This is a genomic window from Erwinia sp. QL-Z3 (assembly GCF_004551645.1).
Classification (GTDB): domain Bacteria; phylum Pseudomonadota; class Gammaproteobacteria; order Enterobacterales; family Enterobacteriaceae; genus Erwinia; species Erwinia billingiae.
This window is the reverse complement of record NZ_CP037949.1, coordinates 57,672-115,342: the sequence shown is the minus strand read 5'-3', so window position 1 is coordinate 115,342 and position 57,671 is coordinate 57,672. Positions and strand designations below refer to the sequence as shown.

Here is a 57,671-nt window from a genome sequence, read left to right as displayed (position 1 = left end):
TTATCGCCGCGGGACGTAATGCAGTCGCACTTCCGGGCGATATCCGGGACGAAATATTTTGTCAACAGCTGGTCAAGCAGGCGGCGGAACAACTGGGTGGCCTGGACATCCTCGTCAACAATGCCGGTCGTCAGCAGTTTTGTGAGTCGATAAGAGACCTTACGACGGAGAATTTTGATGCCACATTCAAAACCAACGTATATGCCATGTTCTGGATTACGAAAGCTGCGCTGGATTATCTTCCCCACGGCGCCTCAATTATCAATACGTCTTCTGTTCAGGCATACCAGCCCAGCCAGACCCTTCTTGATTACTCGCAGACCAAAGCGGCCATTGCGGCCTTCACAAAATCGCTGGCTCAGCAACTTGCCCCCGAATGTATCCGGGTGAATGCTGTGGCGCCGGGACCTTACTGGACGGTGCTGCAGGCCTGTGGAGGCCAGCCTCAGGAAAAGCTGGAGCAGTTTGGAGCCTCTGCCCCGCTGGGCCGCCCGGGCCAGCCAGCCGAGATTGCCGCGCTGTATGTCACGCTCGCTTCAGATGATAACAGCTATTCATCAGGCCAGGTCTGGTGTTCGGATGGAGGTACCGGCACGCTTTAAACTTCCTGACAGCACCAGACACTTCCGGAACTTCCTGTTGGAGGTTCCGGACCTTCTCGTGTGGCGCGCTGTGCGCTTGTTTTATGAAGAGTAATCCCAGTAAGGAATTTGCGATGAAAGCCCTCACCTACCATGGCCCACATAAAGTCAGCGTAGACACAATACCCGACCCGGAGATTATTGCGTCTGATGACATCATTCTTCGCGTTACGGCAACCGCCATCTGCGGATCAGATCTCCACCTGTATCGAGGCAAAATTCCGGGAACCGGTCATGGCGATATCTTTGGCCATGAATTTATGGGCGAAGTGGTCGACACTGGAAAAGATGTGTTTACCGTACAAAAGGGGGACCGGGTGGTGATCCCGTTCGTCATTGCCTGTGGCGACTGTTTTTTCTGTCATCTGAGTCAGTTTGCCGCCTGTGAAAATACAAACACCGGCAAAGGCGCGGCTCTAAACCGAAAGGCCATCACTCCCCCCGCCGCGCTTTTTGGATACAGCAAGCTTTATGGCGGGATCCCGGGCGGGCAGGCTGAGTATGTGCGTGTGCCAAAAGCCAATACGGGGCCTTTTAAAGTCCCTGACATCCTGACAGATGAAAAAGTCCTGTTCCTCTCAGACATTCTGCCTACTGCATGGCAGGCCGTTAAAAACGCTGAGCTTCATCCTGGCTCAAGCGTGGCCATATTCGGCGCCGGACCGGTGGGATTACTCAGTGCTGCCTGCGCAAGACTCGCCGGTGCAGAAAAGATATTCATGATTGATCATAACAATTACCGGCTGGCCTTTGCCCGTGAGCGGTACGGTGTCATACCCGTCAATTTTGATGAAAACGACGATCCGGCTGCCTGGATAATCGACAACACTGCAGGCAATCGTGGCGTTGATGCGGTCATTGATGCCGTCGGATTCGAAGCTAAGGGCAGCCTGACCGAAACGGTGTTAAGCACACTGAAAATTGAAGGCAGCAGCGGTAAGGTCTTACGCCAGTGCATTGCGGCTGTACGACGGGGCGGCATCGTCAGCGTACCCGGCGTTTACGCCGGTTTCATCCACGGTTTTTTGTTTGGTGATGCGTTTGATAAAGGGCTGACCTTCAAAATGGGTCAGACTCACGTGCATGCTTTTTTGCCTGAACTGCTGGATCTGATTGAAAAAGGTCATCTCACGCCCGAAGAAATTATCACGCATCACTTGCCACTCGAAGACGCAGCCCGCGGTTATGAAATTTTTGAAAAACGTCTGGAGGGATGCCGCAAGGTAATTCTTGTTCCGGGAATGAAGGCCACAGAAGCCACTCTGTAGCAGCCATTGGATAACTCATGAACCGGCCACAGTATTAAAAGGTATTCCTTTGCAGACTCAGGCGCTCAGAAGGATCCGTGTGTACCACTGTTCCTGTAACTAGTAAGGCATCAGCAGTACCAGGCCCCCGACTTATCTTCTGTATTGAAGAGATGTTCTTTAAGGAACGAGGTTTCCGTCGAGACGACCGGGCACTGCATTACCCGATCCGCTATGCATTTTAACGGGTCAGATCCTTGCCTTTCAGTCTGACACATTATCTGCCCCCGCACTTTTATGCGGGACGCCTTACCCGGCAAAGGTGGTTCGTATATCAGCTCGATTTTCCTGACGTCCTGCACCCTTATCGAGTGCTTCACGTCCCATTGTGGAAGAAGAGGTATCTTATTATGCCGTTTAAAAGCTTCTGGCAGGCGGGCTACGAGGGTGCCGATCACATCAATCCCTTTGGACAGAGGCTGTCAATGAATGACATCAACGGACATCAGGAACGCGCCCTGGAAGATTATGCTTTATTAAAAAATTTCGGTATTCGTACCGTACGTGAAAGCGCCGGATGGCGACTGAGCGAAATGGGTCAGACCTATGATTTTTCTGCGGTAATGAGCCGCATGCAGGCGGCACGTGAGAATGACATCCAGATTTCCTGGACACTGTGCCATTACGGCTGGCCTGAAGACATCAGCCTTTTTTCACCGGACTTTGTTCCGCGGTTTTCGGCCTTCTGTGGAGAGATAGCAAGGCTTCTTGCGCCACATTATTCAGAGCCGCCCATCTACTCTCCCATTAATGAGATTTCATTTCTCAGTTGGGGAATATCAGTCGGCCTGTTCCACTGCCCGGATGGTCCGCAAGAAGAGCGGGCGCTGGCGGCTAAAAGACAGCTGGTCCGTGCAACTCTGGCGGGCTGCGACGCTATCCGTATGGCCGACCCCAGGGCTAGGTTTCTTCACTGCGATCCGCTGATCCACGTCACGGCAGAACTGGACAGCGAGGAATGCAGGCAGGCTGCTGACAATATAAACGCGTCGCAGTATCAAGCCTGGGACATGATTGCCGGCAAATGTGAACCCGAACTGGGCGGCGCGCAACACTATCTTGATCTGCCGGGCATTAATTATTACCACGACAATCAGTGGGAGGCCTTCTCTAAACGCCGGCTTTACTGGCACTTGGGTGACCCCCGGCGTAAGCCCTTGCATGAAATGATGCTGGCAGTGTACCAACGATATCAGCGTCCGCTGCTGCTGGCCGAAACCAGCCATGTGGGAAGCGGACGGGGAGCGTGGATACAGCAGATAGCTGCTCAGGTGGCGCAGGCTCAACTTGCCGGTGCTCACATTCTGGGTATTTGTCTCTACCCCGTCATTGACCGGCCGCTGTGGGAGGACACCACCTGCTGGACTCGCAGTGGGTTGTGGGACCTTGCGCACGGAAGCAGTTCTGCGCCTTTATCTCGTCGCTTACAGCAGCCCTATGCGCACGCTGTATATCTGGCCCAGCAAAGCCTGTGTCAGTTTCAGTCCGTTAACTCACCGGCAGGGAAGCTGAAGGAGAGCAAAATGAATTTACCTACTCTGCTGGTATTCAGTCATCTTCGCTGGGGATTTGTTTTCCAGCGTCCACAGCATCTTCTCACCCGGCTGGCCCGGCATTATACCGTACTCTTCATCGAAGAACCGGTGTACGAGCCAGGGGATGACGGAATACGTCGAACCTTTCCCGCACCGAACGTCAGTGTTATTCAGCCTCATACGGGCGTTGATGCTCCCGGTTTTCATGACCGGCAAATCGCCTCCCTACAGCTGCTTCTGTCCACGCTGATTGGGGATGATGAGCGACCTATCGCCTGGTTCTATACGCCCATGGCGCTGCCCCTGCTGAGCGCATTTAACGTTGCTGCAATCATTTATGACTGCATGGACGAACTCTCGGCTTTCGCGCAGGCCCCCCGTCAGCTCAGGCAACGTGAGTCCGCCCTGATGGCGCGCGCAGACCTGGTTTTTACGGGTGGAACCAGTCTTTATGAGGCAAAAAAAGGCAGGCATCCGCACGTTTTCTGTTTCCCCAGCAGCGTGGATGCGGTGCATTTTGAACAGGCGCTCGATCGCAGTAATGGCCATCCACTGCAAAACGACCTGCCACCATTTCGGCTGGGCTATTACGGCGTGATTGATGAGCGTCTGGATTTTTCGCTGATTCTGGCTCTTGCGGAGAGTCATCCGGAATGGCAAATCATCATGGTGGGCCCGGTCGTGAAAATCGATCCGGCGATCCTTCCCCGTCGTGGAAATATCCACTGGTTTGGCCAGCAGTCCTATCAGGCACTCCCACAGTTTCTTGCCGGTTGGAACGTGTGTCTGATGCCTTTCGCATTGAATGCATCAACGCGCTACATCAGCCCCACCAAAGCGCTAGAGTATATGGCCGCGCACCTGCCCATTGTCAGCACAGCGATTTCTGACACGGAGCGTCATTTCGGTGGGCTTATCAGCATCGCACGGGATACCTCTGAGTTTATTGCTCACTGTGAGTCAGCGATGAACATGACTGATGAAAACCGCGTATTAATGTCTGCACGGATGCAGGCAGCCGTGGCAGGCACCTCATGGGATAAAACGGCTGAGCAGATGTTCACGCTGATAAAGCAGGCGTTGGCACGTGAAGAATCGTCTTCACTACCCACATCCGAAATACCGACTCTACTGTCGTCGGTAGCCGGGCACAGCATTCCACCAGATAACACCGAGGCAGTACCCTGTCTGATTATTGGCGCCGGTCCAACCGGGCTGAGTGCAGGTTATCATTATGGAGAAGGGGCGGTAGTTTTGGAAAAAAATGCCTCGCCCGGAGGCTGGTGCCGTTCGGTTGAACAACACGGATTTACCTTCGATTATGCCGGGCACATCATGTTCTCAAATGATCCGTATGTCCTGAGTCTCTATGACATGCTGTTGGGTGAAAATGTGCACTGGCAGGAACGCGAAGCTTGGGTGTATAGCGACGGAGTGTATACCCGTTATCCGTTCCAGTCGGCACTCCATGGTTTACCCCCTGAAGTGATCAAAGAGTGCCTCATGGGTGCAATTGAGGCGCGTTATGCTGAAACAGGTGATGGGAGCACGCTGGCCATCGCGTACACCCGCACGTCGGGATGTGAGGATAAGGTGCTTGAGGAAGACCGTGACTGTTGTGCAGACGGTGTGGTTGCAGAAGGATTATATGCATCAGAGTCCGGCAATAAAACGGAGAACTTTGAGCATTTCATACTGCGTACCTGGGGAAAAGGGATTGCTACGCATTTCGCGTTACCCTATAACAAAAAACTGTGGAAAGTACCTCTTTCTGAAATGGAAACATCCTGGTTAGGTGGACGCGTGCCGCTTCCCGATCTCGCTCAGATTATTGCCGGCGCGCTGGAGCCACTGGCCAAACCCGTAGGTCCCAATGCCCGGTTCGGTTATCCCTTGCGCGGAGGGTTTCAGGCGCTTATCGAAGGATTCTTGCCGCACCTTAAATGCCGGCTGCGAACGCAAACTGCACTGACGAAAATAATTCCACAGTCACATATTGCCGTTATGTCTGACGGGAAGCATTACAGATATGACCAGCTGATCAGTACCATGCCTTTACCGGAACTGATTATGCTAATGGAAACCAACGTTCCATCCCGCGTGATAACCGCAGCTAAAGCGCTTCGACATGTTTCGGTCCGTTGTGTAAATCTTGGCATAGGTCGGGCGAATATAAGTGATAAACACTGGGTTTATTATGCGGGTGATACCCTTTTTCACCGAATTTTCCTGCAGGGTAACGCCAGCCCATTCTGCAGTCCGTCTGGCGGATTCGGCCTGACCTGTGAAATAACCTATTCGGATGATCACCCCTTACCTCTTGATGACACCGCACTCACAGCCCGATGCGTGGCGGACTGCATCCGGGTCGGCATCATTCGGGCCGAAGATGAAATACTGATGGCCAGCCATGCCGATATGCCTTATGCCTACGTCGTTTATGACCATCATCGTGAGAAGAATGTGGAGATAATCAGACAATGGCTGCTCACTCAGGATATTCATCTGTCGGGGCGTTATAGTGAATGGGAGTATTACAATTCAGATCATGCTTTTCTGGCGGGAAAACGTGCAGCTGAGTATGTGAAAGATATAAAGCAGATGAAGGAGGCGGGAAGTTAAAAGCAGATCTGTCAGTCATATATTTACCAGAGTTATACAATACTGAACGGTAATTTGAGGTGTTTTTATCTCAATCTGATGCAATTTATACAGAATATTAATTTGAAGGCGCAGGGGCCTAACAGCCCCTGTTATAAAAAATACTTTACCACGATGCCGGAGTGTCTTAAGCGACACTCTATCAAACCCTGTATGAACGCTTCAGTCTGTTCGATTGTGCATAACTGGCGAAGTTCGCTGGTCTGACAGTCGTTGTGGGCAACGACCCCTTATCTTCGTCGGTTCACCCTGGCGTCCTGAGAGACACAGTTGTCGCACTTCTGATCCATCAGGCTGGGCCTGCTGGTACAGCCATGATAGTCATTGTCCGGCTGCTGATGCGCATTTATCGGGCCGCATCATTGAGCCGGCACCAGATGCCGCATCTGGTAGCTGCTGCCCCATGAAGGCGCTTCATTGTTAATCACAAGTGCGTGCACCGCCTTTGTCATCTGAGCGGGCTGGGTGCAAAACGCAAACGACATTGTAAAGGGCTGGCAACAGAACGTCTGCTGCTCCGTCGGCGGCGCCCAATCTGACCTTACCAATGGATTACCTTCATGAACGCACTGGTCACCGGTCGCAGGATTAAGTGCCTGACCTGCGTGAATGACTTATCGAAGGAATGCCCGACGACCACCGTGGCCTTTGCGAATTCAGGCATGCAGGTCACGCGTATTCTGGACAGCATAGCGCTGTCTCAAAGCTATCAGAATGAAATAAGAGCTGGCCAGGGCCGGGTATATCTGCAGAGAACTTGACCTCTGGATTTATGAGCATGGCGTGAAGCCGCGGCCTATCCAGCTTGGGAAGCTGACTCAGAAGGGATTTATTAATATTTTTAACGGACGCTTTCGCGATGAATGCCAGAATGAGCACTGGTAAAGCGACGTCAGGTATACCAGCCATCAGAGAATGACGTCAGGCTTATAATGAAGTGCCGCCCGCACTCCACGCTGAATTATCAGACGCAGTCTGAATTTTCCGCGGCTGGAGAAAGAATAAGTCTGATAGTGAAGGCTCCGACATTACTGACCGAGCGCTGTATCTAATCTTGGGGCAAATCAGCGGAAGAGAAGGAGTACAAAACTGATGGTGCAGATTCTGTACAGAAACCAAGCTGGCCGTAAGCAGGTAATCAGTACACGCAGAACAAATATACAGTGAAAGTAAAATTCGGTCATATGAAGTTAACCACGGGGACGCGTGCACGCACACGAACGGTCCACATTATAGGAGGATAAACCGGTCTGAACGCTGTGGAGAAAATGCCAGTTCCATATCGAATGAGCGCTGCAGCTAAACGGTAACCCGACGGTCAGTTAATATACACATTGCGCACGATGGTGCGGACTCGCCCCAGAAGGTTAAGGTCTTTCTGCCGGCACCAGTGAAAAAGCGTTCCCGACCGTTCATCCCCCTCGTCACACACCATCCCCCCTCCCTGGGGGAGGACCGGCGTCTGACGGCCCACGGAAAAGAAATCCCCTAACATCGCGCAGCCCCTGTCGTCGACCTGCCACAGGGCGTGAAGGTGAACATTTCCCCTGGCCTTATCTGAGGAAGTCAGGCCACCACGTGCGCCCCATCAGCGCCATGCCCGTGTTTTCATCCATCACCACCACCTCATAGCGGATGATTTCCCCGCGCAAGTGGAATACAAAAATAAAAAACCAGTCATTCATTCTGATGCTCAGATAATGCCGGACCGCAGAATAGGCAAGGGGCATGCTTAAGCTGCACCCGTGAATGTGGCTAAAATACGGCACTTGCGTGCCGATACCAGGAGTAATCGCATTACCTCCCCCACCGGAATGATTTACCCTGGAAACAACTCAGCAAAGAGAAAAAACTATGGGAACTGCTAAACCCCCCGTTTTTATCCCTGCATCACCGAAATGTCTTGCTGCCAGCCTTCGTGAAATAGCTGACCTGGTCGAAGAAGGCAGCCGTGAAATACGCGAGGCGGAGGTCTACTACGACACAGCGGAGAACGGAGAACACCTCACCCTTTACCGCGTGGTACATGCCCCCGGAAGTGCAGAGAAGTAGAGTTAACACGGATTACCAAGTCCTGATGCAGGGAATTGTTCCGGGGATGCCTGCAGGACTGCATCGTCCTGATGCAAAACCTTTTTTAAGCCCAAATTGAAGGTTTACCCTGCTGTCAGTCTGAGTTGTGCGGTTGAAGCGCCATGCCGACCTCCCTGAATCGGCGGCCCCTGATTTGAACGGTCCGCTGTTTCTTAAGAGGGACACGTCTTCTTTTGAGAGTAATAAACCGCGTGCAATTCATCAAAGCATCAAGAGTCTGTGGTGAGGTTGTCATTAATTCGTGCCAATGGAGGATTTTTCAGTGTTAATTCAAGACGACGAGAAAGCCCACGTCATTATTGGCGAAGCGGCACTCAGACTGGCGCTGGGGGAGAGAGAAATCAGCGTTGCCTCGCTACTGAGCGAGCTGGGCCTCATGGCGAAAGCCGGGGGCAGTCCTGACCGGCTGGCACAGATAGCTGAGGCGCGTCGCTGGCTTAGCAGCTTCAGCTCTCCGGTAGGCGCATGGCGGAAGGTGCCGGACCTGCAGACCCTTGCGGCCCTGAACGAAAAACTGAACTGACAGTTTGATTTGACGCCACTGGACGTAGTCCGGCTTCGGCCGGAAGAAGACGAAGCAAACAACTTTACAGGTTTCTCCAATAAAAAATTCTCTCCTGATATCTGTCAGGAAATACATATCCACTGACGCATATTGTGTAAGCAAGCTGATAGCACATATCAAAATGTGCAGGACAAATGGCATGGATTTGCTAATCCAGCGTCAGTGACTATGGTTACTGTCGCTCAGGCCGGAGCCGGCAGGCCCGTACAGGTCTGACGGCATGTGGACTTTATGGCGGACGGGCGTGGTTCCGGCCCGGGTACGGCAGTCATAAGCCGCTGTCGTCTGCCATGCGCCCGAGCACAATTTCCAGCGCGCTCCGCAGCACGTCCTGCTCCACGACTCTCTCGCTGGTCTCCAGCATCTCTATCAGGCACAAAATGACGGCTTTGTTTGTCACGTAGCCATGGGCAGATACCAGCTGGCAGATGATGCCGCCGATTATCCGCTGTTCTTCCTCAAAGCGTGCGCCTTGGTTGCCGAAATAGTCAGTGATGGCGCCTTCAGCCGTCTGTTGCATGCGTGGATCCTGTTGCCGGCGAGCCGGAAAATGTCTGTATGGTCAGGGGAAGCCATCCGGGGTATGCCCGGCAGGCTCAGTGTTTTTTGCTGTCGCCGGCCGGCCCATCCGCCGCGAGAAACTGCGACATGGTGGCGCCGCCGTTCGCCGCCGCAGGTCCGGTCCGGTCCCTGCGGCGGGATACGTCATTAATAGCGTGCAGGCACGCCTGTTGCCGGGCGGGCTCAACTTCACGCGCCGCCATGTCGGTGAGCTTTTCAGTGAGTGAGGCGCGGTTTAGGGCACCCCCGTCGTGAAGGAGCTTCAGCACGGCCTCACCCAGCATGATGTCGGCGAGCTTTTCTTCTTTACTGCGATTCATAGGTTTTCCTGATAACAAGGCCGCGGGCGCACCCGCGGGCATGAAATTTTTTTGTATGAGAGTCCGTCTCAGGGGGCTGTCCGTTGTATTTTCCAAAAAGTTTCAGGCGGCTTCAGTGTCACCGGGGCACAACACGAAACCGGAAATTTACTGCGGGTCGCGGCCGAACAACAGGCCAATGAGCTGCTGGTAGTGGCGCTCCTCCTCCGCACCGGAAGCGTGCTCGAGACGCTGAAGCAGCCGGGTGCATATGGCCTTGCGGTTGAGGTTTTTTCCGGATGCCAGAATTTCCGCCACGATGCGTCCCAGCGTTTCCTGCTGGGTGGGCAGTGAAGGCCGGCTGAAGTGGTGCGCTATCTGGTCAGCTGTCTGCGGGTGTGACTCGTTTTGACGCATGGCGGGAGACCCTGTCTGGTTAATTAATATTCGTATAGTGTTCATTAAGTTATACAAAAAATAAATTCCTGTACAGGATTGTCTTTAAAAGACCGGTGGGTGTATTTAGCAAAAAGTGCTTATTTTTTAAAATCAGCATATTAGAAGATGCAAACCGATGCGTTAGGTTCGCCCCGAACTGTACATATTTACCGGCCCGCAGCCGTGCAGCCGGGGACTCCGCCGCTGCATACAAAAGGTGTATAATGATTATCCATACACCCGAAGGAGGTCCCTTGAGGGATGAAAACGACAACAACGACGCGCTGCTCGCCATGATTGGCAGGGCGGTGTCCGAGCTCCTTGATTCGGGCCAGTCGCCCCACCGCGAGAATATTGTGACCCGGCTGCAGCTGATGGGTGCCTGGAGCGGAAGCGAATCCGTCAGGACCCTGTGCATCAGGGCCCGCGAGCTTCTCATCACCCGGATCACCCACTGATACGGGAGCCTCGGGTCCCTTGCGCCATACCACCTTTGCACCGGCTTAGGCCGGTCTCAGAAAGACCTGCCGTTCCCTACGTTGCTGATAATGATGTCATCTTCAGCCCCCTGCGGCTGCCCTTCGTCTGCCGCACCCGGCGAGGCGAGCCAGGGAGAACCCTGCTGTGAGAGGCTGCCCGGCTGACGAAAGTCAAAGAGCCAGCGGCATGTGCCTTTGATGGCAGCCAGACGGGCCCCGTCGGGTTCGTGCAAGGACATCGCGTTGAGTTGCCTGATGAGCGTGGGTACGGTGACCTCTTCGTTTCTGAAAATGAGGTTCATGGCTGCTTCGCCTATGATTACGTGCTCTCTGTCTTTCGCGGTGATAGCCAATTTTGTCTCCTGGTATATCAGAAAAATATAATACCACGCAGAAAGTATAATGCATGAGAGACGGTAGTCTAAACCCGTTATGCCATACTGCAAAGCGCAGTGGTCTAGTTAAAATATATGCTACTGATTTAGCGCCTTATTTAAAAGAATGGTAAAGCAAGCTTATATTCATTTTATAAAGTCAGGGGAAACTGAATAGTAGCCATCATGGCAGTGATACAGGCTTGTTACTGGCGGCCTAAAAGTGCCATTTTATGCTTTGGGTTTGGGCTCAACGTTCAGAAATCTACATTAATGTTCCAGAATGACTCGACTTGCCAGGGTCGGATTAAGTGTTGCCATCAGGCTGGAGAGATAAAACTGGTCTGGGGCTACGTCCCTTAAGCATTGCCCCTTCGATGCAAACATCGCTCTCAGAAAGTCGAACCGCTTGATATTGACCGGTTTCGCCTGAAAAATACAGACAGGTACCAGCAGCACCTGCTTCTGACCCACTCCTCATATGTGATATATTTATAATCAGATATAACCGGGGTAAGCCGTGAGTTTAATCCACTTTTGCGGAGATTTTTGAGCCAGATGAGTCAATAATGAAAGGACCATCCCAAGACGGGTTGTTTTTGTGGGGATAAAGGCGTCTTTACCCCTCTGCTGAGGCATAAGACATCTTGTTCATTCCGGCAACCTCCAACAGGAGTTTATGAATGTCGGTTGTAGAACATTTCGTCATGAGCTTTCCAGACAGTCATTTTTAGCTTTTTTGCATGAGATGCTCAACACGATTAGGGTTACGATGATACTACTCTGATTGTTGCCAATGGATAGACTCATTCAAAATAAGACATTAAAAAATATCACAAGATATTTTCAAATAAACAGAATTTTAGCTTCAATATCATACACTTTTTACATACAGGTATCAGAATGAGCTTCAATATACACGATAAACTGATTCATGAATTTGAGTCTCCAAAGGGACTGTTATACAGAATGATTATCATTTATGCATGTACGATGGTTGGGGTGATAATGTTTCTCTCTCTTCTGATGGGGGATCTTTCTAATATTAACTTTTACCTTTTTATTAATTTAATAACAGCATTTGTAACAGTCTGTTTTATAAGGGAATCATTTAATATCCATTCATATGGCCATCACATGATGATATTCAGGTTAAGTCTTTTTTTACTGCTTAATTCTTCACTTTTCTCAATGGCTGGAGGGGTTGGTTTATTAAGCAGGGATGTGGCATCAATGTGCTCTGCGTTGATTTACGCACCAGCGATGATTATCATAATTCGTTCATTTAAAAAATTCATAAATTACGTAAATAAAAACTACCAAGGTGCGGTGAGCCTTTCTCTAACAGATGAGTTAACAGGCTTACCGAACAGAAGACATCTGAACAATAAGCTCAGAGAAATGGAAAACAGGCAGGGTACGGTGTGTATTGCTGATGTAGATCATTTTAAAAAAATAAATGATACTTATGGACATGAAGTTGGTGATAAAGTGCTAAGAAATATCGGACTCAAACTTAGCAGTTTTTCTCAGGACGATGTATTCGTTTCCCGTTCAGGTGGTGAGGAGTTTGTTATATTGATTTTTGACAATGTGAACGCAGGAAATTTCATCAGAAATATGAAGTCATCAATATCTGAAGTGTGCAACGGGAGTGTGGGTATTACTCTGAGTATTGGTGTTGCAATTAAAGGTTCAGAACAGTCATCTTCTTCCGCAATCAGTGCTGCAGATCATGCTCTTTACGGAGCCAAAGAAACCGGTAGAGACACCATCATGTATGCGCAGCGCCCGTAGCTGGCTTTAGAGCCGTATCTATAAGCAGCGGGGCACTATTAGAGGATAATTACTGTGTTTTTTTAAAATATCATTGCCTGTCATTCACGCGCACGTTGTGTATTATTCTGCCTGAATATTTTTTAGATGTGCGTGAATATAATTTTGCACATGACCGGTTATAGTTAATAAGGGAATATCAACTTACCACCTTAACTGAATAGAAACGTACAAGTTAAATATTTCGGATTTTTTTGTGAGGATCAGTTTGTATTTCTATAGTTATTATACTTTACGGGAGAATATTGGCTATCTCGACTTTAGCAGGCCCCAGGCGGTAACGCTAACCCGGGCCGGCGTCCCGTGGTATTTAAAAATATAAAGTAGTTACGCGTTTTTTACCGATATTGCTTTCTCCAGCCCCTTCCTCGGGAAAACCAGCCAACTTTCGTCCATGCCCAGACTCACTCCTCAGGAACGGACGAAAGTAACCCGCACTACTTTTCTGGTAAAGAAAAAACAAATGAAATTGCACCATCTTTATTAGAGCTGTCTGCATGGCAGTTTTCCGCGCCAGGTGACGCAGGCATCACTTCAATGTTCCTTAGGTATATGAAATTACGAACTTTTATACCATAAAAGCCGGAGAGATACTTGGTTAGTATTCAGACTGAGTGTGCAAAAAATCACTCATTCTGCTTTATCAATCATTGTTAGCTCAGATACACTGTATCCAGCTCTCGTGCCAATTCCCTTTGCCACCTCGCCAGCAAAACATGCCAGGCATTAGGGACAGATACAGATCTTTTTTCCTTAACTGACCCACGCGTTAAATCACCGGGACTCAAAATAAAAGGTAAGAAAGCGATCTTAATCCCTTTTCTTTTTTCATGTCGGCATCTTGTTATATGAATATTTTTAAGCCGCTAAAGCAATCCCTGAAAATTAAATTTTAATTAACCATAAGAATTTTATATTACTGTTCTTAGTGATTTAATTATCTAAGCTCATCTGCTATCGATAGCTCCAGTTGCTCTATAGCAAGACGTAGTGGCAGGTATTCGCCGCCGGGTAAAGGGGAAAAAGCACCTTTCATTTTTTTAAGTTCGGCAAGAAGTGCCTGTAACGAAATATCTTCGCCGTGCGATGCCAGCCGCAAGCAGCAGTTTCCTAACAGGCAGCTCGCCATGTGCCAGACGTTATCCCACGCATAATCATCAGTCATAGCCTTCGTCCGTCAGGTTCCCGCGGGGCGGTTTTCAAGCTGTTCAATCGCCAGCTGCAGGGAAAGTGCTCCCAGACTGGTACGGTCATCATCTTCAGCCTGCACAGCTTTAAGTGTGGAAATCAGCAGCTTGCTATCGAGAACCCCACCACCCGCTATCATTCTGAAACAGACACTACCCGCGATATAGCACGCACCGAGCCACAATTCATCGGCGTCATTGTCATCTTCAAAATATTTTTCATCGTCCATCATATCCCCTAAAGGCTCATTGCTCACCGTACGTATAAATATACTATACGGCAAGACGAATGAAGCCTATCCGTAACATGAATGGCTCAAAGCGGCATAGAGACACCAGCAATTGTCAAATATCATACTACGGCTTAATCGCGCTGACGGTTAGGCTTATGAGCATCGGCAATTCAACCATCGTTCTGTTCAGCTTAAACCAGCTTGAAACAAAGAGGAGTAAAGGTCCCCACTTTTCAGACTTTACGGCGTGGGCAAGAATTTCAGGAGCCTTACTGGCAGCAGCCTGCTGCTGAAACTTCGGGGGGATTCTGAGCAGAACTATGGAACGTCTTTCTTAAGGTAACTGCAAAGCCAGGCCCACCACAGTTAGCTATGAAGTAATGCCCACTATAAGTTGCTACTACACCTCATCGTTATTCAAACTGTAGTAAAGTTTTCCTAACACAATTAAGGACCGTCCCTGGGATTTTCGATGCAGATTGGTATCACGCAATGAGTAAACGCAGCCGCAATATTCCTGTTGATAAAATTGCTCACGCTTACTGATCTCAATCATGCGCCCTGAGCCCCCCTGCTTACGCCAGTTATGATCCCAGTACGTCATGCCCGGGTAATTACCGGCGGCACGATGGCCACATTCATTGATCTGTTGCATGTTTTTCCAGCGTGAAATGCCCAGAGAGCTGCTGATCACATTGAATCCATTCTCAAAAGCATAAAGTGCAGTGCGCTCAAAGCGCATATCAAAACACATGGTACAGCGCACTCCGCGTTCAGGCTCTTTTTCCATACCAGCGGCACGTTCGAACCAGTTGTCAGTATCATAATCAGCGTCAATGAAAGGCACACCATGCTGCTCGGCAAAACGGATGTTTTCGTCTTTTCGCAGTAAATACTCCTTTTTTGGGTGAATATTCGGGTTGTAGAAATAAATGGTGTAATCAATACCCGAAGCCTGAATTGCTTCCATCACCTCACCAGAACAGGGGGCGCAGCAGGAATGCAGAAGGAGTTTATTTTCGCCATGAGGTAACGTCAGTTTTGGACGCGTAAATTCGCTGTTGGTCATGTTTTCGAGCTCATAAGAATTGTGCAAAAGGAAAGAGTATACGGTGTTCAGTCTGAGAGGGGAAAGTATGCAGGCAGGAAACTCAATCCCCACCCTGAAGGAACTCATATTTAGGATCCTACAGACTACACAGCAGGCATGACGTTGTTAAAACTGCCGCCACAACAGTATACATTTCCTGTTCACACGATGAGGCCTTTGACGCCATGCCCGATTGTGGAACGCCTCAACGTAAGGGAATATATCGGCCAGTGACACAACCCGGGCTTTGTAGATCCATTTTCTGATGCGTTTTTTTTCAGCGAACTGAAGAAGGATTGGGCAACTGTATTGTATCAGCAGTTGCCGGGGACTCATGCCCGGAGCCTGATTATTGGCCCGGCTGCTGACCAGCATAAAGGCAAGGTATGCCGAAAATCACCGCCGCAGCCCTGTATTTCAAATATTTGACCTGGGCACTCTCGCCCGCAGGGTTTCAGCGCACTCATTGGGGCGGAGACCGTTAACAGTGACACAAAATAAATACGGGGAAGACGAAAGATTTCGCCGTCGGTGCCGGCTTTCGAGGCTCCTTCTAAATGTTAATGATTGCCGCCATTCAGTTCAAAACGGCGATGATGATTTTTTATATCAGCCTTAATACGGCCGGGAAGGCAACGCTGGTTGTCTGCATACGTAAGCTTATGACCTCCCTGTACGCCATTGTCATAAGCAGGACGTTACTGCAGGACCGTTAATCGCAATTTTGAATATTTGATGAGCCAGAAATTCAGATCAGCGCTGACTGTAACGTCGTCAGTGCTGTTCTGATGCCACTCTGAAAAAGTTCTGCATGGCCATCAGCGCTTTGCCGGTCATGGCGATTTCCGAAACAATCACCGCGTCATGATGTTTCAGCCACGTCAGGAAGTCTGGGTCGCTCATGTAAGGGCTAAATGAACCAAAAAGCAGTTTCAAGTGCAACAGGTCGTTAGCCCATATCTCCAACGATAGGTACTCGCTCTCACTCAGTTGCCTGAGCAACTCATCTGTCTGCGCTTTGATTTCTGTAATGCGGCGGCACTTTTCATGCATAAGGATCTTCACCTCTCGTTATCTTTCTTTATTTTTGGCACAAAAGTTACCCGAAGCTGAGCGTTACGTGGCCATCAGATGAACGGCGGTCGTGAATGCATGTTAAGCACGGCCGCCTTATGCAGAAATAGCTTATACTCTAAAGTTATCAACCATCCCGCGCAGCGCGTGTGCCTGTTCAGACAGTGACTGTGAGGCGGATGAGGATTCCTCCACCAGAGCGGCATTATTTTGCGTTACTCCGTCCATCTGGCTGACGGCAATGCTGACCTGAGAGATGCCGAGCATCTGTTCGGATGAAGCCAGTGAAATATTATCCATGGCCTCGGCAAGTTCGCCCACCATACCGACAATTTTCAGTATGCTGTGTCCTGCATCTGCAGCTGCCACTACTCCGCTATCAACAACACTTACTGCTTCCGCCATAAGTTGTTTGATGTCATGCGCGGCATTAGCACTACGCTGCGCAAGTGTCCTGACCTCACCTGCCACTACTGCGAATCCCCGTCCTTCTTCCCCTGCACGGGCAGCCTCCACCGCTGCGTTGAGGGCAAGAATGTTAGTCTGGAAGGCAATGCTTTCAATTACGGACGTAATATCGCGCACCTTTGCGGCGCTCACAGATATGGCATTCATTGTGTCCGACATGCGCTGCACGTCTGTTCCTCCTGAACGGGCAAGTTGCGCCGTTTCACGGGCTGAGCCCGCTGTCTGCTGTGCGCCTGTAGTATTACTTTTTACAGTAGCCGTAAGCTGCTCCATGCTGGCTGCTGTTTCCTGCAGTGCAGCCGCCTGCTGCTCGGTGCGGGAAGAAAGTTCGGTATTACCTTGCGAAATTTCATCCGCAGCCAGCGCCACGGAGCTGGCTGAATCCTTTATCTGCGAGATAAGTCCCCGCAGATTTGCCTGCATACCATCCAGAGAAGCCAGCAGGCTTGTCGTGTCCTTGCGATGCAGAATCACCTGACTGGTCAGGTCACCAGAAGCAATTGCTGCTGCAAGTATCTGAGCATCTGCGGGCTCCCCGCCTAACTGGCGCATCAGTGTCCGGACTATCATAAAAATTGTCAGAAGAGAGAATAAGACAGAAAGAATCGTGAGTGAGAGCAATAGAATGGAGGCCTCACGTATAGATGCACTATTACGAGCCACCGTATCCCTGCTGAGCTTATTCTGTACGTCTGTAAGCCCGTTCAGGGCATCAGAGAGAGCCTGCTGCGCCGGGCGCGCCGTATTCAGCAAATAGTCAGCGGCTTTTTCTGACTGGTCATTATCCAGCCCCATTTTTCCCGCAGTTGCAAGAGTATTCAGAGCAGCACCGTCTGAAGACAGGATATTGTCTAACGCTAACTTTCCTTCAGGAGAAGCGTTATGCATCATGCTGGCAACAAGCCTTTCGCGATCCTGAACATACTTTTCATGTAAATCACTGACCCTTTGCCACTCATTTTTCTCCTGCTCAGGATCTTTGAGCAGAACGATGTCTCTGACTGAAACTGCCATATCATTAACAGCAGCACGCATATTCAGGACAAGCGTAAGACGCTTCATTTTATAATTTACCGTATCTTCCATGCCTCGCCTGGATTCACTGAGCGAGTGCAGGGACAGTCCGGTGCAGATTAAAAAACATATAACTAAAAGGCCGTAGCCGCTGAAAAGTCGAACCGATATTTTCATTATTTTTACCTGGTGGGCGGGGGAACAACTCATATATCGGCTTGGGGCTGGATACTAATAGCTTTGATAAGTTACCAACTGTTTCTACCAGTCTCAGCAAAGATCCCATTACATCCGGCTGATGACCCGTACCGCTTAGTGGCGAGAACCGACTGCCCAACAATGAAAAAGGCACTCCGTACGGAGTGCCTGGCAGAGCAAGGTCTTATGGGTTGCTGTTGTTTCTCTGGCGCTGCATTTTGTGTGCTGTCATTACTGTTATCGGCCCGCAACAGGAATAATCCATGCGCTGCACCACATTTTGTTAATTTTATGGCAGCCAATCACTTTGGCGCTGAAGTAGAGGAAATAATGGATCTGGTGTGATTATGCCACTGACGTCAGACATTTTGCATGGCGTGAGGCACATTATCCGAATGTCAGTGCCTCACTGCTATTTTTATAATTTTTCAGAAACTTTTCCAGTTTTCCTCAAGGCCTGCTGTCTTTTTCTTCACAGTCGTCCCGTGCGAAGATGATAATTTCACTCCGGAAGCACTAATCGCATCTTTTGATTTCAATTCTGACGGTACTTTAATGACAAAAGTGGCTACCAGCTCGTTAAGAACGTTGGCCTGCTCCATCAGTGAATGCGAGGCGGCAGAGGCTTCCTGAACGAGTGCCGCATTCTGCTGCGTCACGTCATCCATCTGGTTAACTGCCTGGTGAACCTGGCCAATGCCCTGCATTTGCTCGTGCGCTGCAGCGGCTATCTCATTCACCAAATCTGCCACCTGACTAATGGCCTCGTTCATATCACCCATATTCTGTCCAACCTCATCTGCCTGACCTGCCCCTTTCTCCACGAATTTTATTGATGACTCAATCAATTCTTTTATTTCACGAGCTGAAGCCGAGGATCGCTGGGCAAGATTGCGCACTTCACCGGCAACCACGGCAAACCCACGTCCCTGCTCCCCGGCCCGTGCAGCTTCTACGGCCGCATTCAGGGCGAGAATGTTGGTCTGAAATGCAATACCTTCAATCAGCGAGATAATATCGGTGATTTTGGCAGAGCTGTTCCTGATATCAGACATCGTCCCCATCATGGCGCCTACCTTTACAGAGCTGTCTTCTGAGAGCTTGCGGGCATTCTGCGATAATTGGCTTGCCATGCCGGTATTTTCAGCGGTCTGACGTACCGTCTCACTAAGTTCTGACATGCTGGCTGCCGTTTGCTCAAGCGAAGCCGCCTGTTCTTCCGTTCTGGCTGAGAGGTCCTCATTTCCCGCCGAAATCTGTGAAGAGGCCGTGCTGACGGACTGGGAGGAAGAGCTTACGGATAACAATGAAGAAGCAACATTCGCCACCAAATTATTGAATGCTTGTGCCGTCAGGCCTATTTCGTCTTTACGCGAGTCATCCGCCCGCAGGGTCAGATCCAGACGTGAACTGGCCTGTTCCATCGTGGAACGCATAGCGTTAAGGCTTCTGCGTATACCGGCTATAGTCTTAATGGCGAAGAATCCAAGGATGAGAATTAGAATCGAAGCACCCGAAATCATGCCCCAGAACGTGACCTGATAGACGCGGGTATTCTGATTTTTTAGCCCTTCACCAATGTCCACGTTCAGTTGCAGCTGCTTTTTGTAACCTGCAATGAGGCTTCGGGCAGCGGCACCTGCTCCGTTGCTGCCCTGAATTTCACTGAGCGAAATCGCATCATTCTGCTGCTGGGATGCTTTCAGGAAGGTAGGTAGCTTGTTCTGAATAACCTGTATCGTGGCGAACCCCGCTTCGGTCATGCGCCTGTCTTCTTCACTTGAAACATCATTATCGAGATAGAACTGATTGAGAGACTTCAGATTATTCAGCTGTTCGCCTAGTTGTTTTTCAACCTCGGCCTGCCTGCCAGAGTCTGTCGCACTCTGGTGCCTGTACATCCAGATAAGTAACTGGTTACTGCCATCGACCATTTTTCCGATATCGATAATTGAAGGTACGGTATTGCTTTGAACGTACTGAAAGCGTGACTGAAACCCAGTCACGATCATAACGGAAATAAAGACTAAAGTGATAAGAGAGGCTGAAAGAAGAGAAAAAGTCAGGAACAGCCGCTGTGTAATTGTCATTTATCGTTTCCACCTGATATGTTGGCGTGAGTTGAGGGCTGTACAACGCAAACTATGCATGAACACATAACACTATCGGCTGAAGGTGAAAAATAGTTAGCTAAATTCTATCTCCATATCCATAGATTCTGGATAGTAATTGGCACTCTCTGAAATTGCCAGTCCAAGCGTTTCGCATATTGGTAATGTTCAGTTAAGCAAAATTAGGTAATCGTCATGCATCAAAAGTCCGCATTTGGCTCAGAGCGGACCTTGCCACGCGCATGTCCGCTCTGAGCCAAACGCGGAAACTGTCGGTTGTAATTGGGTTCAAAACCACCACTAGGCGATTTTCTTTTGCCACCCGCATGGACTCGGTAAAACGCCAATACTACCGAGTCACCAGTAATGGGGCTTAACAGCAGGCTTCTTCTTGGTCGGAACGCGATCTGGAAACTGATGCGCCTGTAGCTCAGCAATTTTGACGTTCTTCCTCACCCAGTGGGCGTAATTTTTGAGGGAGCCAGGAACTTCGCGATCTATTCCTTCTCGGTGGGGAAGAATGATGCCAACTGTGATTTCGGGGAAGTCTTCCTTTATCGCTTTTAACGCTGGCGTCATATCAGTATCGGCAGACACCAGAACTATCTGTTCTATCTGTTCTATACGTTTATCAGCTTGCAGGTGCTGCTGTTGTGAAAGGAACCTGTACATACCGATGGCTAAGCTTACATCGGTTTGTTTCTCTTCCAGATCCCATATATCCCCCTTATCCTGCCTTGAAGCCGGTGTATGTTTATCTATGTAGCGGGGAGCTGTGCCATGCTCTAACCGGTGTTTACCCAGTGTCACTGCTACGCCTTTCGCAATCAGGGCGCGAATGTAGGTATCCTGAGCTTCTTTAGATTGGATTCCTAAGGTTGCAAGGCTCGGCAATACCGGAGACGTGAAGTAATTTACCTGAATAGTCTCAGAAGCAGGATTTTGTATTTTCGTGATGTGGGTTAGCAGGGCTGGGAGGTCTAGCCACTTATAATTTGTACCGGCCAGCAGGCCATAAAAGAGGTTGTATCCGTCTATAAAAAAAGCGGTGCGCACGTTTGCTTCCCTTCAGATACGAAAAAACCGGCTCGCTGGCCGGTTTTTTCACCCCAACAGCCAGTGAACTTAATCGCTGCGTTCGGGGTTGAGTTGTAGTTAGAATACTATTCTATTGTGACGTGTCCGTCAATATCTACTACTCATCCGGAATTACGGCCTGCATACCCGTTCACAATCTGCCGCCGTTCGGCAAACGCCCATATTGCTCAAACAAAAACGCCGCTTCATTGAGCCGCATTAAATAGGCCTGAAAGCCTGACTTACGTCAATTTCAGTCGTCAAAATAGCGATGTATCAGGTTGCTAGCCACAAGGATTAGCACCATTGCAAGAAACTGATATCCGCCGATCGCGTACCACGGCCGCTCGTCGAAAATCCCATATGCCAATGTCAGCTCCTCGCTCAAAGCTGCCAGTCATACCTGCTTAAAAAAGAAGTTTAACTTAGGATATTTTCCGTTTTCCAGGCGGCTCCATTAAAGCGAGTATGGTGATTCAGTTCTTATCCCTGCCGCCACCGGAGGCCATCAGAAGGAACATTCCGGCTTCATCCGGGCACGGCTCAGCTTTCCAGCCGCAGCGGTCAAGCAGTTGCTTCCGTTCTTCCGCGCAGCCAGTAGCCCTGGTCATAAGCGGTCTGATTTGATGTCCATCATCATCAAAAGCCGCGTCTAGAGAAGAACGGGACAGGTAAAACGCGTTAACGCTGGCATTTACTGGTATCGCATTCCGGCCTGTCCATTCCCTGTCAGTGAGGAGCCGGAATATCCAGCGCATCTCCTTTGCCGTTTCAAGCGCGTATGTCAGCCGGAACAAATCATTCTGCTCCGAAAGCTCACCGGAGCAGGAACGCCACAGATAATCAAGCTTGTGGAGTATCTTTGCTCTGGCTCCCAGAGTCCTGCCCTGCTTCAGTAACCATTCGATATCAGGCGCCACGTCGCGGGGAAACCGGTGCTGTTTTAGTGCGGTGGACAGCCAGCGGGTCAGGAACAGATTTTCCTGTGATTCAGAGCGGATCTGGCCGTCATCTTTTGCCAGCTGAAGTGCGACCATGGCGCACCATGCCAGGTGAGCGGATTTTTTCGTTAATGATTCAGTACTCACAGATACTTACCTCTCCCTGCTGTTACCCACCTTGTATGCCTCATATGTCAGGTATAAAGTACCAGTTATACCGTTATAGTTAAATTTACTGAATGTTTAAAGGGTTTTTTACTTTATGCGTTTACGCATGAAGGCGACAACCGTTATACCCTGTAACTCATCAGCTAAGTGTCGCCGGTGGCGCGGCACAGCCGCCCTGTATTGATAGGAACCACCAATCCAACCCCTCGCCCTGCAAAGCCAGACCCGCTATCAGCGACTAAGAAGCCTATTCTGCGCAGTCGGAGTGGCCCGGTCGCAGACCGGGCGTATCTCCGCGTTAGCGCCTCTGGCGCTTACGTGCGTGTACTCAGTAGCCTCAGCATCATGTCTGAAGCGATATCGTTGTTTAGTTACAACACCCATTATAAAGCCACTCTGTTCCGGGCCTCCGGCCCGGTGCGGGGCGGCTTTGCATGGGGAAGGGATGCTGAAACGACTGCTGTTGCCACCATAGATGAATGTTGTAACTAATTCAGTCTGCCCCGGCCTGCCGGGGTGCTACTTATTTTCTGTCATAGTTTCGTTTTACTGCTGCTGGAAAGGAGTGCCCTGAGCAAGGCGAAGGGAGCTACCCGATGCCTGCGTAGCGGGCTCCGGGGACTCTTTCTTTAGAAAGCATGTTTTGTTCAGAAGTAACGTTCGGAATTAACGATATCCGGAGGGGTATTTCGAAATTAAGAGCACTGAAGGAGGCACATGGATGAAAGGTTCGAAGTTAAGCGATTGCTGAATGTCCTTTCTTGTCGGCCGCGGCCGTCTGATTTCGTGAAGAGTGGTCAGGAAGGTGCCCGACACCGGATTTCAGGCGCGCGAAAGCCTGCCGGGCGCGGGATTATCCGTTCAGCGCCAGCACAGACACCGCGACGGGCGCGGTTATTTAAGAGGGGGGTAAATCAGAGGGTGACGCCGGCACGCTCCAGCAGCAGGCGATAATACCGCTCCGCGTCGGTGACGTGAAGCTGAGGGTGTTCTGCCTTAAGGGCCGCTTCCAGCGTGTAGCGCTGCGCCGGCGGACATGACTGACTTGATGACCAGCGAACCCACGCAGCTTGCCAGCGTCCGGCATCAGCGCGCGGACGCAGCTGCCGCAGCCTGCCAGCGTGGCCATCCAGCGCGGCCTCGAGGTCGGAAGTCACGCGCTGCTTCTCGGCCCGCAGCTCCGGACTGACAACCCAGCGCTTTATCTGCTTCAGGCGGTTCTTCAGCGAGTGATGGTTATCGATGTTGATGCCCAGGCGGGCCATCTTCAGCTGGTGACGCGCATACTTCTCGCGCATAGACTCGGCAACGCCAGAGGCAACAGCCCACTGGCGATACTTGTGCAGCCACTCCCGGACGTTTTCGACGGTCATGCCGCGCGAGGTAAAGAAGCTTTCCGTCAGGAAGATGCGCATCGGTTTGTTCTGGCCCGAATCGCTGTCGCGGTCGCGGTGCACTACCGCATAGTCCAGCTGCTCCAGCACCCGCAGGGCATTGAGCAGGACGTCGTATGCCTTGCGGCCACTCTCATAAACGTGCAGGACGCCCATGCGGCGGGCCATATCCTCGACCGGCAGCATGACTTCAAACATGTATTCGCTGTCAGGGCTGTAGTCGCAGTTCGCGGCCAGCACCAGCGACAGCGCCGTAAGGGCCTCGCGGCTCTCCGAGCGCGGGGTAATGCGCATGGGTCTTGGGCGGAACGTTTTATCGAACATCCGCGAATACGGGGTGTAGCCCTGACGGCGGAGTTCGGTCAGGTCGCCGTTACGGCACCAGTCATGGCCACGGATGCAGGCCACCACTTTTGACGCCATGCCGCGCGGAGTTTTCTCATTAAACTGAGGCTGGTGATTGCGGTGCGTTTTCGCCTGACCCTTGCGCTGACGGTTAGCTTCACCGCGACGCGAGGGACGGTATGCACCAGCGGGCGCTGATGCAGCCCCTGTCGGAGAAATTGTAAAGAGGCGTTCAGACACGACTCCCTGCGCTTATGTTGCGCCGGGGGAGTTGACCTTTAAAAGGCATAAAACTATACTCCCTGCATAGAGCAACAAACTCTATACAGTTTTAGTGGACCCCGGTAATCTTCACGTCGCCAAACTGAAGAGATTATCGGGGTTTTTGCTATTCTAGGCCCCGCACAAATTCACGTCAGAGCCTGTTCCCTGCCACCTTACGGCGTGGCCCACCAAGAATTTTCTAGCCGATCAGCAATCTAGCACTCAATAACTAAAGTATCAAGAAGGTAAGCCCACTAGGTCAGCTTCCTGTCACGCGCTTCACGTACAATCAACTGCCCAAGCACTTCTGCTTGCGTTAATCCATCCTGCTCGCACATATTCATGAGCAGTTCTTTAAGTTGCGGCTCAATGAAAACTTTCACTTCTTTATGAGTCACTCGTTTACGAGCAACAGACATACTCTGCTTTTCAGCATCGCTAAGTGCGTTGCCTTTTCTGTAAGGGCGCTTAGTTTTCGATGAGGATGATTCTTGATTCACAGCATGCGGCATTTCAGCCTCCTCACAGTTCAAAAAGGAATCTAGGATGAGGATACTACATCTACTGTAAATCAGCGACTTACTTTGAATGTCAGCGTGACCGGCGTTGGCGCGCCCGTCATGATTGAAAGATATGAGACCTGCGAAGTGATAATGCTACTGAGCGGGGGCCCAGTCGGTTCCAAGATCCCACCGGCTCTGCCAGTGAGTGAGATAGCGCTGCGCCACGTCCGGCATGTCCTTCAGCACAATGACGTTTTCCGAATTGTAGCGCTCACCTGAGCGGGTGAAGTTCAGCGATCCGGTTTCCACCGTACCCCCATCCACCACGAAAAATTTATCGTGCGTGATGGGAAAAACGCTCACGGTGCGCAGCGGTATCTGTGCCCCGGCAAGCAGCGTCATGGCCGACTGGCTGATACGGCTGCGGTTGGCCTTCTCATCCACGACTACCCTCACGTCCACGCCCCGGCGTTTTGCTGCCGTCAGCGCCTTAACCACTTCAGGGGATGTGAACGAATATCCCATCAGCCGGATGCTTTCCCGGGCATCACCGAGGGTGCTGTTAACCAGCTGCTCCGCGTTCCCCTCCGGTGAAAAGCCCACGGCGACTTCCGGCGCAGCCACGGCGCTGAACGCAGGAACGCCGCCCAGGACTGCCATTAACATCATGTATGAAGCGTGTTTACGCATCGTCTTCCTCCTGATAATCAGTAGCAAACCTGCCCGTCACGATCAGTTTGCCGCACGGTCGATGGCGGCCTGCAGCTGCTCTGCCGGTACGGCGCCGCCGAGGATAGTGGTGTTCTCCGTGGTGGCACCGCTCAGCGGCATGATGATGAAGCCCGGCGTACCGGTCAGTCCGGTGGCCTGCGCCAGACCGTCATTGCGTCCGGTCACCGCCTCCGCGGAGATGTCCGCAGGAGCTATCGGGTCAAAGCCAGCGGTGGCACTCACCCGGTCAATGTCCGCCTGCGTCAGCTGTCCCTCATCGTGCCCGGTGGCATAAATCCCGTTGTGGTAGGTCATGTAGGCCGACGGCCCTTTCTGTTTCCAGACCTGCAGACCGCGCTCCGCGGCCGTCCGGGAGGTTTCCCATTTGCCGGCGAAGATGGGCCAGTCTTTGAAGATGTACTTAACGTCCGGGCGGGCCTTCATCACCTGCTCAACCACCGGCGCCATCCGGCTGCAGAACACGCACTGGTAATCAAAGAACTCAATCACCGCCACGCGCGCATCGTCTGGCCCCACCGCCGGCACGTCCGGGTCAGTGGTCAGCGGGCCCGGCAGCTTCACCGCGGCCGCGCGCGTGGCCAGCGACTGACGCTCTGCCTGCTGCGCCTGCAGCTTCTGGCTCACCTGCAGTAAAATTTCCGGATGTGCCAGCAGATAATCACCGGCAATCCGGCCAATCTGAGCCTGCTGCTCAGGGGTGAAAGACCCGGCGGGCTGCGCCGCCCCCGCAGACGACAGGCAGCACAGCAGGGCGGCCGTCATGGCCGCCTTCATAAAGGTGTGTTTCAAAGGGATGTCCTCAGCGCACGTGGCGCCACAGTGATTTGGGGATTTTGTCGTAAAGACGACCGGAAACCAGCTCGGCCCGCCGGTGGTCGGCGGCGGCGTTAAAGCGGTACAGCTCGTCCCCGGTCAGGGTGTAATTCTGATGCTCGGCCACCCTCTCCAGCGTGTCCGGTGACGTACACCGGCGCAGCCGGTACAGCCATTCATCTCGTGTCATCTTTCTCTTTTTTCTCAGCAGGTTAACGTTCCTTCTGGATATGACGCTGTGGCTCATGATTTAGTTCCTTATGTTCCATTTCCTGCCCGCGTGGCGCTGGCGGCAGCTCAGGAGCGTGCTGCCTGTCGAGCTCCCGCACCGCGCCGGACAGGGCTTTCCCCGAAACGGCGGGCTGTTCCGGACCGGCTTGCGTCCTGCCCCGCGCCTGCTCCTCGTGCACCTGCTTCAGCACGGAGGCCGGTACGCCGCCACCCTGTGTCGCATCGCCGTTAAGGCGCATATCCGCCGGCACTCCGGAGCCTGACAGCGCGCTCAGTACCGCCCGCAACGTACCGCCCGGCAATACGTCACTGCCGGCCAGCGCGGCCGACGCGTCACGCACCAGTGAAGCGTAGTCCGGGACTTTCTCACCCGGGAGGGACGGTATCTGCTGCTTCATCCTTTCCTCTATCCGGCTGGCCAGCTCACGCATCATATCAGGGTCGCTGGTGACGGAATGTTGCGTGTCAGCCGTCGGCAGGTCGCGAAGTACCGCCTGCAGCTCAGACTGTACCAGCCGCAGCAGCGTGGCATCCGGACGCATCGCGCGGTCGGGCAGCCCTCCGGCCACCTTCAGCAGCTGCGCGGAAGGGGCATGCCGTCCGGTCAGCAGCAGCACGCCCGAGGCCGGGTTGTCCCGGGAGGCCGCCAGCCCCTGCGTCAGATCGCTGACAATCAGCGTCTCCCCGCTGCGGCTCTTCTGCAGGATGGCGGCCTGCGCCCCGTCCGTGACCAGCTGGCGCGCCCCGCCCGCCTTTATCTGCCCGGTATCCGGCTGCAGCGGGATAAGGGTGAGGCCCGCCGGCTTGCCGTTGCCGTCATACGCCGGCAGCGCCAGGTGCGGCGCCGGAAACCTGTGCGTGGGCGGGATGACGCGTGCCGTCACCGACGCATCCTTCAGCCCCTGTTCACGCAGGAAGGTCCGCCCGATGGCGGTCTTCGCCACCGGCTGCCCCATGGCCCAGATGCTGCGGGCCTGCGCCCGCGCCGGTTCCGGCGTCAGCGCATCGTGCGCCGTGGCCGGCCCGGTGTCCTTCTCGCGCAGCGTGGCCACCCACTTATCCAGGCCGTCGGTCACCACCTGCACGTGGTCCCGGGCCCGCGAGACGTTAATGTAGAAGGCCCGCATGCCGCTCATGCGCTCACGCGCGCCCTCCGTTCCCTCCAGCACGATGTCATAGGCGGCGCTGGCGCCCTGCCCGCCGTAGCCCGTGACCGCCCACGCATAGTCAACGTGCCGGTCGGCGGTCACCGCAGCCGGGTCGATAACCTTCACCCCGTCCCGGTTCCTCAGCACGATTTCGCCGTTGTCGCGCAGCGCCTCCACCCGGTACTGCTCGTGCGCCGCGTGACCGGCCCGCTTCTGCGTTTTGTTCAGGCGCACGCTGTCGCCCTCACGCAGCTCGATGTTCCGCTTCTCAAAGACCTCGATTTCCGTGGCGTTCAGCTCCGCCGGCGAGTAGTACTGCATGCGGCCGTTCTCATCGCGCAGCAGCACCCGGCCGGTGCCGCGGTCGACGCCGGTCACGCTCAGGTAGCGTTCGTTTGCCAGCACCATCTGCCCCGTCTTCCAGTCCTGAATGCGGTTAAAGTCGTGCCGGCCACCGGTCACCCTGTCCAGTACCGGCACCGTCACCGCCCTGTCGCCCAGCTCTTTTGTGGCCACCATCGCGTTGTGGATCCCGCTGTTGATGGCCCGCCGGTCTGCGTTAAGCTGCACCAGTATCATGGTTTCCTCCCGTGCCGCGTCGGTGCGGCTCATGTAGTCGGCCACGATGAAGGCGACCGGATCCTGCGTTTCAGCCACCGAGCGGGCCGGCGGCACCGCCCCCGCCCTGCGCGGCACGGTTAGCGGCGACACCTGCTCAATTTTCTCCAGCGCCGCCCCGGCTTTATTTTCGATAACGCTGTAAACCGCCGACTTCAGGTTCGCATCGCGCTGGCGCACGATCTCCTTCATCACCGCCACGTCTATCGGGCTGCGCTCCTGCATCAGCCGGAACGGCGCGCCGCTCTCGGGCGACTCCAGCTGGGCCACGTCCCCCACCGGGACGGCACGCCCGTCGCCGGCCGCAATCGCGCGGTAGGCCGCCGCCGTGTCCTGGTTACCGAGCATCGACGACTCATCAATCAGAAACAGCGTTTTGTCGTAGCGCACGCTCTCGCCGGCGGCGCTGCGCTGCTGCCAGTCCATCACGAAGGACTTCAGCGTCTGCGCATCGATGCCGGTATCGCGCATCTCCTTCACCGCCCGGTGCGTGGGTGCCAGCCCGATGATGAGCGGACGTTCACCTTCCGGCAGGGTATCGATGGCCGCCTTCACCGCCGCAAACTGCGTGGTTTTCCCCACCCCCGCGTAGCCCTGTACCGCGGTGAAGCGGTCAGTACTCTGCAGGATGAGGGTGGTGGCCGCCTTCTGCCCGTCCGTCAGGCCGCTCAGCAGCGATGGCGGGACGTCCGGCATCAGGGGCACCTGGGTGTTCTTCCCGGCGGTGATTTCGCCGATGATGGCCTTTTCCATCTCCCAGGTGGCGCGCGCCACGTAGCGCGGTTCGCCCCCCACCTTCACCGGCATCAGGTCGCCGGCCTTTGCCAGCCGGGCAATCTCCCCGCGCAGGGCACCCACGTCGTCCGTGAAGCTCACGGCCTGGTCAAGCAGCCTGACCTCGGAGAACGAGACGTCCCGCATCTGCGCCACGGCCCGGGATACCGCTTTCTGCACGTCGGTACGCACGGCCGCATTCAGGGCAGTCAGCGCCTCGCCGGTCTCCTCCTTTCCGCTGGCCTGACGGACCAGTTCCAGCGGTGAGCGGGTGGTCCGCATGCGGGCAAGCCGCTCCTCCGCCCGGCTGAGCGCCTCGCCGGTGAAGATTTCCGCCTCATGTCCGGACTGCGCCAGCGCGTTCATCATGTTGGCCGACAGGTCACGGGCGTTGAGGCTCGCCAGAACGGTCCCCTGTTCGTTGTCCCGGCTGCCGGGGGCGCTGACGTAACCGTGCGTGACGTACAGCGGCCGGTCTGTCGCCACGCGCAGCGGTTTTCCCTGCCCGGCGCGCGTGAGCGTCAGGGCGTCTTTATCAACGCCGGTGACCGTCAGCCGGTCGCGCGCCTTCAGCCCGGCGGTTTTGTCCGCCGCCAGTGCAAACAGCTGCTCGCCCTGCGCCACGCTGATTTTCTCCGCAGTGAAGGCCCGCCAGTCGCCGGTCAGCTCCCCCAGCTTCACCCGGCTCAGCACGCCGTCCGCGTCAACCAGCGACAGCATGCGGGTCTCCGCATGCACCCGGTCAATCACGTAGTGCCGGGTGTCGCTTTTCTCCGAACGGTCTTCGAGCACCATTCCGGCCTGCCAGCTGGCCGGCAGCCTGCGCTCTTTAGCGGTCATAAATACCGGCGTGCGGGCTTCAATACTGACGGCGTCGCGCCCCAGCTTGCCCGCGTTCTGCAGGGCGTCACGTATGAGGCCGGTGAGCTGCTGCTGTTCGCGGGCCCCCACCACGCTGGCGGTCACCGTCGCGTCCGGTCTGCTCAGGTCCGCGTAGCGTCCGGCCAGCGCCCGGTAACGGTCCCGCTTGTCGCCGATGCTGATGACCCGGGCTTCCAGTCCGGGGGCCGGTTCGGTCAGTCCGTGCCGCTCCACGCCGGCCGAAGACAGGACCGATAATGCGTTTGCATTTGACTGACGGCCCGCGCTGTCCAGAAACAGCAGCTGGGCGTTCTTCTCGCGCGCCTCGCCGGTCAGCACCAGCATCTCCTTCAGTCCGAGCTTTTCCGCCCCCTCCACGATGAGCGTGCTCTGGGGTGAAAGGCTGAACGTGCTGTCCAGCACGCGGCTGCGGTACAGAATGTCGTCCTTCAGCAGCGCGGACTTGCCGAGGCTCATGCCGCGCTCGGCCGAGCTGGCCAGCACCTTCACTTCCCGGCCGTTTTCGCGTGACATTGTCACTAATTCTTCTGCGGTTTCACGCAGGCGCTGTACCGATGCCGGCGCGCTGAGGATGGCCACCGGGGCAAACTCCACGCCCCTGAGCCGTGCCGGCGCGTCGTTTTCAGGGGAACGGAAGCTCACCACCCTGTTCTCCTTCACCATGTCGGCGGCCAGCGCCTGCACGGACAGCTCATCCAGCAGGTGAATGTGCGAGGTGAACACGCCCTTGTCGCCGTCCAGCGGTGCCAGCAGGTTCTCACTGACGGCCCGGTCAATGGCCTGACGCAGGTGAGGCACCGACTGCTGCGCCTCGCCGGCCTCGTGTGCGGTCATCAGCAGGTCACCGTAGGTGAAGCGCGTGCGGCTGTCGCTCAGCACCGAAATCGCGGTGCGGACCGCCGCCATTGCGTCAGGCGGCAGCGGGCGCTCTTCACCCGGTAACGGCCGCTCAGCGGCCCGCAGCGTCGCCTCCTTCATCACCCCGGACAGGTCAAACCCGAGGTCATCCATCTGCCGCTGCCAGCGGTCCTGCAGGCGGGAGCGCCCGTCGGCCGTTTCGGGCTTGCTGATGGGGGTCTCCTTTGCAGGTCCGGGGATTGTCCCTGCGCGCCCGTCCGGGCCTTCCTCGCGGCTTACCCCGGCTTCAGGCTGCGCCCGCGTTCTGGTCAGCGCTTCCGTGGCCGGTACGGCTGCAGTGTCCTCACCGTAACGGCTGATATCCTGCTTACGCGGGCGCGTGTCCAGCGCCGCCACGTCCCGGCTTTTCAGCGAGGCCTCGTCGCCGACGCGCGCATGTATTTCGCGGTGGCGGGAGGAAAAGGCGTCCAGTACCTCGTCAGAAAACCCCTTCACCTCCCACAGCTCGTGTTTGCCGCCGGTGAGTTCCGTTTCAAACCCCAGCGCCTCGGTTTTCCCCTTCAGCGCGTTGCGGTAAATCTTCCCGAAGCTCACCTGGTGGCGGTACATCGTTTCGATGAATCCCGCGCCGTGCACGAAGTCGGTGGCCAGCGCCTTCCATTTGCCGGCCAGCTCCGTGACGTTGGCCAGCACCGCATGGGTGTGGATTTGCGGGTCCAGGTTGCGCGAGGTGTCGTGAGTGAACAGCGCGGCCACCATTTTGCCGGTGGGCACGATGGACGTGACGCCGTCTTTAGTGTCGCGCGCGCTGACCATCTGCTCCATCACCGCCAGCGTCTCTTTTACCGCCTCGTGATGCGCCTCAAGCAGGCGCCTGTCGCCGCCGGCAAGGATGAGCATTGAGATGCTTTTGGGGGCGGAAAAGGTGAAGTCATGCCCCGGACGGTGAACGTGGCTGCCCTGCACCTCCTTACCGAGCTCCACGCCGTTGGGCAGCTTACCGTGCAGCACGGCGGTGAACGCGTCCAGGTCCACCGGCCCTTCAAGGCCGAGTTCCCGTGCACCTTCGCCCAGCCACTGGCTCTGCAGGTCATCAAGAAAGTAATAGTTGTCCTTGCTGCTGTAATAGCCTGCGGCGTCCGCAGCGGACGCCACCGGGGCGACGGTCATCATCGTTCATACCCTCCGGGTTCATGGTGGTCGCTCATGTCCTGATACGCCTCGTAGTCGTCACGGTGGCGCAGGATGTTCTGTTCTTCATCGGCCATCAGGCGCCCGGCGCGGCCGTACTGCTCCGCATACGCCTCTTCCCGGCTCTCCGGGGAAGCCTTGCGGGTGCCCGCCGTGCGAAGCGTAAGTTCCCCGCGCTCGTCGGTTTCCACCGCCATCTGCAGTTCAGGCGCCTCGCCCCGTGCTTCAGCGACGGGGGCATCATCGTCATCCCCTTCACCAGACCCGGTGACCGGCTTACGGGCGGCCTTGCGGGCCAGCATGTCCAGCGCGCTCGGTCCCCGGAGCGGGGCATTCATCGCCGGCAGGACCGGCGCAGGGGTGACGGGGGTGACGGGAATAACGGGGGCCGGGCTGGCCTTCGCCCTCGTCTCAGACTGGTCTTCTGCAGGCGTTGTGCCGGGTGCCGTTACCGCAGGTGAGAGTGCAGGACTGGCCGGCACCGGGGTGTCCGTGCGGGAACGTGGCGTGAAGGCCCGGACGTTCGCCGGCAGCGGCGTGTCAGCCTGTTTTTCGCTACCGGTTACCGGCGCAGGGGCCGGTTCAGGCTGGTGATGCGCCTCCCGCAGCGGAAGAACCGGAGGAACCTCCGGCACGACCGTGACGGGTTCAGCCGCCTCAGGAGCCGGTCTGACCGGCGCGCGTGGCGTCACGGAGACCGTTTTTTTTGCGGACGCCGGCGTGCTTTTCAGCACCGGTGACGGGATATCTGCCCCGGCAGCCGGGGGGCCTTCCAGCAGCTCATCGCCGGTCGGGAAACTCAGCCCGGCGGTTCGGGCGGCGCTCTCGTTGTTCTTAATGAGGCTTTCCAGCTCCGGACTCAGCCGGTCGCGGAAATCCCGTTCGAGCAGCGCCGGGTGATACTTCTTCTGGCGGCGGTACTTCAGCGCCAGCTTCACCACCGGGTATTCGCCGGGGAGCCGCACGTAAAAGCGCAGGTTCGGCATCGTCATTATCTGGTCGTAGTCGACCACCGGTTCGTTGACCTTGTCCTTGCTGATGGAGATACCGTCGCGGATCTGGTCCAGACCGAAGCTGTTCTGCTCGCGCGCCTCGCGCCGGCGCTGGTGACCGAGCTCATCCTCGACCATCTTCGCCACCTCGGCGCTCGGCGAGCGGCCGTAGGCGCGGGTGTTCAGCAGGTCGAAAATGGCCTTGGCCATCTCACGGCCGTAGATGTTCACCAGCTGCGGGATGTTCTGTATTCCCAGCACAAAGCAGGCGCCGAATTTGCGCCCTTCGGCCAGCGTTTCGTTCAGCTCGGGGATTTTCTGCAGGCCGGCGATTTCATCGCCAATAACCCACACCCGCCGCTCGCTGTTTTCGCCCATGCTCTGCAGCTGCAGCGTGGCAAGCGACAGCCACATGGAAATCAGCGGGCGTACCGCCTTGCGGTGACGGGCGGTGGTGGAGATGAACAGCCAGCTGTTGTCATACTGTGCGTCGGTCATCCACTCCCGGACGCTGAACTCCGGCCTGCCGCTCCTGTCCAGCCCCTGCAGATAGCGCAGAGACTTGGCGTAGTTGGTCAGCACGGAACGGATGGAGATGGCGGTCTTCTCGATTTTCTCTTCCACCAGGTTGGCAGACGGGGTGTTCTTCAAAAATTCGCGCAGGCTTTTGAGATCGATGGACAGCAGCGTTTTCAGGAACGTCTCGATGCTGCGATCGGGCGCGGCGGCAAACTGCATCGCCGCGTCGCTGAAGATGGTGCGGGACGAAGAGACCCAGAAGGGATCCGAGTCGCCCTCCACCGGGATAAGCGCGGCGGTAAGGTTCTCGTAATCGACCCCCTCCGGGCACTCACGCCACAGCACCCAGTTCTCGCAGCGGCTGTCGTGCGGATTGAGGATCTTGTCCCGCCGCTCGTCATAGTGGGTCTCGATGAAGGTGCCGCCGGAGTCATAAATGATGGCCCGGTCACCGCGCCGGCGGATGTAGTCCAGCAGCCAGCGGATAAGGGTGGACTTGCCCACGCCGATGGTGCCGTGGATAAGGAAGTTCATCACCTCGGCGTTCTTCACCATGTGCAGCCCGCCAATCTGCAGGTCTGACTTCTCGCCGGCCTTCTTCAGCTGGCGGTTCACGTCGTCCAGCCTGTCGGTGAGCTTCATGCCGGAGATATACTCGTCCTCGCTTTCCTTTTTACCGATGCGCCCGACGTACCAGGCGATGTAGCAGAAAAGCGCGAGCGCGACGGTGCCACACCCGGCGGCACACAGCTTGAGGTTCTGCAGCAGCTGCGCGCCCTGCACCTGCATCCACTCGCTGGCCAGCAGCTGCGCCAGCGTCAGCTTAGTGGTGCAGAGTTTCGCCGGTTCGCAGTGCCAGCTGATATCCCACGTGGCCGGACTGCTGCGGTCCATCAGCGGCAGAAAGCTGGAAAACAGGCGGCCTGACCAGAACCAGAAGCCGTTGCGCAGCGTGTCATCCGGGGTGACGGCCCAGAACAGCCCGCCCGTGGCGACCAGGAAAAGCAGCACCATCCAGTGAGAAATCCACTGGTTCACCTGCACGAACATGCGCAGGCGGTAGGCGGTCATCTGACCGCCCTGTGTAAGGTTTTTAGGGGTGAAACTCATGGAAGACTCCGGCAAACGCGCAGGCGAAGCCCGCCCCGGGGGAGAGGCAGGCGGTCATAATCAGTAAGGGAAAACGGGCGTGCTGGCCCGGTCAGCTGTCAGAATAAAAACGGAGTAACGCGCAACGCCCGCCGCAGCCCTGACGGGCCGTCAGGGTGAGGAGGCGTCATATCACGGTAATTAAAGCGGCCACGGCCACACCGGCGTAAAGGGTGGCACGTACTGAAGGCAATCCGGGGAAACCGGGACCGGTAAACGGGAAACAGGCACCGTGTTGTCAGGAGAACGGGCGTCTCATGCAGCACCTGTGCCCTGCTTACCGGACCCATTTACGGCAGCGGCAGCCAGTGCCGCCACCGGGGACTTACATAATACCGGCCACGGATTTGGCCAGCTGCGCTTCCAGGATTGGTTTCGCCTCTTCAAATTTGAGGTTCACCTTGTTGGCATTTGATACCACGCGCGTCTGGTATTTGATGCGGTTGCCCTCTTCACTGCTGGTCTGCAGCTTCACGCCGGAACTTCCCTGACGCAGTGCGGACACGCTATCGGTGGTCACGGACGCCCTGCTGCGCTCTGAAATCTGCAGATCGGTCACCATTGTGTAGTTCACGTCCTCAACCAGCGCATCGGCGGCCATGCCAGCCAGCCCTGCCGCAAGGCCTGCACCGAGTATGGCCCCGCCCGACGTGCTGTTGTAGGCGGTGATACCGGCCCCCAGTGCTGCACCTGTCGCGGCACCTTCATAACCACTGCCCAGCAGCCCCTGCGCCGTACGCAGGTCCATTTTTTCAGCCTTCAGCACGTTGGCCTGGATCCAGTAATACGCCGCATCCGGCGAGGAGGTCACCGTATAGCCTTTCGCACGCAGGTCCTGTGAAAGCAGCGTCTGCAGGTCGCTCATGTCCTTGTCGGACGTGTTACGCACCTGCAGATAAACGGTCTTTTCGTTCGAAGGCTCAAGCCATACGGTCTGGCTCATCTGGGTTTTGACGTCGAGGTTTCGCTTTTTGATGGCGGTTCCCATCGCGCTGCAACCGGAAAGTACGAGGCATGAGGCGACCACAGCCGCCACAACTGAATTGCGGGTTTTCATTTGCAGATCCTTGTCAAAGATAAACGGGCGCAGGTGCACCCGGGAGGAAAATCATTTAGGGATATATCAGGGGGAAAGCCCCTCCGTCAGAAAGCGGAGGGGGTATTGGCGAAAGCTGAGAGAACTTAAATCTTTTTAATAAATTGGGCGAATTTACTCATCACGCCCGCAATGCCATAACGCATCAATTCCGAACTAATAATAGCTTGCATGATGAGGTAACTGATTAGAAGAACGAATGGCGCGGCATAAAATAACTGCGGATTAAATGCTGTAATGACTGCAAATATGCCATTGATCACTATCGATGCTGTACAGATTTTTTTAAACAGACCAGTTAATTTCCGCACCAGGAATGACTTAATCCTGACTTCTTTTGGTATTGAGGCTAAAAGCATGAACGGCGTGTACAACATAGCCATTATTGCAATTGACAGGATGAGCGTGAACCCGCCAAAGGCAAGAATCAGCCCCTGATAATGTAAGGTCGGATTAATCCATACATCGTCCGGAGGTACAAAACTATAAATGATATATGTGAGCGATAAGACATAAAATGACAAACAAGACAGAGGATAAACAGCGCTCAATTTGATCACATCGAGTACCGAGGGTACAGATTGTTTTCCAGACGCAAGGCTATCAAATACAAAATCCGCATCTTTCTTAATATCGTCATACATCATCGCAAGCACCCCTTACTTATCCGGCACGCCGCCTAAGTTCCTTTAATTTATTATCAAAGTCATTTCCAAGATTTTCTCTAGGCTTCTGACCTTGTTCATTTAACTCTTTATCATGACCAGCTTTAAAACTTCCCTTCGCAGAATCATGCTCATGTTTAAGTATATCACTGGATGCCTGAACAGTGGTTTTGTTTTGGCCAATTTTACCGTCGTTTTCCCTGATAGTTTCCCCGCTGGCAGATCTTTGTTCTGCCACCCGTTCCGCCACGTTTTCAGGTATCCCGGCAGCCCCGGGCCGTTCCTGCAGCCGGTTCACGCCGGCCCGGTAATCTTCCGTCATGGTCTCAGACGGTGGCGATGCGTGGGCACTCAGATTATGCTCCCGGTTGTGCAGCGTCACCTCACGCTGTCCTCCCCCGGCGACATGCTCCCGTCTGCCTGACCCGGTCTGATGTGCTTCACCTGACGGTGCATTTTCGCCCGGTTCAGGTCCGGCTGATACGTTACCCCGTGATGCTTCCTGCACATCCGGCAGCGATGACGAGGCCGTCAGCGGCTGCGCGGCGGTCTGTTCCGTGCGGGCGCCGTAGTTCTGCAGGATTTCCGGCTCCAGGCGCTCCTTCATAAACTCGGTGGCCGCTTCGCGCGCCGTGTTCACGTTGGTCAGCACGTTCTGCGCGTCGCTGCCGTACTTCGCTGTACTCCAGTCCACAAACTCCTGATTGTAGTTCGCGTCTAGGCTGGCGCTCTGGTTCTGCGCCAGCGTGGCCATCCGGCTGAACTCCTGGCTGCGCGTGCTGCTGTCAGTATACTGGTGGTACTGACTTTTCGCATCGTTCAGGGTGGCCGCAAACTGCTCGACCTGCGAATTCGACTGGTTGTCGGTATGGCTGCCGGACTCGCTCTGACGCGTCGAGGTCACCATATCCATTCCCTGACGGAAGTCGCGCACGGCCTGGCTGTTCTGGTCCTGACGGTAATCACGCCCTTCCGCATGGCTGTCCTGCGTGCCGTGCGAGCTGCCGGACGCGTGCCGCAAGTCGGTGCTGACGCTGCCCTCACCGCCCGCGCTCAGGCCTGTTGCCCACTTGCCAAGCTTGCCGGCGAGCTGGTCACCCGAGTCAAACTTCACATACCCTTTCAGGCCCGCACCGACGCTGCCCTGGTTGCTGATATCCATCAGCTGGTTATACGCCTGCTGTTCAGAAACGTTGTGCGACTTCGCGTAGCTTTCCACGGCGGACTGCATCTGGCTGGCACCGCGGGAGGCGTTGCTGGCTATGCTGCTGTCGCTGCCCTGCGTGACCGAATCGCTGTTGCCGTGCTGGCTGCTGAGCTGGGTCATCTGCTGGAAGCCGCTGGTCACGCTGTGGTTGTAGCCGTCCATCGCCGTCTGGGCCTCCTGCTGCGCCTGGCGCGACTGCTCGGAGAAGCCGCTGCTGGCCAGCGAACTCAGCCGCATGTTCACCGGCAGATTCGATATGGCCCCGCTGGTGTCATACACGTTATGCCCGTCCGCCGTCTGCGTGTGCATCGCCCCGTTCCCGGTCTGGAAGCCCTGCGAACCCGACCGCTGAAGCATGTTGGTGTCAAACTTGTTGGCGTTGACGTTATCGGTCGACATGTTGTTGAAGGACCAGTTACCGTCCGCCGTGGTGGAGGCCTGGCCGCCGGCCGCGAAGGCCGCCGAGCTCATCACCCCGCCCACCGCCTGCGAAGCCACCGACGCTGCGCCCTTGGTCAGGAAGAACGACAGCACCGGAATGGACATGCTGAGATAGCCCGCGATGTTGGCCACGTCCGAGTGCTGCAGCGCCACGCGGTCCGCGTTGGCCAGCACCAGCGCCGTGGAGCCGGTTTTCGACTGCAGGTAAAAGTTGGCCAGCGAGTTCAGAATCGCGAACATGACCGGCCACATCTGGAAGTACAGGAACCCGCCCGCGTACAGCTTCAGGGTGTTGAGCCCGAAGATGCTGTGGCTGGTCAGCGCCAGGGCTATCACCAGCGGGAACAGGCCAATCAGGATAAGCATCATCATCGACTGGAACAGCGGCAGGGTTCGCGCGGCTATCGCCCCACCGGCCGCCCAGCTCAGCCGCTGCTTGGTCATGCTGGATTCGGTGGCAAGGTTCACCAGGTTTGCCGTGTCGGACGACCGTGCTGCAAAGCCCTTCCAGCCGTCGCGCACCGCGGCGTTGGTGACGTTATTACGCATAATCTGCGAGGCGCTGAGGCCGCCCTTGTAGAAGAAGCCGTAGCTCTCGTCCATGGCGTTGCTGAGCAGCGAATCCGCATTCACCTTGCTGCCAAACAGCCGCGTCGCGGCATCATGCCAGCTCACCCCGCCAATACGCACGTCATCGTTCATCAGCGTCTTCATGGTGACCACCGCCTGCTGGCAGGTCACGAACTCACGCCCGCTGCCGGTGGTCTGGTAGAGCCCCCGCAGTGGGCTCGGGTTAGCGGTGATGAGCGCCAGCGGGTCGGTGCTGTTGAGGAGCTGGCTGATGGTGTACTTGTTATTGAGCAGGATGTCGCCGATAACGCAGTTCTCCACGTAATCGGTCAGCATCTGCGCCAGCTGCGGGTTCTGCGTGCGAAAATCGGACGTCTGCGCCACAATCTGCGAACCGAACAGCATGCCGGATTTCGTGTAGGTCAGCGAATCCGGGCGCGACAGCGCGTAGTCATACAGCTGGGCGACGCCGAACCCGGAACCGGTCGACAGCCCGGCAATCATCGCCAGCCCCAGCGGCACGTTGTCCACCTCGTACACCGCCGCCGGGTCGGTGATATCAATAATCTGCACGCTGCGCTTTGGTACCAGCATCACCGAGGTGATGAGCATGAACACCGCCAGCCAGTGCATAAATACCATCGGATTGCGTGATTTGATGAAGGAAACCATCACCCCCAGCACGCCGAACAGCCCCACGATGCGCAGCAGGGTGTCAAACGTGGACGAGCCGAGAATGGTGACGACGCCGTTAAACACCTGACGCCACATGTCACCGCCGTAAATCGTGTACACCTCAGTCATTGCCGTTACCCCAGCGGTAGTTGCCCTGATAGGACGTGGAGATGATGGTGGAGACCTGCTGCTGCAGGTACTGCATGTTGCGGTCGATGCCGTCCAGCGCGTTCTGGTCCGCCGCCGACTGCAGCTTCATCTGGGCCAGCAGCGACTGTGCCTGCGCCACGTTGTTACGCAGCTCGCCCGCGGCCTGCTCCGGGAAGTTCTTGCCGGCCAGCGACTGCCCGGCCTGCTTCACCAGCTCCTGCAGGTACTGGATCATCAGGTCCTGGGCAATAAAGTCCGCCACCTGAATAAGGTAGGTCGGGCTCATGCCCATGCTGCGCGAGTTGGTCAGGTACTTGAGCACCGGCACCGAGGTGGTGTTGATGAAGCCCTTTTCCCGGTCGGTCATGCCGGTGTCGTCACCCAGCTTCTGGTTGATGGACAGCATGATGGTGCGCACCAGCGTCACCAGACCGTTATCGCTGCTTACCGTGACGTCAGTCACCGTCGGGCCGAGACACAGGTCGGCATCGTCACAGCCGTAAATCTTCGCCGTACCGCCGCGCATCAGCACGGTGATAACGTCGCGGTTGTCGACCATCGGCGTCAGGATGGTGACGTCCCCGGTCTTGTTAAAGATGATGGAACCCACGATGCTCATCACCAGCTCCTTGAGCTGCCGGTTGCCGTCGAACAGGTGGTTGCGCCCCAGCGCATCCCACACCAGGTTCTTGTTCTTCAGCACCAGGTCCTTCATGTCGTCACCGGCGCGGCCGGTCACGCTGTCACCCTGGCCGCCCACCGTGCAGCCCTGGCGGGATGCGGCCCAGTCCGAGAACAGGTTGCTCTCGCCCGCAATGTCCTGACAGATTTTCTGGTTCGACACCTGCGAAACTGGCCACAGGCCGCCGATGATGCCCTGCGCGGCCTGACATGAGCTCATGTTGGCCGAGTTGACGTCGGAGGCGAGCTTCTGCAGGAAGTCCTTCGCCTGCTTGAGCTCCGGCACCATCGTCTGCAGCGCCAGGTCAAAGGCATAGCCTGCGGCATTACTCATTATCTGCTTCACGAACCGCTGCAGTTCAGCACCGTTGATGAAGGAAAACGCGCCGAGGTAGGCATCGATACCGCCACAGCCGGCGTTGAGCGAGGGCACCTGCATCGAGATAAGCTGGACCTGCTTCACCGGATTACGCAGGTAAACTGAGCCGCCGGTCATATAGCCGGCCGCCTGCCCCTGCCACGCCTGCGCTTTGGAGACGTTTCCGTCATAGCCAAGGCTGCCGAAAAAGCCGTTAAGGTCGCCCTGCACGTCTGCCAGGGCGGGGCTGCTGACAACCAGCGCGGTGACGGCGCAAAGCATTAACTGACGGAGTTTCATCGGACTCCCTCCTGTACCGGTTCGTGTGATTTGTCCGCCATAAATCCCTGTCGGCGCAGCGTGATGCTGACCAGCGCACCGCAGGCAAACCCGCCTGCCAGCGACAGAAGGAAAATCAGAGGGAAGTCCCGCAGGCCGTTCACCAGTCCATCGCCGGACCGGGCGGGTGACGGTAAAATGCCGGGGCTGAAGGTTTCGCAGACCAGCCAGGCATACAGCCCGGCGGCGGCCAGCAGCGAGACGCAGACGAGCAGCAGCGCCGTCTCGGTCCGCGAGAGCGTAAGAGGTGTTTCGTGCATGAGGGTTTTCCGTGTGGTTACTGGGCCGTGAGCGCCTGACTGGAAGGAACCGGGCCCAGCGCGTCGGGTGCCAGGTGGTCAATGTCTGCTTCAATCATCTGTGCCAGCCGCTGGCCTATCGTGCCGGCGTCGGTCACGCCCTGATAAAGCGGGTAAGCCGTGTTGGTGTTGACGTTAACCATAAAGGTGGTGGGCGTGGCGATGGGCAGCCCGTTGCCGAAGAAGGTCAGGATCTCCCCGGCAATAGGCTCATTCGCACCGGCCTTGCGGGGAATAAGCGCCACCGGAAACGCGCTGTCTCCGTAGCCGTCGAGCGTGTACGGATACACCTTTATCCCCGTCTGTTCGGCCCACGCCTTCAGCACCGGATCAAACTTCGCGCTGTACTGACAGCCGCGCTGCATGAACACCACGATGGCATAGTCGCTGAGATTCACCGTGCGCCCGTCGGTCAGCGTCATCATCTGCGGGGCCCGCCCGGCGCGGCCCTGCGGTAAGCCGAGCGCCGGCAGTGCCGGTGCCCAGCCCGTGCTGGTCTTGGCCTTCTCCAGCGCCGCAATATCGTCAGCCACCGAAGCCTGCCCGGCCAGCGGCGCGAGTATGAGCAGCAGCGGAATAAGCATTTTCAGCTTCATGACGTTTCCTCCCGAAAGGCGTGGTGAGATGCGTTTACTGGTCATAGGTCTTCCTGTGTGGCTGACGGCGAAAGACTGGCGGGGCCCTGAAAACCAGGGTAATCAGCAAACTGATACCCGCCGCAAACGTATACACCGTGGCCAGCGTGTCGTTGATTTCCGCCACCCAGGCGTCACGGCTTTCGGCCTCTCTCACGCAGGGTGCCGGCCGGACCGGCGACGGACTGCCCGCCCCGCCCGTTGTTGCCGGGACGCAGTGCATAACCATGCCAGCCGGCGCATCACGAAGTAGTGATTCTGCGGCTTGCAGCAACGAGCTCCCGGCATTACCGCGCGCGACCATTACGGCCAGCACAAAGAAAAACAGGGCCGGACCGGTCATAAAGGTCTGCATCACCACCGTGCGCAGCCAGCGGCCGGTGTCCCGCAGCCTTTCCCTGCGGTCATGACGTAATGATTTCATGCCTGACTCCTTAAAAGTTCGGCTTAAAGCCGGTGGCCACGTTGAGGAACCGCTTCGCCAGGTCGTCCTGCGTCATAAAGCCGTAGGCCAGCGGGCGGTAATCTTTTGATGCCGGGTCGACCAGAAACAGGGCCGGATAGTGACTTATGCCCATCCGCGCGCTCTGCCCGCCGTCGGGCCGGCTGTCCGGCACCTGCGGTGAAACCTGACCGTCCATGCTGACCGGGATGAGCGCGACGTGACGGGTGCGGGCAAAGTCCGCCACCACGCCCGCCATCTGCGCGTCGATCGGGTCGCCGCCGCGGTAGAAGTACACCAGCCCGTACTGCCCGGCGAGCTGCGCGATGGCCTGCGTCTGGTCCGCCTGGTCGCGGGCCTGCTGCAGCGGCGCGGTGCTGTTGTAGTGCGGATGTTCCAGGTTGTAGTCGAGGTCCGGATGATGCAGCTGCGCCACCGCGAACGACTGGCTGAACATCGAGGCCCGGTCGGTCCAGAACTTCTGCCAGCGCAGGAACGTCGCCGTGTTCTCCGCCGACGGGTGCAGGATGGCGTTGTTCAGCGCCTCCTTCGTGTAGCCCTTCAGCACGTCGGCCTGCTCGCCGGGTGACAACCGGCTGAAGTCCGGCACCTGCTGTGCGGGCCGGGGCTTCGGCGCGGGCGTTTCCGGCTTTTTCTTCGGCTCGTTGTACCAGTGCCAGCCGGTGAACGGGTCGGCCGGATCCACCACCTCATCCGGCGGCGGCGGCCCGTCCGCAAACGCCGGCAGCGTACACGCCATCACGGCGGCCAGTAACAGTGCTCTCATCATTTCCCTCCGGTCTGCGCGTTAACCTGCGCGGCGATGCGGTCTTTCGCCTGCTTCACCATGGCGGCGGAGTCAGGGATCTTCTGGTTGGTCATCAGGTCGGTATAAAAGTCCTGGAAGTTAATGAGGTCGAAGTTGATGGCCTGCAGCTCCGGGACGGTGATACCGCGACAGTTGGGCGAATCGCCGCTGCCAAAGCTGACGTGCAGCTGGTCACGGCGGCCCTGCTCCTGGATGATGCGGGCGAGCTTGCCGCCGAACACGCAGTACGCCTGCTTTTTCTGCACGCAGACGCCGAGCACCGCCCGGGCGCAGGCCTCGCCGACCAGCACCGTCACCTTCTTGGCCTTCGCCTTGCCAATGGCCATCTCCTCGCTGTTGCAGTTGGCCAGCCCCGAGCTGTTGCCCCAGCCGGTGTCCACGCAGCAGTTTGAAAAGCCCGCCATCGCCTTACGGCACGACATCGCCTGGCCGGTAAAGGCCTTCACCGTTATCTGGCCGCCGTTCTTCACGTCATCACCGGCGGAAGCCAGCCCGGCAAGCTTGGCCACCGCGGTGTCGAACCCGCCGTCACCCGCCCCGGTGGTGTCGCTGCAGTCGCCGGTCTGGCAGAAGTAGTTACCGGCACACAGAAGCCCGCTGGAGGTGTAGGTGGTCTGGCACTGATACGTGTCCTGCTCGTGCAGGCAGGAGCTGCCCTCTGACGCGGTGCAGGCGCGCGCCGCCACCGTGCAGTTCCTGTTGGCCATAAGCTGTGCGCAGTTGCCCGTCGACGTCACCGGCACGATGTACGCATCCGAGTACTGCCAGCAGTCGCTGTACTGCGTGTAAGTCTGGCCGTTCTGGCTGACGCTGCGGTTACCGCCCGGATCGATGCAGGAAGTACCGGCCCCGGCCGTCGCCGTTGACTTGTCGAAAGCACAGCTCTCCGACCAGACTACCTGAGACGAGGTGGTGTCCCGCTCGGCGGTCATCGGCAGGGTGACGGTGATAACATATCCGCCATTTGCCAGCGCTTTAATGACCCCGTCACGCCCCGAATCATAGTGCCCGTCGGTGTTGTAACGGATAAGTAAGGAGACGACCTGCCCTTTGGTGACGTGCTGCGCGGCAATGTCAAAGCTCCCCGATTTGTTCACGTTGGTGGTGATGGACGTCCCGAGCGCTGAGATGCTGTAGTTAAGGCGGGAGTCTCCCTTGTAGCCGGGCTGGGAGGGTAACGTGAAGGAAAAGGTCCCGCTGGTCAGCGTGCCGTCATCAGGCACCGTGAAGTCATAGCGTATCCAGTAGTTATCCAGGAGGACGGCGCTGGAGCTGCCGGCGTTCATCACCAGCTGCGTGGCGTAGGTTTCTTTCGACCCGGTGACCTGAATGCTGCCCGTGCGGGCGCAGGTCTGAACCTGGTTCACGTCACGGTCGCAGGAATAGTTCTCAAACACGCTTTTGGACACCACTTTGGTGGTGCACTGGCTGCTGGTCCCGTCCATTACGGTCCCCGCGTTCGCCTCGGCGGTCTTGCCGTTCTGAATGAAGTCCGCGTTGGGGTCGATGGTGACCGCCGGGTTTTTCGTTGAGGAATCGGTGATGGCCTGCCCGGCCTCGCTCTGCCCGAGTTCGGTCTGGCCCTTGTCGCTGATGCCGCCGTCGCCGCCCTGTACGCCCCCGTAATATCCGCTCTGTGAGGGACTGGCGGTGTAGCCCGGAATGACCGACGCCGGGTCGGTCCCTTTTGTGGCGGACGTGCCCTGCCCGGCGTTGCTTTTTCCGTAGCCCGCGCCGTCACTGTAGGCATCGCTCACCGCATCGGCCCGTGCGCCCGTTGCACACAGCAGCAGAAAAAAGAGTATAAAGAGGCGCTTCATTTCCCGGACTCCCCGTCCCGCAGCAGCTGCGCCGCCGTTGTGCCACAGTCACCGCGCTGCCTCACCGCCTCCAGCGCCTGCTTTACCGGCAGGCTGCCGTACAGCACGTCAAACTTCGCGCCGCAGGTCACCACCAGTGCCGGCACGGCTTTGATGCCGTACTGCTGATACAGCGTCGGGTCAATCTGCACCCCCGCCCGTTTGTCCTTTTTCGACAGCTCAAACATCACCGAGGCGGTTTTACGAAAGTCGTTGTCCAGCAGGCCGCGCAGCGTCGCCGGGATACCGAACCGTCGCGCGTCCGCAAGCATTGGCAGCAGCCCCTCTTCCGGGATGCCCAGGCTGACGAAGTACACCGCCCGCGGGGTGCTGCGACTGGCGCTGTTCTGCTCTGACTGGGCGGCGGCGATTTCATTCTGCAACTGCGACACGCGCCCCTGCTGCGCATCCGGCAGGGTGATATTCATGCCCTGCAGCTGACTTTTGAACACCTCAAGGTCGCGCTGCTGCTGTTTCATGTACGCCATATCGTTACCGGATACGGTGGGCTGCTGCGCCGCCTGAGCGCCTGCGGCAGACAGCAGCACGGCGCTGAGCATCAGCGCCGTCATCGGAGTGCATTTCATGGTGAGTCCTTACAGGTAAACGCAGTTGCGTTTTCGCCACATGAGGTAGCCGAAGTTTTTCTTTGAGGCCGGGGTGTTGTGCACCGAACCCCAGAGCTGCGTGGTGGTGCCGAACGGGTGACAGTCACCCGGCTCGGGGTACATGTTGACCATCTGATAGCGCCAGCGGGATTTCGGGATGATCGGGGACGGATATTCGTAGCACACCGCAAGGTCCGCCCCCACCGTCTCCATCACCAGCCCCTCCCGGTGCAGCTTGAAGGCCATCCGTTCGCTGACCAGCAGCGAGGCCTCCAGCGGGGAAAACTCGTTGCTGGTAAAGCCGGTAAACGGGTACATCGACCCCTGCGCGCCGGCGCACCAGAACAGCGGATCAAGCGGCACGCCCGCCGTGGAGGCAATCGAGTCGGCCGCACAGGCGCCCTGCGCCAGCAGGTTGCTGAACAGCGCGACCTCCGGGTTCAGGATCATGGCCAGCGTGCTGTCGTTCCAGAGCGGATCCACCTCAGAGAGGTAGGCGATATCCATGTCTCCGGTCTGCATGCAGCCGGTGCTGGTAATGATGTTCAGCCAGTAAATCAGCGGGTACTTGTACCAGTGAACGTGGTAGAAGCTGCCGGGCGACGGGGAATCACTCTGCCCGCCCCGCCCCGTCCCGGTACGGCCAAGGTCGATTTTGAACCCGCCCATATTGACCATGACGCCCGGCTCGCGCGTGACGTCGGTCAGCGCCAGCGGCTCCCAGAAACCGATGGCGAGCCCCAGGCGGTAAAAGATGCCGTAGGGGCACAGCTGGATGGGCGAGGCCGGGTTTGGCGTGTCCGGATGGCCGCCCGAGGCCAGCTGAACGCTGCCGAGAGACATCGGAAACAGGCACTTCCAGCAGACGTCGCTGATGGGGTTCACCCAGCGCCCGTCGCCGGCGTTGGTGGTTGCCGCCGCTGCCGGACGGGTGATGAAGACGCTGAGCAGCAGCGCCAGGACAAACAGGTACGGTCTCATGCGGCATCCTTATCCCGGCAGGGACGCAGCCAGATGCAGACCGGCCCGTCCTCCGTGTCGTGGATGCTGCCGGTAAACCAGTCGTCACCCGGCGGGCGGGACGGTGACCAGTCGCTGCAGCTGCCGGTCTGCCGGAAACGCGCCATCTGCCATTCATCCACCTCATTTTCCATCCAGGTGGTGGCAGAAACGAGGTGATGCTCTGCAAGCCACGCCGTAAATTCGCCGGGCGCTTCAAACTCGCCGCGTGCCGGTTCAAAAAATGCCGGGTGCGTCCAGCCGCCCCAGCGATCACGTACGACCGGCTGAGCCGGTATTTCAGCAGGGTGTGTCATAAAGGTGAGTTTCCATCGTGACGGCAGGAACTGCCGGAGTCAGACGTTAATCAGGCCTGCCTGCGGGAGCAGGCTGAGGCGTACCGCAGCGGAGGCGAGGAACGAACAGCCTGCGCGGCGCGGGCAGGAACAGGGTATTAATCGCGGGAAACGGGCCGGTTATCCTTCATTATCCCGCCGCGGCGCATCACCTCCCCCACGTCGCTTTCATTAAGTGAAGCCAGGATAATGTCCCCCCGCAGCTCGTACCCCAGCGCCAGAAAGGACTGCAGCGCGGCCCGGATAATGATGGATTCGGAATACAGCGGATGCTCCCGTGCCATCACCCGCAGATGCGCTTTTTCAGCCTCATCGATGCGGGTAATGGCAGAATAGCGTTTGATCTTTGCGGGACTTTTAGCGTGGATCATTTCAGCGCCACCTCCTGCACCTTCAGCCAGCTGTCGTCACGCGTGATGCGCACGGGCGTGTGCTCAAGGCCAAATTTTGTTGTCAGGGTGCCGTACTGGTCAAAGTACACCGGTTCGTCCAGCGCGATGCTGCTGTCGTGGATGTTGCCGCTGACCAGTATGACCTTAAAGTTCTGCTGCCCGGCCAGCTGCTGCTTTACCCACGCCATCTGCGTTTTATTGTCGCCGTCGACGAAGTAAAGCGTCTCGCTGTACGGGATTTTATCCAGCGGGTTCACCTGGTCACCGGCCCGGGCAATGACGTTGCCGCGCATATCCCGGATGGTCTCGCGGACCGTGAACGTCGGGTCATAGCGCCAGCTGCGGTCCGTTTTTGCAGGCGTGAGTCCGGCCACCGGTGCCGGGCGCACGGCATGGGCCTTCACCCGCGCCTCCGCCTCCGCCTGCAGCCGGTCCATCTCGCCGCTGTCCTTCATGCCCTGCAGCCGCTGGCCGATAAAGGTCAGCAGGTCAGGTTCGGCGATGGGGAACAGGTGGCCGGTGGTGCCCAGCTCCTTTGCGCCTGCCGGCAGGCTAAGGACGCCCGTCAGCAGAACGACGGCCAGCCGGCGGTTCATGGTGCCTCCTGCATACGGCGGGCAATGTCGGCCTGAATCACCGGCGTGATGTCCTGCACCGGGGACACCACCGCGCCGGCGGTCAGCACCAGCGCGTTATGGTCCTGCTGCCACGCCTTCAGGCTGCCGTCCAGCGCCTGACTGAAGCGCTGCGTGAGCGCACGGGCGCTGTTTTCGTCCAGTTCACGCCGCGCCGACTGCTGCTTGAACGCGTCAATGGTGCCCCGCATGTCAAACACCACCGCGTCACGCTGGATATGTGTGGCAATCAGCTGGCTGATTCCCGCACCGCTGGCCAGCAGCAGCACGCCGCCGGCCAGCATCAGCAGGTGTTCACGCCGGACACGCTGGCGCGGCGCGTTTTCCGTCTTTACAGCAGGCTCATCTGCGGGGGTGTTCACGATGTCACTCACTGTGCGTCTCCTCTCTGATGCTGTCGCGCAGGCCGGCCCACACCTCAAGCTCGCGCAGCTCGTCCCGGTACATGTAAGGCTCAGCTGCCAGCAGGTAGGCGGCTTCCTCACTGGTTGCCCCGGCCTTCTGCGCTTCATTCATGTACTGGAAATCCTGACCGCGCGTGCTGAACATGGCGCGGGTGACCGGATCCACGAACACCCGGTGGAACGAGCTGTTTTCGCCGGTGGAAATCATCACCGAGCTGAACCCCGTGTCCTTCGCCGGCTGGAAGCCGCGGATAACCTGCGTCTCGAGCTCGCTGAACTGGTCCGGGTTGGCGTTGAGGTAGGTCTTGAACGCCTTGGCGTCCTGCAGCAGCGTCACTTTGGTGCCTGAACAGTCCCACGCGGCCGCAGCGGCCGGCGGGGCCGCCTGGTCTTTGGTCCCGGTGAAGTCCTTGATACCCTGGGTGATGGTGATGAACGCCCCGCGGTGGCGGCGCACCGTGCGGTAGCCGGTCTCGATAAAGCGCGCGGCGTGCGGGTTGGAGCCGCTGAACAGGCGCCAGGCCTCGTCGATAATGGCCACCTTTTTCAGGTCCCGCGGCGAGTGGTACATCTTTTCCTGTATCGCCAGAATGAGCGAGTACAGGATGGCGGACAGCAGGTGCGGCTGGTTCTCGAGACTCAGCAGCTCCAGCACCGCAAAACGGGTTTCGCCGTCAAGCGTCGGGCTGTCAGAGTTGAAGTATTCGCCGTTTGCGCCCGTGGTGCACCAGCGATCAAGCAGCAGGACCAGCTCGTTGATACGGCTCATGATGGTTGGCTGTTCGCCGAACTCCGCCTTCACCTCCGCGGACTTCATGAAGCCGACCACGTCGTCAATGCGGGCCTTGTTACCGCGGGCCTCCCATGCAGCCACCACGCCCTTGAGCAGGATGGTTTCGCTGACCTTATCAAGCGGCTCGTTGGGACTGGCCAGCACGGTCAGCAGGCCGGTTATGCCTTCGGCGGACTCCTTAATGTCGCGGACGTTGGCAAACGGGTTGAAGCGCAGGGTGGCACCGTCAAGGTATTTGCCGCCCGCCTGATTACAGAAGTTCTTGTAACTGGCACCCATGTCGATAACCCAGGCAAAGCCGCCGTCGTTCAGCACCTGACGCAGGATTTCCTGAATAAAGAAGCTTTTTCCCGCCCCGGTGGTGCCCGTCACCGCAATATTAAAGTTGGTGGAGCCGTTGCTTTCGCTGAACATGTCAAAGAAGGCCAGCTGGTTACGGTAGGTAGGCAGCGGGCTGCCCAGCGGTGACATCTGCCGCTCGGCCACCACCGGCATCAGGTTCACGGCGTTAAAGCTCTTGCAGCGCAGCGTGGCGCCCATCGTCACCATGTCGTCCCACAGCCCTTCCTGCATCACGAACGGGAAGGTGGTCAGCCAGTTTCGCAGCTGCTGGAAGCGCGGAGCCGAGATTTCCAGGTCGTTTTTGCGGAACACGTTGATGGCCGCCAGCTCACACGCCTGCTGTTCACTGGTGCTGTCCGGGGTGAACAGCGTCAGGTTCAGGGTGACGTTGCACATGGCAATCTCGTTGCTGGTCAGGCCCTGACGCAGGTCGCGCCACTCTTCATAGGCGCGCTGGGTGCCGGGAAACAGCTTGCCAAAGGAGGTACCGGCCTTTTTACCGAGGTCCTGCTCCTTCTTGAACGCCTCGTTCTGGCTCTTCACCTGGTCCTCAACGGAGACGGTCCAGCTGATGATAAACGGGCAGGGAATGCCAAGGTCCGGGAAGCGCATGTTCTGCAGGTTGTCCGCCGCCTGCCACAGGGCAAACTTCTGCGGGGCCTTGGTCAGCTGCATGTTGACGATGCGCGTGCTGGCTACCGGGCTGTCGCGCCCGTCGCCGAGAATGCGGTCCTCCTGCTGACGGGCGGTGGTCAGCCGCAGGTAGCCCGGGTGCACCTCCATCTCGGTGCTGTGGTCGATGCACTGCCGGTGCAGCTCCTGCTCCGTGTTCCAGTGGTCGTCGCTGCGGGTCACCTGACCGGGACGGTAGTTCAGCTGCTCGCGCATCACCGCCAGAAACTCCGGCACCCCCACGCGGCGGGTCTCCATGTGTGCCGCCATCAGCGACACGCGCAGCGTCTCGCGCAGCTGCACCACCTGGTCCATTGCCCGGATGCCGCCCCGGCCCGGACGGGCGTAAACCAGAAACACCCGGTAGTTGCGCAGATAGAGCGGATACTCGCGCTGGTTGGCCAGCCCCTTCAGGGAGGCCCGCTCCCAGTACGCCTTGGTGATGGCGTTAAGGCGCGGTGCCATATCGCCCTTCCACATCGCCTTGCTCAGCCCGTTGTCGAGCATTTCCCCGACGCACTTACTGGCCACCATCAGCACGGTGACCGGCGTTTTGCGCGGCAGCTTCTTGCGCAGCAGGTCGTCCAGCGCCTGCACCACCTGCTGGTTAGCGCCGGCTAGCGGCGCAACCTCCATGACGAAGCCGATGGAACGGCTGTTAATGTAGAGCTCGGTTTTATCGTCATACATACGGTAAGGGAGCAGGCTGGTCAGCGAGGGATAGCTGAAGCTCTGGCGCAGCATGTCGCCCGCCGCCTTCGCCCCGCCCTCGTCCTTACTGCCGGCAAAGATACCGGCCAGCTGGTCAATCCAGGAATCGCTCATTATCACCTCCGCGATAACTCAGTACATTACGCAGGGCTTCCTGCATGGAGACGGTCTTACCTGATCCGGTGGTGCCGGTAAAAAGAGTGTGACCGGCATCGCCCGGCAGGAAGTTGAATAAGGTGTGCGCGGCATGACGGTGCATCGCTCTGGCGCTGTCCTCCCCCTGCAGCATGTGCGTTTTGATAAAAGCCGGCAGGCCGCTGCACGCACCGGCCTTCAGCGGGAATGCCGTCATTTTTTGATTCTGCGCGGATGCCATACTTACTCCCCCTCGCTGATAACGCGGAAGTCTTCATCCCAGCGGGACTTCTTCTTCACGAATTCGACCACGGCCGGCTGATGGAAACTGTCCTGCTCATCCACCCACGGCGCAATCCACAGCCGCTGGGTGGCATCAGGAATGCGCAGGGCATTCACCCGTCCCGCGCTGGCGTACTCGCCCGGCGTGACCGGCGCAGCCTGCGCCTGTACCGGGATGTAAGAAGCCCGCAGGGCGTTACCGGATGAAACGGCAGGCGGGGTGATAGCCGGTCGGGATGCCAGGGTGGCCGTACTGATTTTCCGGTCTGGTGAGGCGGCCGGCCGGCTGTTCGGGAGCGTGGCCAGCGACTCACCGGCAGGCTTTGGGGATGCCTGCGCCTCAGCCGTCAGGTCATCAAGGCTTTTGCCTTTCGCCGCCAGCCGGCTGGCATCACTCATGGAAAGGCACTGGTCGGTGGCCGTCTTGTTGCAGTCAAAATCAGAGTTCATACCGGCACAGCCGGTGAGTGCGGCGCACAGCAGTGCGCCACCAAGCAGTTTGTACATGGTGGAGTCCTAAGTAGCGGCCGGGCCGCAGCAGGTTATAAAGTTCTGAAGGGAGTGAATGAAAAGGTGATAACTGGCCCTGGTGAAAGCTGCGTTTATTTCACCTGATGAAACGCCACGGGAGACCGGCGGTCACGTTCGCCGAAACGAAACTCAACGATGGTGTTAAATATCTCGCGGTCAAACGTCTGCGGGCGGCACACCGACGGGTAATCCTCACCAGGCGGTTCCTGCGAGAAGACAAAAAGGCTTACCCCGCGCTCAGTCAGCCGGCTCAGCAGGGCGGTAAATCCCCGACCTGCGCCCCGTGGAATAAATCCGTCGACAACGATCACCGGCTTATCGTTGCTGAGGATCTGCGCCTCAATTTCGGTGTACTGCGCCGTCCACTCGCTGAGTGACAGCAGCTCACGGTTGAGGTAATCCCCCTCAAGTCTGTCTGCCAGGCGGCGGCCGACATTCGACTTCCCCGTCCCGCTCCAGCCCTGGACATAAAAGTGTCCCTTACCTCTGTGGTACAGCGCCTCAAGCTTTGCCGTATTTTCTTCGATGCTCAGTCGCAGCGCTTCTTCCGGCAGGGGGGCGTGATAAGTGATGTCACCCATAAGTTTCTCCTGTTTTTAAGGTGTTCGTATATATTCAGCGGGTAAGCCTTGCGCACTGCCGCCCGCAACCTTACCGGTTGGGAAGGGGATACGGAGAGACGATGTGGGAAGACAGACGGATGCTGACTTAAGACGTTACGGACAGCGGCGATGGCTTGTCGGCCATAACGCCGGGGAATAAAAAGCCCTGGTGTGGGCGGAAATAACGGCTGATAAGGCCGCTGAAGAAAGCGAAACAGAAAAACTGAGCGGCCTCACACGCCGGGGTTATGCCCCGGTCCGGAACCGTTCATCGCGTGCCGTTACGGCCGGCCCGTTTCGCAGTGCCGTTCGGCATCCTCAACCTGAACCAGCAGCGCGGCCAGGTCACAGACATTGGCGTGCCGGTTACGGCACGCCCGGCGGTAACGAAGCCGCAGGGCACACAGCCGGATAAGCGCCTCGCGGGCGTTTGCAGTACCACTGTTCATACCAGAGTTTCCTTCTGTCACGCGGGCAACGCGCCCGCACAAAAACAAAAAAACAGCTGACAACATATACTGGCTCAGGCTGTGAACCAGGCCACTTTTTTTTACTACGGACCGTGACGGCTGTCACGGGGAATTTACCGGGACCGGGGGGGCTATGACTCCCGACGCGCCTGACGACGAAAGCGCATCTCGCTGCGGATCTTTGCCTCGGTCAGGCGGCCGAACAGGTTGATCAACAGGATGGCGCGCTTTGCGCCGTCCGGCTGGTACCAGATGGCCTCCAGGCCGTCAAATGCACCGTTCTCGATGGTCACCGTTTCACCGTGCTCCGGGTCAGGTGACCGCCCTGCCAGCGCCGCGCCGGCTTCCATCCGCATGCGCAGCGCCGCCAGCTCCGCACCGTCCATGATGGCCGGCGTGTTGTTGAAGCTGACGATACCCGAGACACCCCGCGTGGCCTTGACGGTGGTGGTGTGAATGATTTCCGCGTCGAAGTGCGCGAACAGGTATCGCGGAAAGGCCAGCACCTCGCTGCCGCCCCCGCCGCCGCGCGCGTCAACCGAATGCACGGTAATCCGCGGCAGCCAGCAGTTGACGCCCTGATTTATCAGATTGTCCTGCGCCCGCTTCTCCTGCGCATACTTCGTTATCAGCACGTACCAGTTTCCGCGCTGACCGTCTGCCGCGCCGTCCGTTAAGTGTTTCATCACACCGTCCTCATCAGTTAATGGTGTCGCCAAGCTTCAGCTGGCTGGCCTGACGCAGCACCTCGTCCGGATTCAGTACCGGCGCGCGCGTGATGTTGTCACCAGGGTTGGTCACGGTGGCAGCGGCCTGCTGCGCCGTCGCCTGTGACTCGTCCTTCACCGCCTTCTCTGCCTCCACGTCTTCAATCGTTTCCAGCCTGAAGCCCTGCTGGAACACCACGGTGACGGCGTTGCCTGCCCCGATATCAATGACCGGGTGGTACTGCTCGGCGCGCTTAATCCAGTACTGGCTGAGCGTGTCCGCCGCCTTGCTGGCGCCGCCGCCGATGCCCTGCTTCAGAATGTCGCCCGCCCCCACCGAGGCGGTGGCCCCGAGGCCGACGCTTGGCGTGGCCGCGGATTGGATCCCCTCGCCAAAGCCGGAAAGCAGCCCGGCCGCGCCGGCATAGCCGATAATCTTGCCGTTACGCATCACCGGCTTGCCGCGAATGCCCTGCTTGCCCTGATAGGCCACGTGTCCGTCGAACGGCATGTCGATGTGCTTGCCGTTTTTCAGGATGCAGCTGATGTTCTTCGTGCGGACCTCACCCCGTTCGCTGGAGATATCGCCGTAAATTTCCCCGGTCACGCGGCACTGGTCCATGTTCCAGGTCCGGCCGTTAGGCATCGATACGTCCCCGAGCAGGGTGATAACCACCGGCGAGGTGTTCTGCTGACCGGTCACGCTGGCGTTTGCATCCGCCCCCTCAATCATCACCGCCTCGGAGAACGAGCCGGATGAAATCCACGGCAGCGTCGTCTTTTTGTCCTGCAGCGAGGCGTAGGTAAAGGTGCGGCTGGTCATGCCGCCGGTGCGGCCCGTACCGGCGCCGGGATAAAAGCCCTGCCCCTGCCCGGCCCCCTGACCCGTGTAAAACTGACTGCCCTGTCCGGCGGCCGGGCCCCGGTTCGGATCGGTGATATTCCACTGTGCCGGTCCGGCCGGGCCGCCGGGTACGGGGCCGGGCCCTGCGGCAGGTAAGGTGCTGCCGGGTGCAACAGGACGCTGCTTGTCTGCTTGGCCCTGCAGCTTGCTGATAAGGGTGTCGAGGCGTTCAAGCTTCTGCGACATGTCATCCTTCTGCCGCTGCACGTCAGCTTTCAGCTGGCTGACGCTGGTCTCCAGCCCGGCCGTCTTGTTCTGCTGCTGGGTCAGCACCGAGCTGGCCACGCTGTCGGTGAATTTTGTGGTAACCAGCCCGGTCATGTCGGCCGCTTTGGGTGGTGGCGGCGGATTTTTAAGGGCAGCCTGGTGGTGTGCATACCACCAGATGCCGCCCCCGGTGGCCGCCGCCACCGCAAGCGTCACTCCGGCAACCACCCACTGCCGGCGACGGGTGGCGGTGTTGATGTTACTCATGACCCGCTCTCCTTATCCGTCGAGAAAATCACCCAGACATACCCTTCGCCGTTTGCATAAAGGCTGCGCGTGGACAGAAACACCGCGCGCACGCCCTGCTGCCAGAACTGCTTTTCGCTGAGTTCACGGGTAACGTATCCGCCGTTCTTCATGCGGTAACGCATCACCCGCAGGTGAGAGCCCGCCAGCTGGCGTTCGGGAGTGAGCGTCACGCCCGACGCCGGAGCGTAGGCCGGACCGCGGTCGGCCGGGAGTTCGGTATAGTTATCCGGCACGCCGCCGTTAACCACGGTACGGGCCACGCTCACCAGCGTTTTCTCCCACGGCTGGCTTTCTTCCCACGCCTTCGCATCGGGGTTGGCCTTCAGCCGGGATGATGCCGGAATGAGCCGCAGGGTTTTCCCGCCTCCGGGCTTTGGGACCACATCGATGGAAGCGCCGACGCCGCCGGCCGTTTCCAGGAACAGCGTGAAGTTCTGACCGGTAACGGGTGTGATGAGCAGCGCGCCGTCCTCGGTGTTCTCCTGGGTAAAGGCATTCTCCGGCCCGGTCACCCGGGTGATGAGTTCGCCGTCGATGACGATTTTGTTCGGGCTGGTATTACTGAGCTGTGCTTTCAGGTGCGCGTCGTTTTCAAACACCGTACCGGTGGGGCCGCTGACGGCCGCCATGGCGGCGGGAGTAAGGAGTGCGCCCGCCACCAGGGCGGCAGTAAAGGTGACTTTCATGCTGTTATCCCTGTGGCGAGAGGCCGTCAGGCTTACCGGGAGGCGTAACCTCCGGGAAGGCCGTAAGGCGGATAAGCCCGTCAACGTAATGCAGGCTGAGGCGGTAGGCTTTGGTGACGTCAGGTATGGCAAGCTTCAGGCTGCCGTTTGACGTACCGGCAGAGAGCGTGCCGCTCACGGTGATATCCCCGGTCCCGGTGTCGGTCGACTCGTCATCAATGCGGAACACGGTGGAGATGCCGTTCTTTTTGATGTAGTCCGCTTCGGCGGCCAGCGACTTCTTCAGCGCCGAACGGTCTTGTGGCGGCACATAACGCAGCAGGGCCGCGTGCTGGGCATCCACCGTTTCCGGCGTGACGCTGAGGCGCAGGTTGGCGAATGAGCGGACCAGCATGCTGTTGAGGTTCGCATCGCCAACTGCGGCGGTTGAGGTAAAGGCGCGGTCGAACATCATCGGCGTGGTGATGGTCTTCTGCGTTGAGTAAAAATGCCATGCGAGCGTGCCGGTGATGCAGTTGCCGGCGACGCTCAGCGCCAGCAGGCCGGTCATCGCGGTGAGCGCCATGACCGTCACCCGGTTGCGTGTTTCTTTTACCTGAAGTTTCATTATTCCTCCCGTCTGGCGGGAAAAGGCGCCACCCGCAGGCGGCGCGTATCGCTACTGCATCCAGTGCCGGTTGCCCGAGTCGGGCGTCCGCCTGAACTGTACCCGGAAAAGCACCGTCGGCAGGTACCAGTAAAGAAGGTTCAGCAGCCACCAGGACCCCTGCCCTTTCTTCAGGTGTCTGACGAAGAGCCAGAGCACGGCCCCCACGCAGAGCATGATGATGAATATGTCGCAGAAGAAGCCGATGACGCCGCAGCCGACGAGAACGAAAGCCTCCTCGGGCGGGAGGCCGAACACGCGTTTCTGGCCGTTAAGCGTTTCCGGGAACCGGTATTTAAGCGCGTCGCTGTCCATGCAAATCAGGAGCCGGCGAGGGAGAAGAAGGCACGGGTGATAAGGATAAGAATAACGAGGCCGGCAAAGACCATCGGGTTGCGGGTTTTGATATAGCCGACAACGGACACGATAATCTCGGCAATATACAGCACCCACTCCACCGTACTGCCGTGGCCGAAGGTATCGTTGGCATCCGCCTTCTGGGTTTTCAACAGGTCTTCAGCACCGGCAATGTGCGGAAATATAACCACCGCCAGCATCAGCGCAAATAACGCCAGGTTACGCTGGGCTGCAGGAGATTGTCTGAGACTGAATTTCAAATGGGACAGACTGAAAGAAGAAAAGGAGTTTTTGATGCGGGTGATAATATTACCAGAACGGTCAGGGCCGCTCTCAGGCAATGCTACCGCCACACTTGCCGGTTTCCCGGAAATGGAATTTACGTGTTGCATGTAGAGAAATCCTTAATGAAGTAAATTTAAAAATACCAACACCCTGAAGAGTGAGGCGTGTATTTTGTCATCAGACAGATAACAAGCTTGATATTAAGTAAGTAAAGAAAGACAGGGATCAGGAAACTGACTTTCCTGCCATACGGTTTTCCTCAGTACGTTTATGCATCTCATCGATAACCCGCTGCGCCATTTCATCTATTATGAAATGCACTACAGCGCTTGGTTTAACCGGAAATCCTGTAAGTCCGGTAACTTCAATAGCCAGCTTTTCAAGCTCCTTGTAACGGGCATGACCTATATAGACTGTTGTTGTAGTGGTATCGGCCCCCAGTGTTCGGCGACTCATAGCAACTCCTTAAGATCAGGTTGTAACTTTATAAAAAACCTCGAAAGACGCCGGAAACACCAACTATTCAATTAAGAAATCACCCCTTCAGTTCGTCCATCAGGAAAATACACATGAAAAATCTCGACGCAGAGGCACATTCATGAAGAAGAAATTTCGAAACTCTTACCGA

At 57.1% G+C, this 57,671-nt stretch carries 53 protein-coding genes and 2 pseudogenes (1 of these 55 only partly in view); 7 read left to right on the top strand and 48 right to left on the bottom strand.

Annotation, left to right across the window (positions count from 1 at the left end):
• The 4 genes and pseudogenes from E2F51_RS00580 to E2F51_RS23995 all read left to right on the top strand — a co-directional run.
• A protein-coding gene (locus E2F51_RS00580; protein WP_134822473.1) for an SDR family oxidoreductase crosses the window boundary here: on the top strand, positions 1-602 show its 3' portion. 307 nt of this gene lie to the left of the window's left edge; only the last 602 of its 909 coding nucleotides appear in the window; its start codon lies beyond the left edge, outside the window; its stop codon occupies positions 600-602.
• A 113-nt stretch (positions 603-715) separates the two neighbouring features.
• Complete coding sequence (locus E2F51_RS00575; RefSeq protein ID WP_134822472.1) at positions 716-1,909, top strand: zinc-dependent alcohol dehydrogenase; 1,194 nt, start codon at positions 716-718, stop codon at positions 1,907-1,909.
• Between the two features lie 386 nt (positions 1,910-2,295).
• Entirely contained in the window at positions 2,296-6,105 is a 3,810-nt protein-coding gene (locus tag E2F51_RS00570) for an NAD(P)-binding protein (RefSeq protein ID WP_134822500.1), read from the top strand.
• Between the two features lie 298 nt (positions 6,106-6,403).
• Positions 6,404-7,237: pseudogene (locus E2F51_RS23995) on the top strand (integrase core domain-containing protein); the annotation flags it as partial.
• A 460-nt stretch (positions 7,238-7,697) separates the two neighbouring features.
• On the opposite strand, the gene E2F51_RS24185 reads toward E2F51_RS23995, so the two are convergent.
• The gene (locus tag E2F51_RS24185; RefSeq protein ID WP_256372201.1) at positions 7,698-7,829 is read right to left on the bottom strand and encodes a hypothetical protein; all 132 of its coding nucleotides are present in this window, start codon (positions 7,827-7,829) and stop codon (positions 7,698-7,700) included.
• A 671-nt stretch (positions 7,830-8,500) separates the two neighbouring features.
• On the opposite strand from E2F51_RS24185, the gene E2F51_RS00555 reads away from it, so the two are divergent.
• A complete protein-coding gene (locus tag E2F51_RS00555) occupies positions 8,501-8,761 on the top strand; it encodes a hypothetical protein (protein ID WP_134822469.1) in 261 nt (86 codons plus the stop codon).
• A 310-nt stretch (positions 8,762-9,071) separates the two neighbouring features.
• Here E2F51_RS00555 and E2F51_RS00550 read toward each other — a convergent pair whose 3' ends face one another.
• The 3 genes from E2F51_RS00550 to ycgZ all read right to left on the bottom strand — a co-directional run bounded on the left by E2F51_RS00550 (position 9,072) and on the right by ycgZ (position 10,080).
• Positions 9,072-9,323, bottom strand: coding sequence for a biofilm development regulator YmgB/AriR family protein (locus tag E2F51_RS00550; protein WP_134822468.1), 252 nt, complete (start codon positions 9,321-9,323; stop codon positions 9,072-9,074).
• 76 nt (positions 9,324-9,399) lie between these two features.
• Positions 9,400-9,684 carry a hypothetical protein gene (locus E2F51_RS00545; protein ID WP_134822467.1) on the bottom strand — a complete coding sequence of 95 codons (285 nt, stop codon included), beginning with the start codon at positions 9,682-9,684 and terminating at the stop codon, positions 9,400-9,402.
• 147 nt (positions 9,685-9,831) lie between these two features.
• The gene (ycgZ, locus tag E2F51_RS00540; RefSeq protein WP_134822466.1) at positions 9,832-10,080 is read right to left on the bottom strand and encodes a regulatory protein YcgZ; all 249 of its coding nucleotides are present in this window, start codon (positions 10,078-10,080) and stop codon (positions 9,832-9,834) included.
• 275 nt (positions 10,081-10,355) lie between these two features.
• Here ycgZ and E2F51_RS00530 point away from each other — a divergent pair, with 275 nt between their 5' ends.
• Positions 10,356-10,559 (top strand): hypothetical protein, encoded by a 204-nt coding sequence (locus E2F51_RS00530; protein ID WP_134822464.1) that lies wholly within the window; start codon positions 10,356-10,358, stop codon positions 10,557-10,559.
• Between the two features lie 56 nt (positions 10,560-10,615).
• Here E2F51_RS00530 and E2F51_RS00525 read toward each other — a convergent pair whose 3' ends face one another.
• Positions 10,616-10,933 (bottom strand): hypothetical protein, encoded by a 318-nt coding sequence (locus tag E2F51_RS00525; RefSeq protein WP_134822463.1) that lies wholly within the window; start codon positions 10,931-10,933, stop codon positions 10,616-10,618.
• A 924-nt stretch (positions 10,934-11,857) separates the two neighbouring features.
• Between E2F51_RS00525 and E2F51_RS00520 the strand changes: the two genes are divergently transcribed.
• Positions 11,858-12,751: a GGDEF domain-containing protein gene (locus E2F51_RS00520; protein WP_134822462.1), complete on the top strand. Its 894-nt coding sequence runs from the start codon at positions 11,858-11,860 to the stop codon at positions 12,749-12,751.
• A 976-nt stretch (positions 12,752-13,727) separates the two neighbouring features.
• On the opposite strand, the gene E2F51_RS00515 is transcribed toward E2F51_RS00520, so the two are convergent.
• The 43 genes and pseudogenes from E2F51_RS00515 to E2F51_RS00310 all read right to left on the bottom strand — a co-directional run bounded on the left by E2F51_RS00515 (position 13,728) and on the right by E2F51_RS00310 (position 57,499).
• A complete protein-coding gene (locus E2F51_RS00515; protein ID WP_134822461.1) occupies positions 13,728-13,955 on the bottom strand; it encodes a hypothetical protein in 228 nt (75 codons plus the stop codon).
• Between the two features lie 12 nt (positions 13,956-13,967).
• The gene (locus E2F51_RS00510) at positions 13,968-14,210 is read right to left on the bottom strand and encodes a hypothetical protein (protein ID WP_134822460.1); all 243 of its coding nucleotides are present in this window, start codon (positions 14,208-14,210) and stop codon (positions 13,968-13,970) included.
• Between the two features lie 400 nt (positions 14,211-14,610).
• Entirely contained in the window at positions 14,611-15,279 is a 669-nt protein-coding gene (locus E2F51_RS00505; protein WP_134822459.1) for an epoxyqueuosine reductase QueH, read from the bottom strand.
• Positions 15,280-15,426: 147 nt separating this feature from the next.
• Positions 15,427-15,660, bottom strand: a pseudogene (locus E2F51_RS23990) (hypothetical protein); the annotation flags it as partial.
• A 414-nt stretch (positions 15,661-16,074) separates the two neighbouring features.
• Positions 16,075-16,365: a hypothetical protein gene (locus E2F51_RS00500; protein ID WP_167738365.1), complete on the bottom strand. Its 291-nt coding sequence runs from the start codon at positions 16,363-16,365 to the stop codon at positions 16,075-16,077.
• Positions 16,366-16,485: 120 nt separating this feature from the next.
• Positions 16,486-18,033, bottom strand: a complete 1,548-nt coding sequence (locus E2F51_RS00495) for a methyl-accepting chemotaxis protein (protein ID WP_134822457.1) — start codon at positions 18,031-18,033, stop codon at positions 16,486-16,488.
• 449 nt (positions 18,034-18,482) lie between these two features.
• Positions 18,483-20,144 carry a methyl-accepting chemotaxis protein gene (locus E2F51_RS00485; protein WP_134822455.1) on the bottom strand — a complete coding sequence of 554 codons (1,662 nt, stop codon included), beginning with the start codon at positions 20,142-20,144 and terminating at the stop codon, positions 18,483-18,485.
• Between the two features lie 378 nt (positions 20,145-20,522).
• The gene (locus E2F51_RS00480) at positions 20,523-21,221 is read right to left on the bottom strand and encodes an NYN domain-containing protein (protein ID WP_134822454.1); all 699 of its coding nucleotides are present in this window, start codon (positions 21,219-21,221) and stop codon (positions 20,523-20,525) included.
• Positions 21,222-21,718: 497 nt separating this feature from the next.
• Positions 21,719-22,330: a DUF2913 family protein gene (locus tag E2F51_RS00475; protein WP_134822453.1), complete on the bottom strand. Its 612-nt coding sequence runs from the start codon at positions 22,328-22,330 to the stop codon at positions 21,719-21,721.
• Between the two features lie 935 nt (positions 22,331-23,265).
• Entirely contained in the window at positions 23,266-24,330 is a 1,065-nt protein-coding gene (locus tag E2F51_RS00470) for a Replication protein (protein ID WP_134822452.1), read from the bottom strand.
• Between the two features lie 278 nt (positions 24,331-24,608).
• Positions 24,609-24,866 (bottom strand): replication regulatory protein RepA, encoded by a 258-nt coding sequence (gene repA / locus E2F51_RS00465; protein WP_134822451.1) that lies wholly within the window; start codon positions 24,864-24,866, stop codon positions 24,609-24,611.
• 144 nt (positions 24,867-25,010) lie between these two features.
• Positions 25,011-25,547 (bottom strand): phospholipase D family protein, encoded by a 537-nt coding sequence (locus E2F51_RS00460; protein WP_134822450.1) that lies wholly within the window; start codon positions 25,545-25,547, stop codon positions 25,011-25,013.
• 42 nt (positions 25,548-25,589) lie between these two features.
• Positions 25,590-26,363 (bottom strand): DsbA family protein, encoded by a 774-nt coding sequence (locus E2F51_RS00455; RefSeq protein WP_134822499.1) that lies wholly within the window; start codon positions 26,361-26,363, stop codon positions 25,590-25,592.
• Between the two features lie 25 nt (positions 26,364-26,388).
• Complete coding sequence (gene hha / locus E2F51_RS00450; RefSeq protein ID WP_134822449.1) at positions 26,389-26,592, bottom strand: hemolysin expression modulator Hha; 204 nt, start codon at positions 26,590-26,592, stop codon at positions 26,389-26,391.
• A gap of 22 nt (positions 26,593-26,614) precedes the next feature.
• Positions 26,615-32,086: a conjugative transfer relaxase/helicase TraI gene (gene traI, locus E2F51_RS00445; protein WP_134822448.1), complete on the bottom strand. Its 5,472-nt coding sequence runs from the start codon at positions 32,084-32,086 to the stop codon at positions 26,615-26,617.
• Entirely contained in the window at positions 32,083-34,725 is a 2,643-nt protein-coding gene (gene traD / locus E2F51_RS00440) for a type IV conjugative transfer system coupling protein TraD (RefSeq protein WP_134822447.1), read from the bottom strand. Before traD ends, traI begins: the two co-directional genes overlap by 4 nt.
• Positions 34,726-35,089: 364 nt before the next feature.
• A complete protein-coding gene (traT, locus tag E2F51_RS00435) occupies positions 35,090-35,821 on the bottom strand; it encodes a complement resistance protein TraT (RefSeq protein WP_134822446.1) in 732 nt (243 codons plus the stop codon).
• A gap of 125 nt (positions 35,822-35,946) precedes the next feature.
• Positions 35,947-36,507, bottom strand: coding sequence for a hypothetical protein (locus tag E2F51_RS00430; RefSeq protein WP_134822445.1), 561 nt, complete (start codon positions 36,505-36,507; stop codon positions 35,947-35,949).
• A gap of 16 nt (positions 36,508-36,523) precedes the next feature.
• Positions 36,524-39,547 carry a conjugal transfer mating-pair stabilization protein TraG gene (gene traG / locus E2F51_RS00425; protein WP_134822444.1) on the bottom strand — a complete coding sequence of 1,008 codons (3,024 nt, stop codon included), beginning with the start codon at positions 39,545-39,547 and terminating at the stop codon, positions 36,524-36,526.
• On the bottom strand, positions 39,540-40,907 hold the full coding sequence (traH, locus tag E2F51_RS00420; RefSeq protein ID WP_134822443.1) for a conjugal transfer pilus assembly protein TraH: 1,368 nt from the start codon (positions 40,905-40,907) through the stop codon (positions 39,540-39,542). The genes traG and traH overlap by 8 nt, the downstream gene beginning before the upstream one ends.
• Positions 40,904-41,206 (bottom strand): hypothetical protein, encoded by a 303-nt coding sequence (locus tag E2F51_RS00415; protein ID WP_134822442.1) that lies wholly within the window; start codon positions 41,204-41,206, stop codon positions 40,904-40,906. Before E2F51_RS00415 ends, traH begins: the two co-directional genes overlap by 4 nt.
• A 17-nt stretch (positions 41,207-41,223) precedes the next feature.
• Positions 41,224-41,841 (bottom strand): F-type conjugal transfer protein TrbB, encoded by a 618-nt coding sequence (gene trbB, locus E2F51_RS00410; protein ID WP_134822498.1) that lies wholly within the window; start codon positions 41,839-41,841, stop codon positions 41,224-41,226.
• 34 nt (positions 41,842-41,875) lie between these two features.
• Positions 41,876-42,304 carry a hypothetical protein gene (locus E2F51_RS00405; RefSeq protein WP_134822441.1) on the bottom strand — a complete coding sequence of 143 codons (429 nt, stop codon included), beginning with the start codon at positions 42,302-42,304 and terminating at the stop codon, positions 41,876-41,878.
• 10 nt (positions 42,305-42,314) lie between these two features.
• On the bottom strand, positions 42,315-43,112 hold the full coding sequence (gene traF, locus E2F51_RS00400; protein ID WP_134822440.1) for a type-F conjugative transfer system pilin assembly protein TraF: 798 nt from the start codon (positions 43,110-43,112) through the stop codon (positions 42,315-42,317).
• Complete coding sequence (gene traN, locus E2F51_RS00395) at positions 43,109-44,971, bottom strand: type-F conjugative transfer system mating-pair stabilization protein TraN (RefSeq protein WP_134822439.1); 1,863 nt, start codon at positions 44,969-44,971, stop codon at positions 43,109-43,111. The genes traF and traN overlap by 4 nt, the downstream gene beginning before the upstream one ends.
• Entirely contained in the window at positions 44,968-45,597 is a 630-nt protein-coding gene (gene trbC / locus E2F51_RS00390) for a type-F conjugative transfer system pilin assembly protein TrbC (RefSeq protein ID WP_134822438.1), read from the bottom strand. Before trbC ends, traN begins: the two co-directional genes overlap by 4 nt.
• Before the next feature lie 9 nt (positions 45,598-45,606).
• Complete coding sequence (gene traU, locus E2F51_RS00385; protein ID WP_134822437.1) at positions 45,607-46,599, bottom strand: conjugal transfer pilus assembly protein TraU; 993 nt, start codon at positions 46,597-46,599, stop codon at positions 45,607-45,609.
• Entirely contained in the window at positions 46,596-46,934 is a 339-nt protein-coding gene (locus E2F51_RS00380; protein ID WP_013200022.1) for a hypothetical protein, read from the bottom strand. The genes traU and E2F51_RS00380 overlap by 4 nt, the downstream gene beginning before the upstream one ends.
• A gap of 137 nt (positions 46,935-47,071) precedes the next feature.
• Positions 47,072-47,344, bottom strand: coding sequence for a hypothetical protein (locus E2F51_RS00375; protein ID WP_134822436.1), 273 nt, complete (start codon positions 47,342-47,344; stop codon positions 47,072-47,074).
• Positions 47,341-47,961, bottom strand: a complete 621-nt coding sequence (traW, locus tag E2F51_RS00370) for a type-F conjugative transfer system protein TraW (protein WP_134822435.1) — start codon at positions 47,959-47,961, stop codon at positions 47,341-47,343. Before traW ends, E2F51_RS00375 begins: the two co-directional genes overlap by 4 nt.
• On the bottom strand, positions 47,958-48,374 hold the full coding sequence (gene trbI, locus E2F51_RS00365; RefSeq protein ID WP_134822434.1) for a type-F conjugative transfer system protein TrbI: 417 nt from the start codon (positions 48,372-48,374) through the stop codon (positions 47,958-47,960). Before trbI ends, traW begins: the two co-directional genes overlap by 4 nt.
• A complete protein-coding gene (gene traC / locus E2F51_RS00360; RefSeq protein WP_134822433.1) occupies positions 48,367-51,036 on the bottom strand; it encodes a type IV secretion system protein TraC in 2,670 nt (889 codons plus the stop codon). Before traC ends, trbI begins: the two co-directional genes overlap by 8 nt.
• Complete coding sequence (locus E2F51_RS00355; protein WP_134822432.1) at positions 51,017-51,298, bottom strand: conjugal transfer ATP-binding protein; 282 nt, start codon at positions 51,296-51,298, stop codon at positions 51,017-51,019. Before E2F51_RS00355 ends, traC begins: the two co-directional genes overlap by 20 nt.
• 2 nt (positions 51,299-51,300) lie before the next feature.
• Positions 51,301-51,846: a type IV conjugative transfer system lipoprotein TraV gene (gene traV, locus E2F51_RS00350; protein ID WP_134822431.1), complete on the bottom strand. Its 546-nt coding sequence runs from the start codon at positions 51,844-51,846 to the stop codon at positions 51,301-51,303.
• 95 nt (positions 51,847-51,941) lie between these two features.
• A complete protein-coding gene (locus E2F51_RS00345) occupies positions 51,942-52,451 on the bottom strand; it encodes an ATPase (RefSeq protein ID WP_134822430.1) in 510 nt (169 codons plus the stop codon).
• A 302-nt stretch (positions 52,452-52,753) separates the two neighbouring features.
• The gene (locus E2F51_RS23760; RefSeq protein WP_167738367.1) at positions 52,754-52,921 is read right to left on the bottom strand and encodes a hypothetical protein; all 168 of its coding nucleotides are present in this window, start codon (positions 52,919-52,921) and stop codon (positions 52,754-52,756) included.
• Between the two features lie 152 nt (positions 52,922-53,073).
• Positions 53,074-53,628, bottom strand: a complete 555-nt coding sequence (gene rfaH, locus E2F51_RS00340; protein WP_134822429.1) for a transcription/translation regulatory transformer protein RfaH — start codon at positions 53,626-53,628, stop codon at positions 53,074-53,076.
• Between the two features lie 13 nt (positions 53,629-53,641).
• On the bottom strand, positions 53,642-55,027 hold the full coding sequence (gene traB / locus E2F51_RS00335) for an F-type conjugal transfer pilus assembly protein TraB (RefSeq protein ID WP_134822428.1): 1,386 nt from the start codon (positions 55,025-55,027) through the stop codon (positions 53,642-53,644).
• A complete protein-coding gene (traK, locus tag E2F51_RS00330; RefSeq protein WP_134822427.1) occupies positions 55,024-55,755 on the bottom strand; it encodes a type-F conjugative transfer system secretin TraK in 732 nt (243 codons plus the stop codon). Before traK ends, traB begins: the two co-directional genes overlap by 4 nt.
• A 4-nt stretch (positions 55,756-55,759) precedes the next feature.
• Entirely contained in the window at positions 55,760-56,362 is a 603-nt protein-coding gene (locus E2F51_RS00325; protein WP_134822426.1) for a TraE/TraK family type IV conjugative transfer system protein, read from the bottom strand.
• 51 nt (positions 56,363-56,413) lie between these two features.
• Positions 56,414-56,716: a type IV conjugative transfer system protein TraL gene (traL, locus tag E2F51_RS00320; protein WP_013200009.1), complete on the bottom strand. Its 303-nt coding sequence runs from the start codon at positions 56,714-56,716 to the stop codon at positions 56,414-56,416.
• Positions 56,717-56,721: 5 nt separating this feature from the next.
• A complete protein-coding gene (locus tag E2F51_RS00315; RefSeq protein ID WP_134822425.1) occupies positions 56,722-57,150 on the bottom strand; it encodes a type IV conjugative transfer system pilin TraA in 429 nt (142 codons plus the stop codon).
• Positions 57,151-57,268: 118 nt separating this feature from the next.
• Positions 57,269-57,499 (bottom strand): hypothetical protein, encoded by a 231-nt coding sequence (locus E2F51_RS00310; protein WP_134822424.1) that lies wholly within the window; start codon positions 57,497-57,499, stop codon positions 57,269-57,271.
• Between the last annotated feature and the right edge of the window lie 172 nt (positions 57,500-57,671).

What these genes read in the sequence shown, in the direction of transcription:
- traT (WP_134822446.1), bottom strand. Translation starts at nt 35,821, where the DNA reads ATGAAAACCCGCAATTCAGTTGTGGCGGCTGTGGTCGCCTCATGCCTC.
- E2F51_RS00510 (WP_134822460.1), bottom strand. Translation starts at nt 14,210, where the DNA reads ATGATGGACGATGAAAAATATTTTGAAGATGACAATGACGCCGATGAA.
- E2F51_RS00325 (WP_134822426.1), bottom strand. Translation starts at nt 56,362, where the DNA reads ATGAAACTTCAGGTAAAAGAAACACGCAACCGGGTGACGGTCATGGCG.
- traB (WP_134822428.1), bottom strand. Translation starts at nt 55,027, where the DNA reads ATGAGTAACATCAACACCGCCACCCGTCGCCGGCAGTGGGTGGTTGCC.
- repA (WP_134822451.1), bottom strand. Translation starts at nt 24,866, where the DNA reads ATGCCGCATGCTGTGAATCAAGAATCATCCTCATCGAAAACTAAGCGC.
- E2F51_RS00495 (WP_134822457.1), bottom strand. Translation starts at nt 18,033, where the DNA reads ATGAAAATATCGGTTCGACTTTTCAGCGGCTACGGCCTTTTAGTTATA.
- traC (WP_134822433.1), bottom strand. Translation starts at nt 51,036, where the DNA reads ATGAGCGATTCCTGGATTGACCAGCTGGCCGGTATCTTTGCCGGCAGT.
- trbB (WP_134822498.1), bottom strand. Translation starts at nt 41,841, where the DNA reads ATGAAGCTGAAAATGCTTATTCCGCTGCTGCTCATACTCGCGCCGCTG.
- traI (WP_134822448.1), bottom strand. Translation starts at nt 32,086, where the DNA reads ATGATGACCGTCGCCCCGGTGGCGTCCGCTGCGGACGCCGCAGGCTAT.
- traK (WP_134822427.1), bottom strand. Translation starts at nt 55,755, where the DNA reads ATGAAAGTCACCTTTACTGCCGCCCTGGTGGCGGGCGCACTCCTTACT.
- E2F51_RS00430 (WP_134822445.1), bottom strand. Translation starts at nt 36,507, where the DNA reads ATGATGTATGACGATATTAAGAAAGATGCGGATTTTGTATTTGATAGC.
- E2F51_RS00550 (WP_134822468.1), bottom strand. Translation starts at nt 9,323, where the DNA reads ATGCAACAGACGGCTGAAGGCGCCATCACTGACTATTTCGGCAACCAA.
- traH (WP_134822443.1), bottom strand. Translation starts at nt 40,907, where the DNA reads ATGAAACTCCGTCAGTTAATGCTTTGCGCCGTCACCGCGCTGGTTGTC.
- E2F51_RS00515 (WP_134822461.1), bottom strand. Translation starts at nt 13,955, where the DNA reads ATGACTGATGATTATGCGTGGGATAACGTCTGGCACATGGCGAGCTGC.
- E2F51_RS00315 (WP_134822425.1), bottom strand. Translation starts at nt 57,150, where the DNA reads ATGCAACACGTAAATTCCATTTCCGGGAAACCGGCAAGTGTGGCGGTA.
- traU (WP_134822437.1), bottom strand. Translation starts at nt 46,599, where the DNA reads ATGAGACCGTACCTGTTTGTCCTGGCGCTGCTGCTCAGCGTCTTCATC.
- traG (WP_134822444.1), bottom strand. Translation starts at nt 39,547, where the DNA reads ATGACTGAGGTGTACACGATTTACGGCGGTGACATGTGGCGTCAGGTG.
- E2F51_RS00520 (WP_134822462.1), top strand. Translation starts at nt 11,858, where the DNA reads ATGAGCTTCAATATACACGATAAACTGATTCATGAATTTGAGTCTCCA.
- E2F51_RS00505 (WP_134822459.1), bottom strand. Translation starts at nt 15,279, where the DNA reads ATGACCAACAGCGAATTTACGCGTCCAAAACTGACGTTACCTCATGGC.
- E2F51_RS00355 (WP_134822432.1), bottom strand. Translation starts at nt 51,298, where the DNA reads ATGGCATCCGCGCAGAATCAAAAAATGACGGCATTCCCGCTGAAGGCC.
- E2F51_RS00455 (WP_134822499.1), bottom strand. Translation starts at nt 26,363, where the DNA reads ATGAAGGCGGCCATGACGGCCGCCCTGCTGTGCTGCCTGTCGTCTGCG.
- trbC (WP_134822438.1), bottom strand. Translation starts at nt 45,597, where the DNA reads ATGAAATGCACTCCGATGACGGCGCTGATGCTCAGCGCCGTGCTGCTG.
- traN (WP_134822439.1), bottom strand. Translation starts at nt 44,971, where the DNA reads ATGAAGCGCCTCTTTATACTCTTTTTTCTGCTGCTGTGTGCAACGGGC.
- E2F51_RS00375 (WP_134822436.1), bottom strand. Translation starts at nt 47,344, where the DNA reads ATGATCCACGCTAAAAGTCCCGCAAAGATCAAACGCTATTCTGCCATT.
- traW (WP_134822435.1), bottom strand. Translation starts at nt 47,961, where the DNA reads ATGAACCGCCGGCTGGCCGTCGTTCTGCTGACGGGCGTCCTTAGCCTG.
- E2F51_RS23760 (WP_167738367.1), bottom strand. Translation starts at nt 52,921, where the DNA reads ATGAACAGTGGTACTGCAAACGCCCGCGAGGCGCTTATCCGGCTGTGT.
- traF (WP_134822440.1), bottom strand. Translation starts at nt 43,112, where the DNA reads ATGATGAGAGCACTGTTACTGGCCGCCGTGATGGCGTGTACGCTGCCG.
- E2F51_RS24185 (WP_256372201.1), bottom strand. Translation starts at nt 7,829, where the DNA reads ATGAATGACTGGTTTTTTATTTTTGTATTCCACTTGCGCGGGGAAATC.
- E2F51_RS00310 (WP_134822424.1), bottom strand. Translation starts at nt 57,499, where the DNA reads ATGAGTCGCCGAACACTGGGGGCCGATACCACTACAACAACAGTCTAT.
- E2F51_RS00405 (WP_134822441.1), bottom strand. Translation starts at nt 42,304, where the DNA reads ATGAAATCATTACGTCATGACCGCAGGGAAAGGCTGCGGGACACCGGC.
- E2F51_RS00575 (WP_134822472.1), top strand. Translation starts at nt 716, where the DNA reads ATGAAAGCCCTCACCTACCATGGCCCACATAAAGTCAGCGTAGACACA.
- hha (WP_134822449.1), bottom strand. Translation starts at nt 26,592, where the DNA reads ATGACACGAGATGAATGGCTGTACCGGCTGCGCCGGTGTACGTCACCG.
- E2F51_RS00460 (WP_134822450.1), bottom strand. Translation starts at nt 25,547, where the DNA reads ATGCGTAAACACGCTTCATACATGATGTTAATGGCAGTCCTGGGCGGC.
- traV (WP_134822431.1), bottom strand. Translation starts at nt 51,846, where the DNA reads ATGTACAAACTGCTTGGTGGCGCACTGCTGTGCGCCGCACTCACCGGC.
- E2F51_RS00545 (WP_134822467.1), bottom strand. Translation starts at nt 9,684, where the DNA reads ATGAATCGCAGTAAAGAAGAAAAGCTCGCCGACATCATGCTGGGTGAG.
- traL (WP_013200009.1), bottom strand. Translation starts at nt 56,716, where the DNA reads ATGGACAGCGACGCGCTTAAATACCGGTTCCCGGAAACGCTTAACGGC.
- ycgZ (WP_134822466.1), bottom strand. Translation starts at nt 10,080, where the DNA reads ATGCGTCAAAACGAGTCACACCCGCAGACAGCTGACCAGATAGCGCAC.
- E2F51_RS00415 (WP_134822442.1), bottom strand. Translation starts at nt 41,206, where the DNA reads ATGCACGAAACACCTCTTACGCTCTCGCGGACCGAGACGGCGCTGCTG.
- rfaH (WP_134822429.1), bottom strand. Translation starts at nt 53,628, where the DNA reads ATGAAACACTTAACGGACGGCGCGGCAGACGGTCAGCGCGGAAACTGG.
- traD (WP_134822447.1), bottom strand. Translation starts at nt 34,725, where the DNA reads ATGAGTTTCACCCCTAAAAACCTTACACAGGGCGGTCAGATGACCGCC.
- E2F51_RS00485 (WP_134822455.1), bottom strand. Translation starts at nt 20,144, where the DNA reads ATGACAATTACACAGCGGCTGTTCCTGACTTTTTCTCTTCTTTCAGCC.
- E2F51_RS00345 (WP_134822430.1), bottom strand. Translation starts at nt 52,451, where the DNA reads ATGGGTGACATCACTTATCACGCCCCCCTGCCGGAAGAAGCGCTGCGA.
- E2F51_RS00380 (WP_013200022.1), bottom strand. Translation starts at nt 46,934, where the DNA reads ATGACACACCCTGCTGAAATACCGGCTCAGCCGGTCGTACGTGATCGC.